Source organism: uncultured Faecalibaculum sp. (genome assembly GCF_910588395.1).
Classification (GTDB): domain Bacteria; phylum Bacillota_I; class Bacilli_A; order Erysipelotrichales; family Erysipelotrichaceae; genus Faecalibaculum.
The window spans coordinates 1-56,061 of sequence record NZ_CAJUPA010000009.1 but is presented as its reverse complement, the minus strand read 5'-3'; the positions used below and the strand labels follow the sequence as shown (position 1 = coordinate 56,061).

General features: G+C 55.5%; 56 protein-coding genes, 2 tRNA genes and 1 other annotated feature (1 of these 59 only partly in view). Of the genes, 43 read left to right on the top strand and 15 right to left on the bottom strand.

Annotated elements, in window-relative coordinates; genetic code table 11:
* Positions 1-35 carry the 3' portion of an HAD family hydrolase gene (locus tag QZ305_RS03885; protein ID WP_294730230.1) on the top strand. 823 nt of this gene lie to the left of the window's left edge, so 35 of the gene's 858 nt are visible here — the last part of the coding sequence; its start codon lies beyond the left edge, outside the window; it ends in the stop codon at positions 33-35.
* A 92-nt stretch (positions 36-127) separates the two neighbouring features.
* Here the strand turns inward: QZ305_RS03885 and QZ305_RS03880 are convergent, their stop codons facing one another.
* Positions 128-1,276, bottom strand: coding sequence for an AraC family transcriptional regulator (locus QZ305_RS03880; RefSeq protein WP_294730229.1), 1,149 nt, complete (start codon positions 1,274-1,276; stop codon positions 128-130).
* Positions 1,277-1,415: 139 nt separating this feature from the next.
* Here QZ305_RS03880 and QZ305_RS03875 point away from each other — a divergent pair, with 139 nt between their 5' ends.
* Positions 1,416-1,898 carry a PTS sugar transporter subunit IIB gene (locus tag QZ305_RS03875; protein WP_294730228.1) on the top strand — a complete coding sequence of 161 codons (483 nt, stop codon included), beginning with the start codon at positions 1,416-1,418 and terminating at the stop codon, positions 1,896-1,898.
* A 119-nt stretch (positions 1,899-2,017) separates the two neighbouring features.
* Entirely contained in the window at positions 2,018-2,734 is a 717-nt protein-coding gene (gene nagB, locus QZ305_RS03870; protein ID WP_294730227.1) for a glucosamine-6-phosphate deaminase, read from the top strand.
* 178 nt (positions 2,735-2,912) lie between these two features.
* Here the strand turns inward: nagB and QZ305_RS03865 are convergent, their stop codons facing one another.
* The gene (locus QZ305_RS03865) at positions 2,913-4,205 is read right to left on the bottom strand and encodes a hypothetical protein (RefSeq protein WP_294730226.1); all 1,293 of its coding nucleotides are present in this window, start codon (positions 4,203-4,205) and stop codon (positions 2,913-2,915) included.
* A 161-nt stretch (positions 4,206-4,366) separates the two neighbouring features.
* On the opposite strand from QZ305_RS03865, the gene srtB reads away from it, so the two are divergent.
* The 6 genes from srtB to QZ305_RS03835 all read left to right on the top strand — a co-directional run bounded on the left by srtB (position 4,367) and on the right by QZ305_RS03835 (position 10,309).
* Positions 4,367-5,116 (top strand): class B sortase, encoded by a 750-nt coding sequence (gene srtB / locus QZ305_RS03860; RefSeq protein WP_294730225.1) that lies wholly within the window; start codon positions 4,367-4,369, stop codon positions 5,114-5,116.
* A 36-nt stretch (positions 5,117-5,152) separates the two neighbouring features.
* Complete coding sequence (gene murG / locus QZ305_RS03855; RefSeq protein WP_294730224.1) at positions 5,153-6,244, top strand: undecaprenyldiphospho-muramoylpentapeptide beta-N-acetylglucosaminyltransferase; 1,092 nt, start codon at positions 5,153-5,155, stop codon at positions 6,242-6,244.
* Positions 6,241-7,143 carry a UDP-N-acetylmuramate dehydrogenase gene (gene murB, locus QZ305_RS03850; protein ID WP_294730222.1) on the top strand — a complete coding sequence of 301 codons (903 nt, stop codon included), beginning with the start codon at positions 6,241-6,243 and terminating at the stop codon, positions 7,141-7,143. The genes murG and murB overlap by 4 nt, the downstream gene beginning before the upstream one ends.
* A complete protein-coding gene (locus tag QZ305_RS03845; protein ID WP_294730221.1) occupies positions 7,131-8,246 on the top strand; it encodes an FtsQ-type POTRA domain-containing protein in 1,116 nt (371 codons plus the stop codon). Before murB ends, QZ305_RS03845 begins: the two co-directional genes overlap by 13 nt.
* 68 nt (positions 8,247-8,314) lie before the next feature.
* Positions 8,315-8,674: an Asp23/Gls24 family envelope stress response protein gene (locus QZ305_RS03840; protein ID WP_294730220.1), complete on the top strand. Its 360-nt coding sequence runs from the start codon at positions 8,315-8,317 to the stop codon at positions 8,672-8,674.
* A 6-nt stretch (positions 8,675-8,680) separates the two neighbouring features.
* Entirely contained in the window at positions 8,681-10,309 is a 1,629-nt protein-coding gene (locus QZ305_RS03835) for a DAK2 domain-containing protein (RefSeq protein ID WP_294730219.1), read from the top strand.
* Positions 10,310-10,478: 169 nt separating this feature from the next.
* Here the strand turns inward: QZ305_RS03835 and thpR are convergent, their stop codons facing one another.
* A complete protein-coding gene (thpR, locus tag QZ305_RS03830) occupies positions 10,479-10,982 on the bottom strand; it encodes an RNA 2',3'-cyclic phosphodiesterase (RefSeq protein WP_294730217.1) in 504 nt (167 codons plus the stop codon).
* Between the two features lie 125 nt (positions 10,983-11,107).
* Between thpR and QZ305_RS03825 the strand changes: the two genes are divergently transcribed.
* The 4 genes from QZ305_RS03825 (at position 11,108) to QZ305_RS03810 (ending at position 15,313) form a co-directional block, all read left to right on the top strand.
* Positions 11,108-12,442: a patatin-like phospholipase family protein gene (locus QZ305_RS03825; protein WP_294730216.1), complete on the top strand. Its 1,335-nt coding sequence runs from the start codon at positions 11,108-11,110 to the stop codon at positions 12,440-12,442.
* A gap of 266 nt (positions 12,443-12,708) precedes the next feature.
* Entirely contained in the window at positions 12,709-13,458 is a 750-nt protein-coding gene (locus QZ305_RS03820; RefSeq protein WP_294730214.1) for a methyltransferase domain-containing protein, read from the top strand.
* Between the two features lie 56 nt (positions 13,459-13,514).
* Complete coding sequence (locus QZ305_RS03815; protein ID WP_294730213.1) at positions 13,515-14,432, top strand: ROK family protein; 918 nt, start codon at positions 13,515-13,517, stop codon at positions 14,430-14,432.
* Between the two features lie 104 nt (positions 14,433-14,536).
* Positions 14,537-15,313, top strand: a complete 777-nt coding sequence (locus tag QZ305_RS03810; protein ID WP_294730212.1) for a metallophosphoesterase — start codon at positions 14,537-14,539, stop codon at positions 15,311-15,313.
* Between the two features lie 303 nt (positions 15,314-15,616).
* On the opposite strand, the gene QZ305_RS03805 is transcribed toward QZ305_RS03810, so the two are convergent.
* From QZ305_RS03805 to QZ305_RS03780, 6 genes are all read right to left on the bottom strand, one after another.
* Positions 15,617-16,039, bottom strand: a complete 423-nt coding sequence (locus QZ305_RS03805; RefSeq protein WP_294730210.1) for an InlB B-repeat-containing protein — start codon at positions 16,037-16,039, stop codon at positions 15,617-15,619.
* A gap of 194 nt (positions 16,040-16,233) precedes the next feature.
* Positions 16,234-17,310 (bottom strand): beta-methylgalactoside transporter, encoded by a 1,077-nt coding sequence (locus QZ305_RS03800; protein ID WP_294730208.1) that lies wholly within the window; start codon positions 17,308-17,310, stop codon positions 16,234-16,236.
* Positions 17,311-17,329: 19 nt separating this feature from the next.
* The gene (locus QZ305_RS03795) at positions 17,330-18,847 is read right to left on the bottom strand and encodes a sugar ABC transporter ATP-binding protein (protein ID WP_294730206.1); all 1,518 of its coding nucleotides are present in this window, start codon (positions 18,845-18,847) and stop codon (positions 17,330-17,332) included.
* Positions 18,848-18,984: 137 nt separating this feature from the next.
* The gene (locus QZ305_RS03790; RefSeq protein WP_294730205.1) at positions 18,985-20,085 is read right to left on the bottom strand and encodes a galactose ABC transporter substrate-binding protein; all 1,101 of its coding nucleotides are present in this window, start codon (positions 20,083-20,085) and stop codon (positions 18,985-18,987) included.
* A gap of 401 nt (positions 20,086-20,486) precedes the next feature.
* Positions 20,487-21,452: an L-lactate dehydrogenase gene (locus QZ305_RS03785; protein WP_294730204.1), complete on the bottom strand. Its 966-nt coding sequence runs from the start codon at positions 21,450-21,452 to the stop codon at positions 20,487-20,489.
* A gap of 124 nt (positions 21,453-21,576) precedes the next feature.
* Positions 21,577-22,671 (bottom strand): S1C family serine protease, encoded by a 1,095-nt coding sequence (locus QZ305_RS03780; protein WP_294730203.1) that lies wholly within the window; start codon positions 22,669-22,671, stop codon positions 21,577-21,579.
* A gap of 346 nt (positions 22,672-23,017) precedes the next feature.
* On the opposite strand from QZ305_RS03780, the gene QZ305_RS03775 reads away from it, so the two are divergent.
* From QZ305_RS03775 to QZ305_RS03755, 5 genes are all read left to right on the top strand, one after another.
* The gene (locus QZ305_RS03775) at positions 23,018-23,293 is read left to right on the top strand and encodes a hypothetical protein (RefSeq protein WP_294730202.1); all 276 of its coding nucleotides are present in this window, start codon (positions 23,018-23,020) and stop codon (positions 23,291-23,293) included.
* Positions 23,290-24,759 (top strand): neurofilament protein, encoded by a 1,470-nt coding sequence (locus tag QZ305_RS03770; RefSeq protein ID WP_294730200.1) that lies wholly within the window; start codon positions 23,290-23,292, stop codon positions 24,757-24,759. The genes QZ305_RS03775 and QZ305_RS03770 overlap by 4 nt, the downstream gene beginning before the upstream one ends.
* 5 nt (positions 24,760-24,764) lie before the next feature.
* On the top strand, positions 24,765-25,031 hold the full coding sequence (locus tag QZ305_RS03765) for a hypothetical protein (protein WP_294730198.1): 267 nt from the start codon (positions 24,765-24,767) through the stop codon (positions 25,029-25,031).
* 101 nt (positions 25,032-25,132) lie between these two features.
* Positions 25,133-25,462 carry a hypothetical protein gene (locus tag QZ305_RS03760; RefSeq protein ID WP_294730196.1) on the top strand — a complete coding sequence of 110 codons (330 nt, stop codon included), beginning with the start codon at positions 25,133-25,135 and terminating at the stop codon, positions 25,460-25,462.
* Positions 25,452-26,147, top strand: a complete 696-nt coding sequence (locus QZ305_RS03755) for an alpha/beta fold hydrolase (RefSeq protein ID WP_294730194.1) — start codon at positions 25,452-25,454, stop codon at positions 26,145-26,147. The genes QZ305_RS03760 and QZ305_RS03755 overlap by 11 nt, the downstream gene beginning before the upstream one ends.
* A 233-nt stretch (positions 26,148-26,380) precedes the next feature.
* Here QZ305_RS03755 and QZ305_RS03750 read toward each other — a convergent pair whose 3' ends face one another.
* Positions 26,381-27,424 (bottom strand): hypothetical protein, encoded by a 1,044-nt coding sequence (locus QZ305_RS03750; protein ID WP_294730192.1) that lies wholly within the window; start codon positions 27,422-27,424, stop codon positions 26,381-26,383.
* A gap of 232 nt (positions 27,425-27,656) precedes the next feature.
* Positions 27,657-28,886 carry a serpin family protein gene (locus QZ305_RS03745; RefSeq protein ID WP_294730190.1) on the bottom strand — a complete coding sequence of 410 codons (1,230 nt, stop codon included), beginning with the start codon at positions 28,884-28,886 and terminating at the stop codon, positions 27,657-27,659.
* A 290-nt stretch (positions 28,887-29,176) separates the two neighbouring features.
* Here QZ305_RS03745 and QZ305_RS03740 point away from each other — a divergent pair, with 290 nt between their 5' ends.
* On the top strand, positions 29,177-30,382 hold the full coding sequence (locus tag QZ305_RS03740; protein ID WP_294730189.1) for an NADP-dependent isocitrate dehydrogenase: 1,206 nt from the start codon (positions 29,177-29,179) through the stop codon (positions 30,380-30,382).
* Between the two features lie 201 nt (positions 30,383-30,583).
* Here the strand turns inward: QZ305_RS03740 and QZ305_RS03735 are convergent, their stop codons facing one another.
* Positions 30,584-31,867: a citrate synthase gene (locus QZ305_RS03735; RefSeq protein WP_294730188.1), complete on the bottom strand. Its 1,284-nt coding sequence runs from the start codon at positions 31,865-31,867 to the stop codon at positions 30,584-30,586.
* A 167-nt stretch (positions 31,868-32,034) separates the two neighbouring features.
* Between QZ305_RS03735 and QZ305_RS03730 the strand changes: the two genes are divergently transcribed.
* From QZ305_RS03730 to QZ305_RS03630, 21 genes are all read left to right on the top strand, one after another.
* The gene (locus QZ305_RS03730; protein ID WP_294730187.1) at positions 32,035-33,954 is read left to right on the top strand and encodes an aconitate hydratase; all 1,920 of its coding nucleotides are present in this window, start codon (positions 32,035-32,037) and stop codon (positions 33,952-33,954) included.
* A 52-nt stretch (positions 33,955-34,006) separates the two neighbouring features.
* Positions 34,007-34,269 (top strand) — a binding site (T-box leader).
* A 97-nt stretch (positions 34,270-34,366) separates the two neighbouring features.
* Complete coding sequence (locus tag QZ305_RS03725) at positions 34,367-35,470, top strand: ATP phosphoribosyltransferase regulatory subunit (RefSeq protein WP_294730185.1); 1,104 nt, start codon at positions 34,367-34,369, stop codon at positions 35,468-35,470.
* Complete coding sequence (gene hisG, locus QZ305_RS03720) at positions 35,467-36,153, top strand: ATP phosphoribosyltransferase (protein ID WP_294730184.1); 687 nt, start codon at positions 35,467-35,469, stop codon at positions 36,151-36,153. The genes QZ305_RS03725 and hisG overlap by 4 nt, the downstream gene beginning before the upstream one ends.
* Positions 36,138-37,442: a histidinol dehydrogenase gene (gene hisD, locus QZ305_RS03715; RefSeq protein WP_294730183.1), complete on the top strand. Its 1,305-nt coding sequence runs from the start codon at positions 36,138-36,140 to the stop codon at positions 37,440-37,442. The genes hisG and hisD overlap by 16 nt, the downstream gene beginning before the upstream one ends.
* Positions 37,442-38,470: a histidinol-phosphate transaminase gene (locus QZ305_RS03710; protein WP_294730181.1), complete on the top strand. Its 1,029-nt coding sequence runs from the start codon at positions 37,442-37,444 to the stop codon at positions 38,468-38,470. Before hisD ends, QZ305_RS03710 begins: the two co-directional genes overlap by 1 nt.
* Positions 38,457-39,041 carry an imidazoleglycerol-phosphate dehydratase HisB gene (gene hisB / locus QZ305_RS03705; protein WP_294730180.1) on the top strand — a complete coding sequence of 195 codons (585 nt, stop codon included), beginning with the start codon at positions 38,457-38,459 and terminating at the stop codon, positions 39,039-39,041. The genes QZ305_RS03710 and hisB overlap by 14 nt, the downstream gene beginning before the upstream one ends.
* The gene (gene hisH / locus QZ305_RS03700) at positions 39,038-39,643 is read left to right on the top strand and encodes an imidazole glycerol phosphate synthase subunit HisH (RefSeq protein ID WP_294730178.1); all 606 of its coding nucleotides are present in this window, start codon (positions 39,038-39,040) and stop codon (positions 39,641-39,643) included. Before hisB ends, hisH begins: the two co-directional genes overlap by 4 nt.
* On the top strand, positions 39,640-40,368 hold the full coding sequence (gene hisA / locus QZ305_RS03695; RefSeq protein WP_294730175.1) for a 1-(5-phosphoribosyl)-5-[(5-phosphoribosylamino)methylideneamino]imidazole-4-carboxamide isomerase: 729 nt from the start codon (positions 39,640-39,642) through the stop codon (positions 40,366-40,368). The genes hisH and hisA overlap by 4 nt, the downstream gene beginning before the upstream one ends.
* Positions 40,358-41,116 (top strand): imidazole glycerol phosphate synthase subunit HisF, encoded by a 759-nt coding sequence (hisF, locus tag QZ305_RS03690; protein WP_294730174.1) that lies wholly within the window; start codon positions 40,358-40,360, stop codon positions 41,114-41,116. The genes hisA and hisF overlap by 11 nt, the downstream gene beginning before the upstream one ends.
* Positions 41,113-41,442 (top strand): phosphoribosyl-AMP cyclohydrolase, encoded by a 330-nt coding sequence (gene hisI, locus QZ305_RS03685; RefSeq protein ID WP_294730172.1) that lies wholly within the window; start codon positions 41,113-41,115, stop codon positions 41,440-41,442. The genes hisF and hisI overlap by 4 nt, the downstream gene beginning before the upstream one ends.
* Positions 41,430-41,753: a phosphoribosyl-ATP diphosphatase gene (hisE, locus tag QZ305_RS03680; RefSeq protein WP_294730170.1), complete on the top strand. Its 324-nt coding sequence runs from the start codon at positions 41,430-41,432 to the stop codon at positions 41,751-41,753. The genes hisI and hisE overlap by 13 nt, the downstream gene beginning before the upstream one ends.
* A gap of 301 nt (positions 41,754-42,054) precedes the next feature.
* Positions 42,055-42,720, top strand: coding sequence for a hypothetical protein (locus QZ305_RS03675; protein ID WP_294730169.1), 666 nt, complete (start codon positions 42,055-42,057; stop codon positions 42,718-42,720).
* Between the two features lie 90 nt (positions 42,721-42,810).
* On the top strand, positions 42,811-43,581 hold the full coding sequence (murI, locus tag QZ305_RS03670) for a glutamate racemase (protein WP_294730167.1): 771 nt from the start codon (positions 42,811-42,813) through the stop codon (positions 43,579-43,581).
* Positions 43,578-44,975: an aminopeptidase gene (locus QZ305_RS03665; RefSeq protein ID WP_294730166.1), complete on the top strand. Its 1,398-nt coding sequence runs from the start codon at positions 43,578-43,580 to the stop codon at positions 44,973-44,975. The genes murI and QZ305_RS03665 overlap by 4 nt, the downstream gene beginning before the upstream one ends.
* Before the next feature lie 196 nt (positions 44,976-45,171).
* Positions 45,172-46,032 carry an HAD family hydrolase gene (locus tag QZ305_RS03660; RefSeq protein WP_294730164.1) on the top strand — a complete coding sequence of 287 codons (861 nt, stop codon included), beginning with the start codon at positions 45,172-45,174 and terminating at the stop codon, positions 46,030-46,032.
* Complete coding sequence (thyA, locus tag QZ305_RS03655; RefSeq protein ID WP_294730163.1) at positions 46,025-46,897, top strand: thymidylate synthase; 873 nt, start codon at positions 46,025-46,027, stop codon at positions 46,895-46,897. The genes QZ305_RS03660 and thyA overlap by 8 nt, the downstream gene beginning before the upstream one ends.
* 8 nt (positions 46,898-46,905) lie before the next feature.
* Positions 46,906-47,388: a dihydrofolate reductase gene (locus QZ305_RS03650; protein ID WP_294730162.1), complete on the top strand. Its 483-nt coding sequence runs from the start codon at positions 46,906-46,908 to the stop codon at positions 47,386-47,388.
* Entirely contained in the window at positions 47,385-48,062 is a 678-nt protein-coding gene (locus QZ305_RS03645; protein ID WP_294730161.1) for a CBS domain-containing protein, read from the top strand. The genes QZ305_RS03650 and QZ305_RS03645 overlap by 4 nt, the downstream gene beginning before the upstream one ends.
* A gap of 18 nt (positions 48,063-48,080) precedes the next feature.
* Positions 48,081-48,647 (top strand): AAA family ATPase, encoded by a 567-nt coding sequence (locus QZ305_RS03640; protein WP_294730160.1) that lies wholly within the window; start codon positions 48,081-48,083, stop codon positions 48,645-48,647.
* A 94-nt stretch (positions 48,648-48,741) separates the two neighbouring features.
* Positions 48,742-49,488: a DeoR/GlpR family DNA-binding transcription regulator gene (locus tag QZ305_RS03635; RefSeq protein WP_294730159.1), complete on the top strand. Its 747-nt coding sequence runs from the start codon at positions 48,742-48,744 to the stop codon at positions 49,486-49,488.
* Positions 49,489-49,542: 54 nt separating this feature from the next.
* Positions 49,543-49,618, top strand: a tRNA-Lys gene (locus QZ305_RS03630).
* A 169-nt stretch (positions 49,619-49,787) separates the two neighbouring features.
* On the opposite strand, the gene QZ305_RS03625 is transcribed toward QZ305_RS03630, so the two are convergent.
* From QZ305_RS03625 to QZ305_RS03615, 3 genes are all read right to left on the bottom strand, one after another.
* The gene (locus QZ305_RS03625) at positions 49,788-49,991 is read right to left on the bottom strand and encodes a hypothetical protein (protein ID WP_294730157.1); all 204 of its coding nucleotides are present in this window, start codon (positions 49,989-49,991) and stop codon (positions 49,788-49,790) included.
* A gap of 229 nt (positions 49,992-50,220) precedes the next feature.
* On the bottom strand, positions 50,221-51,180 hold the full coding sequence (locus QZ305_RS03620; protein ID WP_294730156.1) for an Rpn family recombination-promoting nuclease/putative transposase: 960 nt from the start codon (positions 51,178-51,180) through the stop codon (positions 50,221-50,223).
* Positions 51,181-51,426: 246 nt separating this feature from the next.
* Positions 51,427-51,502: transfer RNA gene (locus QZ305_RS03615), tRNA-Lys, on the bottom strand.
* 637 nt (positions 51,503-52,139) lie between these two features.
* Between QZ305_RS03615 and QZ305_RS03610 the strand changes: the two genes are divergently transcribed.
* Genes QZ305_RS03610 through QZ305_RS03600 form a run of 3 tightly spaced genes read left to right on the top strand, consistent with a single transcriptional unit; the run spans position 52,140 to position 56,031 of the window.
* Positions 52,140-52,436: a hypothetical protein gene (locus QZ305_RS03610; RefSeq protein WP_294730155.1), complete on the top strand. Its 297-nt coding sequence runs from the start codon at positions 52,140-52,142 to the stop codon at positions 52,434-52,436.
* Positions 52,414-52,980 carry a signal peptidase I gene (lepB, locus tag QZ305_RS03605; RefSeq protein WP_294730154.1) on the top strand — a complete coding sequence of 189 codons (567 nt, stop codon included), beginning with the start codon at positions 52,414-52,416 and terminating at the stop codon, positions 52,978-52,980. The genes QZ305_RS03610 and lepB overlap by 23 nt, the downstream gene beginning before the upstream one ends.
* A gap of 12 nt (positions 52,981-52,992) precedes the next feature.
* The gene (locus QZ305_RS03600) at positions 52,993-56,031 is read left to right on the top strand and encodes a hypothetical protein (protein WP_294730153.1); all 3,039 of its coding nucleotides are present in this window, start codon (positions 52,993-52,995) and stop codon (positions 56,029-56,031) included.
* Positions 56,032-56,061: the final 30 nt, after the last annotated feature.

Here is a 56,061-nt window from a genome sequence, read left to right as displayed (position 1 = left end):
AGCACCTGGGACTGTTTGAGCCCGCAGATCTGTAAAACAAATCCAATACAAAGACAAAAGGCTGCAGCCACCCGCATGGGCATGGCTGCAGCCTTTCTGCGTCCTGAATCAGCGAAACCGGAGAAGCTCAGTGCTCTCTGGCGTATTCACTGGGCGCAATGCCGAAATACGACTTGAAGCGCCGGGAGAAATAATGAATGCTGGTGAATCCCAGCAGATCGCTGACCTGGGAAATAGTGTGTTCATGCTGCGCAATCAGCTTCTTGGCTTCATTGAGCTTCAGCTCCGAAATGTACTGCTTCGGGGTCATGCCCAGGTTTGCCCGGAACAGAGCCTGCAGACTGGAGCGGGAAATGGAGAATTTCTGACACAGATCCTCCACGGTGTAGCTGGCGTAGACGTTGTTGTGGATGAACACGAGGATCTCGTTGAGCATCGTATCGTCGTAATGGCTCTGGAGCGTGGTTTCCTGACCGGCGGGTTTCTTGTCCCCGTCAAACTGATACAGCAGGATCAGGATTTCCTTCAGATGCAGCATGGCCAGCTCCATGTTCAGGGGCGTGTTTTCCTGAATGGCTTTCATGAACTTGCTGATGGTCTGGTACATGTCCTTCCGGGTGTGGAACACGCGGTTTTTCAGATTCCCTTCAATGCCGGTATCCATGGTGAAGGCAATGGACATATAGGAACAGGAACTGTCTTCTGCCGTTTCCAGACTGTGACGCTGGCCCGGATGATAGAGCATCAGATCGTATTTCTGCATATGATGGGTTTCGTCGTCCACGGTGACATCCATTTCCCCGTGATCCACATAAATCAGTTCGTAGAAGCTGTTCTTCTCCCGCCCGGACTGATAGGACCCTTTCCGCACCTGATAATAGCTGGACAGGATCTCCTTGAGATTCAGCCGGGAAATGATGGGATCGTAGCTCACCGTGGTTTCCATGGGATGTGTGCCCATCGTTTCCGGGACGCAGCGGATGCGGATTTTCGCCTTGCCGGAAATGGAAATCACGTTGAAATGCACACCGGCTTTCAGCTTCACGGTCCGGGCCATGACGAATTCCTCAAAGGAAATCCCGTCCACGGAAACCGCCAGCAGCGCAATGCCTTCCTGACATTCCAGATACACCGGTTCCGTGCTGATGCAGGAGATGTCAAAATCTTTGTTGTGAATGCTGTGGGTGCTTTCGGCCATCTGCCCGCCGCCCGGAGGCATCTGGTACAGGACATCGCCGTATGCCTGAAAGGGGTAACTTGTTGTTCTGTTGAGCATTAAATTCTCCTTCGTGCCTATGTTGAAAAGTATAAACTTCTGTTTAATTAGTGTAAAGAGGAAAAGGGGAAAACCTGCCCGCAAAGTTGTATGATGAAGCTGATCATGCACAATATTTTGAGGCAAGGAGGATAAACAAATGACATCACCTGAGATTCTGCTGACAAGGATTGACAATCGACTGATCCATGGCCAGGTTGCCACCCAGTGGGCAAAGGAACTGGGCGCCAGCGTTCTGATCGTGGCCAACGACGAAGCTGCTGCCGACACATTCCGCCAGGAGCTGATGAACATGGCTGCCCCGGCAGGGGTGACAACAAAATACATCCCGGTGGCTGACATCAACGGGACGCTGGAACAGCTCGACCCCGGTGCCCGGGTCTTCATCATTGTCGCCGATCCTCTGGATGCAAAACGGCTCATGGAGAAAACCGATGCAGTGAAGCGGATCAATGTGGGCAACATGCACATGTCCGAAGGCAAGCACCAGGTCGCCACGACGGTGGCGCTGGATGACATGGACAAGGATCTCTTCCGGCAGATGAAGGAAGCCGGCGCCGATCTGTTCATTCAGCGGGTTCCCGGATCTGCCGTGGAAAACCCCGACGCGCTGACAAAGTAGTCTCTGCTGTTTCTTCTGCATCAGTTGCCTGCAGTGCACAGCGGGCGGCATGCTTTTTATGTATCTTGCTAAAAGTAATAATGTTATAATTTGTCTGCTTTACAGGAGGATTCAAAATTATGGAAGTTCTGATTTGCGATACCTACGAGGATCTGTCAAAAGCTGCGTTCAAAGTCATGAAAGACGTTCTGGATGCCAAGCCTGACGCAGTTCTCGGACTGGCCACAGGATCCAGCCCCGTTGGCCTGTATCAGGAAATGGTCAAAGACCACAAGGAAAACGGCACCAGCTACAAAGATGTGAAGAGCTACAACCTGGATGAGTATGTCGGTCTGGACAGAAACGATCCCCAGTCCTACTGGACATTCATGAACGAGAACCTGTTCTCCGGCATTGACATCGATCCGGCCAACACCCATGTTCCCTATGGTGACACCGCCGAAGATGCCAAAGCCTACGATGACGAAGTCAAGGGCGTGGACATCCAGCTGCTGGGCATCGGCAACAACGGTCACATCGGCTTCAACGAACCCGGTACACCCTTTGATGCCCGCACCCACATCGTGGAACTGACAGAAAGTACCCGGGAAGCCAACAAGCGTTTCTTCGACAACGACATTACCAAGGTGCCCACGCACGCCATCAGCCAGGGCATCGGCACAGTCATGGATGCGGACAGCATTCTGCTGATTGCCAACGGTGCCGGCAAGGCGGATGCAGTCAAAGCCATGATCGAAGGCGAAATCACAGAGGAATGCCCGGCATCCATTCTCCGGAAACACCCGAAGGTAACGGTGATCCTGGACAAGGAAGCCGCCAGCAAGCTTTCCAGATAGGGCTGCAGCTCACTGCACAACAGAAAACAGAACAGGAACACAAGAAAGGCCGGATTGCTCACCCGGCCTTTTTTCGTACCGCAGGAGGCTTCGGACCTCCTGGCTCTGTCGCAGATACATCACCTGTTACATCACCTGTGTGCTGCCCCGGGAACGACCATGCGCAGCTGTGCAGGGTTCACCAGCACTTTTTACAGCGTCCATATCCCCAGGCAATGGCCTGATCCAGCGTCACCGACGACGGATTCTTCATGTTCGAACAGTTCGGATTCGAGTGGTACTTGCTGCCAGTCCGGGGGATCCACACCGTGGCGGCATTGGACTGGGAGGTGGCGGGTGCCTGGGCGGCTGCGGCTTCCTCTTCCGCCCGCCTGGCAGCTTCTTCAGCCCTGCGCTGTTCTTCCTCCTGCGCCTTTTTCCGGGCTTCTTCCTCCTGCCGGATCTTCTCCCTGATTCCTGCTTCATCCGGCATCCGGCCAGTGGCGGCATCATACCAGGTCAGGACAAATTCCTGCTCCTTCTCCGTGAATCCTCCGGCTTTCAGCTCCCTGTCCAGGTCCTCTGCCGCCATGGCAGCACGCTGCTGATCCGTCAGATACCCCGCAAACCGCACCGCATTCCAGGTGAAATCCCGGGATTTCAGTTCCTGGTCGATCTGGGTCTGCTCAAACCGTTTTTCCTGTGCTGCCTTCTGCAAAGCCGTTCTGGACAGCCGGTTCTCCGGATCGGTCTGTTCCAGATACCGCCGGCAGTTCTCATTGAAATCCGGCTGCAGACTCTCCAGCGCTGCGTCAATTTCCGGTTCTGTGAATTCCGCCTCTGTCAGACTGGCTTCCAGTGCTTTTTGTGACACCGGTTCTTCCAGCAGCGTGTCCGCGTGAGACCGGGCAGCTTTCTGCCAGCTGACCGTATCCGACTCCAGCGCCATCCGGATCTGATCCTCCGTGAACAGCGCTTCGCGCAGTCGGCTGCGGCCTTCCGGTCGTGTGATATATCCGTTGCGATCCGCCGCGCAGAGTTCCAGGGCACTTCGGGCATGCGCATCGTAATCGATTCCGCTTCGCACGTTGTCCAGTGCCGACTCTGACTGTCCGGCGGTGAATTCCAGTTCCCGCAGGTCCTGCCGGAGCGCTTCTTCGGAAATCGTTCTGCCGCTGCCCAGATCCAGCGCCGCTTCCGCTGCTTCCGCCTCCCAGTCCGTATCTGCCAGCTCGTCCATGGTCCAGTCCACGGCTTCCGGTGGCCAGTCTGCCAGCAGAGCCTGCTCCAGCTTCGCTCTGGAAACATACGTGGTTTCAATCAGCTTTGTGCCGGCATCCAGCGTCTTCTGCCTTGTTTCCTGCTGACTGTGCAGGGCAATGCCGGCGCTGCAGGCCAGAAGTGCCAGCAGCACCAGTCCGCCGGCAAACAGCCGCCGGCAGGAAAACCACCGGGGGCCGGATTTCGGCTCATGTCTGTGTCTGTGATTCATATCTCTTCCTCTTTCTTCCCGGAAGCGCATACATTTTCCGGGCAACTTTCATTATGCCTGCAGATGACATACTTGTGAATTCATCTTTCTGTCACCTCATCTGCTGTCCCGCAGGTTCTGCGGCCTTTTTTTTTGCAGCCGGATTGCTTATCATGAAAGACATGAAGAAATGGATCTACAGAATACTGATGCTGGCATGTCTGTGCGTGTTCGCCTATTGTGCATACCGGCTTTACGATATATACAGCGGTTCCCGGCAGGTGGAGAAGGAAACGGAGACCATGCAGGAACATGCCGTGAAGGAAAACACGGAAACACAGCAGAAATACCTGGAGCCGGACTGGGCGGCACTGAAAGAGGAGAACCCGGACATTGTGGCCTGGCTCTATGTCCCGCAGCTGGGATTCTCCTATCCTGTGGTGCAGGGAAGCGACAACAGCTACTATCTCACGCACACCTATACCGGTGCCGACAATCACCGGGGTGCGATTTTTCTGGATTCCGGCGCACCCGGCGACTTTTCCGGAAACAATTCCATTGTCTACGGCCATTCCGTGGATGTGGGGGGCATGTTCACTGACCTGGACAAATACGAGGACAAGGGGTTCTTCGATGCCAATCCGTATTTCTATCTGCTGACCCCCCAGGGCAATTACCGGGCGGATATCCGCACCTTTGCCAAGACCACCGAAGGAACTTCCTTCTATCAGTCGGACTTTGGCGACTACCGGACAGAGATCGAGCAGCAGATGATGGATGAAGCCACCTACAGCCGCCAGGTCGATCCCGCCGGCCGGCCCATGATCACGCTGTCCACCTGCGACCTGGACTATGGCTTTGACAGCATCAACCGGCTGGCGCTGACTGCGGTGCTGGAGCCCTGGAACGAACCTGTTGCTCTGGCGGACTGACAACGCTGCATGAAAAACAAAGGGGAAACAAATTTCATGAAACGAATCTGCATTGCTGCCGGCGGAACCGGCGGCCACATATATCCCGCTCTGGCACTGGCTCAGAGCGCCATGGAAAAGGATCCGGACACCAGGATCCTTTTCATCGGCAATGCCGACCGGATGGAAGCACGCATCGTGCCGGAAGCCGGCTTTGAATTCACAGCGCTGGACACCCATGGTCTGGAAGGAAGCCTGAAGGACAAGATCCGGGCCGGAATTTCCCTGCTGAAGGCCATTCCGGAAGCGGAAAAGATCCTGAAGGCATTTCAGCCGGATGTCGTCGTGGGGTTCGGCGGCTATGTCTCCGCCCCGGTGCTCCGGGCGGCACACATCCTGCACATTCCTGTCATGATGCACGAGCAGAACTCCATCGCCGGCAAAGCCAACCGGGTCACCGCCAGATACGCGGATGAAATCGTGGTCTGCTATGACAAAGCCGCCGGGCAGTTTCCCGGAGGCAATGTGAAACAGCTGGGCAATCCCCGGGGGTCTGTCGCGGCCCGTGCCCAGGGCGATCCGGCTGCCTGGCAGGCACTGGGGCTGGATCCGGACAGGGAAACCATTCTCGTCATGATGGGATCCCTTGGCTCCACCACCATGAACGACGTCATGCAGCAGGTGCTGGCCCGTCCCATTGACGGCCTTCAGTTTCTGTTTGTCACCGGCAGGGGCAATGAAGAAGCGGCGAAGTGCTTTGAAAACCGGCCGGATGTGAAAGCCGTCAGCTATGTGGACACGCTGAAAATCTATCCGTATATTGCCGGCATGATCTGCCGGGCCGGTGCCACCACCATTGCGGAGCTGACTGCCAGAGGCATTCCCGCCATTCTGGTGCCCAGCCCCTATGTGGCAGGCAACCATCAGTATTACAATGCGGCGGTTCTGAAGGATGCCGGCGCTGCGCAGCTGGTGGAGGAAGCAGCGCTGCTGAAGAACCCGGCAATCCTCCGGGAAACCATACATGGCTTTTTCGGCTCTGACATGATCCGGCAGACAGCAGCCGCCAATGCCAGAAAGCTGGGGCGGCCGCAGGCTGCCGACCAGATGCTGCAGGACATGGAAGTCCTGTGCGGAGGCCGTTCATGACGTTCACCAGTCTGCTGCGGCTGTACGGCGAAGTGCTGGAACAGGAACCCATGTCTGCCCATACCACCTACAAAATCGGGGGTCCGGCCCGCTGGTTCATCCATCCCAGAAGCGTCACCGCGCTGATGCGGATCATGGAGCTGCTGGACGAACGGAACATTCCCTGGCTGGTCCTGGGCCGAGGCAGCAATCTCCTGGTGCCGGACGAAGCCTGGCACGGTGCGGTGATCAACCTGGATTACACTTTCAATGACAGCTACTTTGAACCGGAGGGCATTCTCTATGCCCAGGCAGGCTGCGCCCTGCCGGCACTGGCGGTGGAAGCCATGAAGCACTCCATGACCGGGCTGGAATTTGCCAGCGGCATTCCCGGCAGTCTGGGAGGCGGCCTGTACATGAATGCCGGCGCCTACCGCAGTGACCTGTCTTCCATTCTGCTGGAAGTGCTGGTGCTGCGGGACCGGAAAGTGGAATGGGTGCCCAAAGAGGAGCTGGACTACAGCTACCGCCATTCCGCCTTTCAGGATCATCCGGACTGGACGATCCTGGCAGCCAAGTTTCAGCTGGAAAAGGGAAATCAGAATGAGATCCGCCAGCTGATGGCATCCCGCCAGCAGCGGCGGATGGCAGCCCAGCCGCTGGACAAGCCCTGCGCCGGCAGCACATTCCGGAACCCGGAGACAATGCCCGCCTGGCAGATCATTGACCAGCTGGGGCTGCGGGGCACGCAGATCGGGGGAGCCCGGATCTCCGACAAACACAGCAACTTCATCGTGAATGCCGGACAGGCAACCGCCGGGGATGTCCGGGCGCTGATGGACCTGGTGATGGAAGGGGCCAGACGGGAATTCGGCCTGGAGCTGATTCCCGAAGTGGAGATTCCGGAATGGACCACCTGAAGCGGATCCTGACATCCTGGTCTCTGCGCCGGCTGTATCTGTTCTCCGGTGCGGCCATGCTGGCAGCGGTTCTGGCTGTCTATTACCTGTCTCCGGACTCCCGGGTGCAGGTGCTGGCCTGCGAGGGCAATTATCTCTTCACGGATACGCAGATCTATCAGATGGCCGGTGTGAGCACCTCCACAAGGATCTGGCTGACACCTGCTTTCTGGATCGAAGGAAAGCTCAAATCCAGCCCGCTGGTGGAAAGCGCCCGGGTGACGCGCAGCGGCAACCGGCTGAGTCTGCAGGTGCAGGAGAAAAACGTGATCGGCTACTACGTCCAGGACGGACAGGACTATATGCTCACCAGCGAAGGAGAGTCGGTGCCCATCGATCCGGCATATCTGCGCAGCATTCTGCATTTTCCTCTGTTATCGGATTTCACAACAGAGCAGCTGGCACAGATTGCCCGGGAATTCCGGGACAATGGGCAGTATCTCACCCGGGAAGTCACGGCGCAGATCGCGGAAATCGTTCCTTACAAATCCAGCTATGATGACAATATGCTGCGGATCACCATGCAGGACGGCAACGTGGTGTTCTCCAGCATGGAGGACCTGGCCATGATGACCCACTATGAAGACATGCTGCAGCAGCTGAAGGGCCAGAGCGTGTGCCTGCTGCTGGACCGGGACAATTCTGCCATCAACAAGGTGGCCTGCGACTATCTGAACATGTCTCAGGAAGAGCGGGAAGCGTACCGGGCACAGCTCAGGGAGGAAATGGAGCGCAAAGCCGCTCAGGAAAAACAGCAGGCGGAAGAGAAAAAGGACAGCGCTTCCGAAAAGGACCAGGATGCAGATCACAGCGGTGCCCGGACGCCGGATACCGGAGAAAATGAAAGCGGTTCGCAGACTGACACGGAAGCCGGTACTGAAACAGGCGACGGGCAGCCGGAGTCTGAAACACCGGAACTGAGCTATGATGCTTACGGAGACTGGCAGGCGACGGATGTGTTTGACTACCAGTATTCACCATCTTCGGATTTGTATTATGATCCCCATCAGGGGCTGTTTCTGCGCTGGGACGAAGCTGCGCAGGATTTCACCGTCATTGAATAAGATATTTCAAAGACCTATAATTCAGTAGATGACAGGCTGCAAGGCCGGGAATTGAACAGGAGGGTACTATGCCTATCAACAAATCGACAGAATTCGGCGCGATCCAGATTTCACTGGATGCCATTGCGGCTCTGGCCGGCGGCACCATCACGGAGTCCTACGGCATCGTGGGTATGGCCAGTCAGAAAACGCTCAAGGACGGCCTGGCCGAACTTCTCAAACGGGAAAATTATGCCAGAGGCGTGGTTGTCCGTCAGAATGACGGGGGCCTGATTCTGGATCTGTATATCATTGCCCTGCAGGGCATCAAGCTGGGGGAAGTCATTCACGAAGCCCAGCAGCGGGTGAAATATGTCCTGGAAAAGACCCTGGAGGTTCAGGTCCAGGAAGTGAACGTCTGGGTACAGGGTGTACGGGTTTCGAGGTAACTGGGAATGGACAGAATCAACGGACAGCTATTCAAGGAAATGCTGCGCTCGGGCATGAACAACCTGGGCAATCAGCAGCAGAAAGTGGACGCACTGAACGTATTCCCGGTTCCTGACGGAGACACGGGCACCAACATGTATCTCACCGTGTCCAACGGTGTAAAGGAAGCCCTCGCCTGTCCTTCCGACAGCGTGGGGGAAATCGCAAAGGTACTCTCCCGGGGTCTGCTCATGGGTGCCCGGGGCAACTCCGGTGTCATCACCAGTCAGATTTTCCGCGGCTTCTATCAGGCGGTCAAAGGCCTGAATGAAGTGGATGCGGTTCAGCTGGCCCACGCCCTGGTCAACGGAAGCCGGGTAGCCTACAAGGCTGTCATGCGTCCGGTGGAAGGCACGATCCTCACCGTGATCCGGGAAGCCGCTGACTATACCTATGCCTACACCATGACAGAGGATATCACGGACTGTGAAAAGGTCATGGCCCGGATGGTGCAGGAAGCAAAGGAATCCCTGGACACCACCCCGCAGCTGCTGCCGGTCCTGGCGGAAGTCGGCGTGGTGGACTCCGGCGGCTACGGTCTGCTGGTGATTCTGGAAGGATTCCTGAAAGCCATGCAGGGTCACCCGGTGGAAAAGGAAGACACTTCTGCCGCCGGCGAAAACGCCCAGACGAAAGTGGAAGGCGGCGAAGAGGAATTCGGCTTCTGCACGGAGTTCATTCTGCATCTCTCCGAGCAGGGCATGAAGCATTTCTCGGAAACATCCTTCCGGGATGAGCTGGCGACCATTGGCAATTCCATTGTCTGTGTGCAGGATGAGGACCTGGTCAAGGTGCATGTGCATACCCTGGAACCGGCGACAGCCATCAAGATGGGCAAGCGGCAGGGAAAATTCCTGAAGCTGAAGATCGAAAATATGACCGAGCAGCATGAGGAAATCCTGAACAAAGACGAAGCCATTGAAAAGAAAGCCGAACACAAGAAGTACGGACTGATCACCGTGGCGGCAGGCGACGGCATCAAAAAGATGTTTGAAGATCTGCGCTGCGATGTGGTGATCGGCGGTGGTCAGACGATGAACCCCTCCACGGAGGATTTTGTCAGTGCGGTGCGGTCTCTGAACTGCGACCACATTCTGATCCTGCCCAACAACTCCAACATCATTCTCGCGGCCCAGCAGGCGGCGGATGTGCTGGAGGATCAGGACATTCAGGTGCTTCCCACGAAGACCATTCCCCAGGGTCTGTCCGCCTGCATCCTGTTCAACCCGGATGCGGATCTGGAGACCAACCTGGCGGAGATGAACGAAGCCATTGCCTCCACGAAGAGCGGGGAAGTGACGTATGCAGTCCGGGATACCACCATTGACGGTCTGGAAGTCCGGGCTGGGGAATTCATGGGCATTGCCGGCAAGAAAATCGTCACCTGCGTACCGGACATGATGAACGCAGCCAAGAACCTGCTGGATTCCATGCTGGATGAAGACAGTGAAGTGGTGACGCTGATTTATGGTGAAGACGCCTTGAAGGAACAGGCGGAAGCCCTGGAGAGCTACATCACGGACAAATGCGACGCCGAGGTGGAAGTCGTCAACGGCAAACAGCCGGTGTATTCTTTCATCATTGGTGTGGAATAAAGCCGGTCGGCAAAGCAGCAAAACAGAATACAAAGGCACCTGTCCATTCCGAAAGGAAAGCCAGGTGCCTTTTTGACGAATTGACTTTTGAAGCATGCACCATCCCGATGGTGGGCTGCAGACATATGGTGAGAACCGGCTGGCGGACTGCAGCAGCCGGCCCGGGACCTCACTCTGTCACCGGCGTATAGACCAGCTGTCCGCCTGTCTGCCTGGATTCATACAGCACCGGGTGACCGGTTTGCAGCACGAAGGACAGATCCAGATTCCGGACTGCCCCTGGTGTGGAAATCCGGGCTCTGCGCAGAAAGGTAATGTGGGGCACAAAGGGCTTTGTGTCCACCGGCAGTCCGGCGTCACGCAACGCCTGCTGCAGCGCGTATACGGCTTCCGTCAGTGCCGGATCCGGCCGGAAGGCGGCATACCAGAGGGAACCGAAATGGCTGCACCCCGCAAAATCCAGCTGTGTCCGGGGAAAGGATGACGCTTCGAGAATTCGGAGAATCCGGTCTTTCTGCGCCAGAGTGCATTCTCCCAGAAACGCCAGTGTCAGGTGCAGGTTCTCCGGTCTCGTCCAGTTTCCCTGCCAGCCAGCCTGGCGCAGCCGGTCCTGCAGGTCCATCAGTTTCTGACGGGTACCCGGATCCGGATCCAGTGCAATGAACAGCCGCATGCAATCACCTCCACAGGCAGCCCCTGCCTGTCTGTTCACAGAATACCACTGCATGTGACTGGAAGCAGGCCGCAGGCATTCCGGCAGCAGGCGTTGTATTCTTCTTGTAACAAGGGGGAATCAAGTTGACAGAAACAAACAAAGCGGCAACCAGCCCGGAAACGCCCGCATCACCGGAGACCACGGGCATCGTCCTGGGCGGCGGCGGATCCAGAGGGAGCTATGAAATCGGGGTGCTGCAGACGCTCACCAGCCAGAAGAAAGCCTTCGATGTGGTCACCGGCACCTCCATCGGTGCCATCTGCGGTGCAGTCTATGTACAGGGCAGTGTGCAGGACCTGACAGACTGGATCGGGACCTTCACCCAGGACTCCGTTGCCAGCAACCTGTTCATGTTCCCGGCGCAGTATACCAGCGCCGGACACAATTACGCCAGCGCCGGAGACTTTTTTGCGGACTTCTCTAAAGGGGGTCCCGGGATCTCACCCCTGCGGGACAAGCTGAAGGGACTCTTCAGTTATGAAAAGTTCGCGGCTTCTCCCATGAAGTTTGGCTGCCTGAGCTACAACGTCTCCAGACAGCAGCCCCAGTCCTTCACCAAAAACGACATGAATCCCGACAATGCGGTGGATGTTCTTCTTGCCAGCGCCGCCTATTTTCCTGCATTCAATTTCATCACCATGAACGGCGAGTATTACATTGACGGCGGCTTCGCCCAGACCAATCCCGTCTTACTGGCCAGAGACCTGGGCGCCGGAAAGCTGGTTGTGGTGGACGTGCAGGACATGGACGTACCTGATCCGGACCTTGCGCCGGGAGATCTGCTCATCCGGCCCATCTGGAAACTGGCCTACTACCTGGATTTCGACGGCAAAACCCTGAAAAACCAGGTGGCTCTGGGACAGCTGGACGCCCTGAAGTATCTGGATCTTGCGCCGGGGTATCTCTACACCTTCTATCCCGAAGACTGGAACCACATGAAGCGCCTGGAGAAATCCGCCATGGAACTCGTCGCAGCGGAAGGGGAATCCTATCTCCTGGAGAAAATGGACGGTGTCATGAAGGAAATCTATCAGTTCATTCTCGGTTACGTCCCCCGGCCCCTGCAGAACCGGTACGCCAACGAATACATCTTCGGACGGATCCTGGAGTGCATGGGCCTGATTGCCGGCATCAGTCCTTACAGCCAGCTGCATTTCAACGATTTCATCAAACAGCTGCTGGAGAAATTCACGCAGTTTGATGACGATCCCAATGACATCCGGAAGCCGCTGCTCTATCACGCCATGGAAATGAAAGGCCTCCGGGACATGATCGTGTTCTTCCACTCCGCCATCCAGGGCTTCAACGGTCATCTGCCGGCCCAGTTCGGCATCCTGAAAGAGAAATACCAGCTCCCATACTATCTGGCCTGGGGCTGGCACCTTATGGAACGCTACCGGCTTCTGCTGCTGATCTGAGCCTGCGGGAGCCATACAGAGAGCGGTTGTCATCATCTGACCGCTCTTTTTTGCGTGTTCTGCCAATGGCCGCCCGGTTTCCTGTCTCCGGAGGGATATGCTGCAGCGGGCGGCAGCCGGGGCCTGGATCGGCGGAAAGAGGAAAGAAACAGAAGAATCCGCGAGGTTGACTCCGGTATCTTTTGACGGGGGCCGGACACAGGGGGATGATGAAGATGCAACCTGGGTGAACCGCTGGAAAGGGCGCCCGGGAGAGGAAGAAAGGGATGGATGATATGAACTGGAACCGGTACAAGTACCGTCAGTTTGCGCAGGAGGCCTGTCAGCCGGCGCAGGATCTGGCGAAGCGGGTGGATATTCTGGTGCGTACGGCGGTGGATCTTGGCTGCGGGTACGGGCAGAGCACGAAGGTGCTGGACGAGGTGTTTCATGAGGCGGCGGTCACGGGTGTGGACCGGAATCCGGAGATTATCCGGCTGGCGCGGCAGAAGCATCCGGAATGCCGGTTTGTTCAGGCGGATCTGATGTCGCTGCAGGGGCGGTATGACCTGGTGTTTTCCAATGCGGCGCTGCAGTGGGTGCCGGATCATGAGAATGCGATCTGGCGGCTGATGAAGAATCTGAATGAGGACGGGGTTCTGGCAGTGGGGTTTCCCCAGACAAAGGGCGAACCGCTGTTCGATATTTTCGAGGAGCTGATTCAAAAGTATTTCCCGGAGTATCCGGTGCGGTGGAATGCCCTGGAGGCGGCGGAGTATCACCGTATCCTGCAGTCCTGTGCGTCGTCCTTTGATTACTGGGAGACGGATTACTATTACCACGGGTTCGATCCGGAGGCGATGATGGACTGGCTGGTGAATGCCCGGCTGGAGCCGCTGGATCCGGATCTGAAGGAGGAAACGGTGCAGGCGCTGGCGGCGGAGCTGAAGGAACGGGTGGCTGAAGCGTATCAGATGGATGAGAACGGTCACATTCTGCTGAAAATTCATCGCATCTTCTTTACGGCGGTGCGGTAGAGAATCACAGATTTGATATAATGATTTCAGCAATAGGAAGCGAGGATACGAACATCATGAAATACGCAGTTGGCGTGGATATTGGCGGCACAAACAGCCGGATCGCTCTGGTGGATGAAGGGATGAACATTGTGGAGCGCACACAGTTCCGCACGGATGCCCATGATCCCATTCCCACCATTGTCCGCCTTTCGGAGGCTCTCAAGGAGATGGCCGGTGACAGGGAAATCGTGGGCATGGGTGTTTCCTGCCCGGGTCCCCTGGATCTGATCAACGGAAAGGTTCTGAACACACCGAATCTTCACGATACATGGCAGAACTTCCCGATTGCCGGGGAGATTCAGAAAGTCACGGGTATTCCCACGTATCTGGAAAACGACGCCAATCTGGCGGCGCTGGCGGAAGCCGTGGTGGGAGAAGGCCGTGACTGCCGCTATGTGCAGTTTCTGACCATTTCCACCGGACTGGGTTCCGGGCAGGTCATTGACCACAAGATCTACCAGGGCGCCCACGGTTATGGCCATGAAGTGGCGTATGCACCGCTGTGGAGAAACGGGCCGCAGCACGGCAAGATTTATCCCGGCGGCGTGGAGGCGATCTGTTCCGGTACAGCGATTACGGAGCGGGCGAAGAAAGCTGGCCTGGATGTGCAACACGCGGGGGAAGTCAACGATCTGGCGAAGCAGGGCAATGCAGCGGCGATGGAGATCATGGATGATGCCAAGGAATACCTGGCGAACTTCATTTCGATCCTGATCGCCATCACGGATCCGGAGATCGTGATCCTGGGCGGCAGTGTGGCGCTGAAGATTCCGGGATTTGTCCAGGAAGTGGAGGACAGAGTCCGGGAAAAAGTTCTGGATGAGCTGAAGCCCTACGTGAAGGTCCGTCCTTCCACGCTGAACGAAGACAGCGGTCTGCTGGGGGCTGCGTGCCTGGCTTTCGAGCATGACAAAGAGGAACAGGCAGCCTGATTCCGTTCAGCTTTGAGTCATCTGAAACCTGAAACCGGTTACACGACCGGTTTTTGTTTTGGCTCGTTTCAAGTCTGATACAATAAAAAACCGGAGGGTCTGTCATGATTTATATAACAGGTGACATTCACCGTGAGCAGGATATACACAAGATCAATCCCAGGGAATTTGAAGCCGGGAACCACCTGACACCGGATGACTATGTCATCATCTGCGGGGATTTCGGCTGTGTCTGGGACGGGGGATCCGGGGACCGGTTCTGGCTGAACTGGCTGGAGTCTCTTCCCTGGAACACGCTGTTCATAGACGGCAATCACGAGAACTTTGATGTACTGAATACCTATCCGGTGGTGGACTACAAAGGGGGCAGAGCCCGGCAGATCCGCAGCAATGTCTATCATCTGCTGCGGGGGGAAGTCTATGACATTGACGGACGGTCGTTTTTCACTTTCGGCGGGGGATTCAGCCACGATGTGCAGTACCGTACGGAGCGGCTGAACTGGTGGCAGGATGAGCTGCCTACGGTGCAGGAATGCGAAAACGGCGAACGGAATCTGGCTGCCCGGGACTGGAAGGTGGATTACGTTCTGTCCCACGATGTGTATGCATCGCATCCCATGGCGCAGAAGTATGCGAAGTCGATGGAACACTATGACAGCGACCGGCGGGATATCCAGGTGTATCTGGATGACATCGCCGGACGGCTGGATTACCGCACCTGGTTCACGGGGCATTACCATGGCGACTGGGTGCACCGCAGGGATACGCATCCCTGTGTGACGCTGTTTGACCGGGTGATCCTGCTGGAGGATCTGGAAAACGAACTGAAGAGCATTGCGGATGTAAAAGCTCCAAAGAAAGCAGAGAGTCCGGCTGTCTGAGACGACGAGTCAGACACAAGCGGGTCCGTACAGGTGGGTTCTGTGCAGAAGAAAACAGGATACGAACAAAGAGCCGTCAGTATCGGCGGACAGGGTGTGAGGCCCTGTCCACAGGGGCTGACGGCTCTTTTGATGCTTGAATGAGCGGGATGACGCGCGTTTCGCAAGGAAGATGCCGGACACAGTGTGTCTGATGTGAATGTCTGCCCGGCAGGAACCCGCATCTGCAGACCGGCACCGCAACGGAAAGCGGGGCGGTATCACTGGTGGTCTGTGGAGAGGGTCAGGGCCTGAAGTGAAGGCTCATTCAGCCTTTGCTTCAGTGCCCGGGCCCGGCTTGCTCCATTTGGCGTAGAGCGTGAGATCGGACTGGACGTTCATGCCGTCAAAGGCCTGGCGGCCGTAGCCTTCATCAAAGTACCAGCCTTCAAATTCGTATCCCTCGCGCTGGGGTGTTTCCATGTCCAGGGGCTCATCGTAGAGATACGTCTGATATGCCACATCGCTGCCGCCTTTCGAGTCGTAGGTGACCCGGTAGCCATCCCCCCGGGAGATGCCCACCATGATCAGCACGGCAATCACCAGGATCCCTCCGATGATGAGCTTGTCCAGGGTTTTCACGGAAATGCGGACCCCTTTGTACATCCCCCGGGTGAACTTCGAGGGCTCTTTTTCGTTTCCGGGCTCCGGCGTCTGTGCCGGATCCTTGTCTGGTTTCTGTTCCATAACACTCCTGTGCAGCCGCGATCTGACAGCGGAAAAAGCCGGCGGTCTGCGAAATACAAACGCTGCCGGTCCCTGGCTGCCTGTCAGGCAGCGGGAGGGAGGGGACAGCGGAAAAAGGAAAGGCGGCGGCTTCTGACAGAGCGCTCAGACTGACTGATCCGCCCTGTCATGCAGGCCGCCGCCGGGAAAGGTGATTACTTCTTGGCGAGATACTTGCGCATGTCAATGGCGCAGGCCACCAGAATGATCAGACCCTTGATGATGTACAGCAGGTTCTGGTCAACGGACAGGAAGTTCAGTCCGGTGAAGATGATCTGCAGCAGCAGAACACCGATGACGATACCGGAGATTTTACCGGTACCACCGACAAAGGATACACCACCGATGACGCAGGCTGCAATGGCATCACATTCGTAGTTCAGACCGGTGTTGGCGTTGACGGAGGCAATCCGGGCACCGTCGATGAAGCCGGTCAGGGCATACATCACGGCTGCCAGCACGAACACCAGGATGATCGTTCTGTGGACATTGACGCCGGATACTTCAGCAGCTTCCTTGTTGGAGCCCACAGCGAACATGTTCTTGCCGAAGGTGGTCTTGTTCCAGATCACCCACATCAGCCCCACCAGAATGATGGCGTACAGCACATACATGGGAACTTTGACGCCGGCAATGGTGAACAGAGTGCCGGTGACCAGATCCCGGTAGCCGGGGTCGAATCCGGACAGCGTCTGACCGTTGTTGGTTCCCAGCTTCAGGTAAATCAGGATGATACCGTAGGTGATCAGCTGTGTGGCCAGGGTCACGATGAAGGGATGCAGGTCGAACTTCGCCACGGAGAAGCCGTTGATCAGACCGATGCAGGCGCAGGCGGCGATGGCGGCGATCAGCGGGACGATGATCGGCAGAGGTTCCAGACCCGGGAAGATCTGGTTGTTGGTGATGGACATACTGGCAACGATAACGGCAGCCAGACCGACCATCCGCCCGGCGGAAATATCGGTACCGGTGAGCACGATACAGCCGGCGATGCCCAGGGCAATGGGCAGCTTGGCGGCGGTCAGGTTGATGATGTTGATGATGGAATTCGGGGAACGGTACGCCGGTACGCGGATCGCGATGAAGATCACAACAATCGCGATGATGATGTACATGGCGTTGTTCAGCAGCAGCGAGCTGATGGCCCGCTTTTTGTCCGCCGGCGACATGGCCTTGTAGGCAGTCATCCAGGCCTGGATCCGGTTCTGTTTCCTGGTTTTGCTTTCTGACATGATGTTTCTTCTCTCCTTCTTATACGTATTTGGCAGCCAGTGTCATGATTTCTTCCTGGGTGGTATTGTCCGCATCCACTTCGCCGGCGAGTTTTCCACCGGACATGACAAGGATCCGGTTGCAGACACCCAGCAGTTCCGGCATTTCTCCGGAGACCATGAGAACCGTCCGGCCCTGTTTGGCCAGGTCGCTGATCAGTTCGTAGATTTCATATTTTGCGCCCACGTCGATGCCGCGGGTGGGTTCATCCAGCAGCAGGATCTCCGGGTCGGTGAGCAGCCAGCGGCCGAGGATGACCTTCTGCTGGTTGCCGCCTGACAGCGACTGGATCTTGGTCTGCTGGGAAGGAGTCTTGATGTGCATTGCGCTGATGGACCAGGCGGTGTCTTCCTTCATCAGCGGTGCCGACAGCAGTCCGCCCTTGAGATACTTTTTCAGGTTGGCAATGGTGGTGTTGGCCTGGATGTCCAGGATCCCGAAAATACCGGTGGCCCGGCGTTCCTCCGTCAGCAGCGCCATTTTGTTTTTCACGGCCTGGCGGGGGTTGTTGACGGTGATGGGCTTGCCATGCAGGGACATGGTCCCTTCTTTTCTGGTGGCCAGACCGAAAATCGTTTCCAGCAGCTCGGTGCGCCCGGCTCCGTCCAGTCCGGCAATGCCCAGGATCTCACCCTTGTGAGCCTGGAAGCTCACGTCATCCAGCTGGTTGTAGAGCCCGGTCAGACCATTGACTTCCAGAGAGACTTCGTCGCTGACTTCGTTGTCCTTGGGCGGGAAGCGGTTGGTGAGTTCCCGGCCGACCATCAGCTTGATGATCTTGTTCATGTCCATCTCGCTGGCAGGGTTGGTGGCGACCCACTGACCGTCCCGCATGACGGTGATTTCATCGGAGATCCGCAGGATTTCGTCCATTTTGTGGGAGATGTAGATGATGGCCACGCCCCGGTCCCGGAGCATGTTGATGATGCGGAACAGGTGTTCCACTTCCTCTTCGGTCAGGGAAGAGGTAGGTTCGTCGAATACGATGACCTTGGAGTTGAAGGAGACCGCCTTGGCGATTTCCACCATCTGTCTGGCAGCCACAGGCATGGTGCTCATGATCTGCTTCGGGTCCACATCGATTTCCAGTTCCCGGAAGACCGCCTTGGTGTCCTCCAGCATTTTCTTTTCATCCACGATGCCAAGCTTCGTGGGGTAGCGGCCCAGCCAGATGTTGTCCATGACATTGCGCTTCAGGGCCTGGTTCAGTTCCTGGTGCACCATGGCCACGCCGTTTTCCAGCGCTTCCTTGGAGTTCTTGAAGCTCACTTCCTGGCCATCCAGGAGGATCGTGCCTTCGTCCTTGCTGTAGACGCCGAAGAGGCATTTCATCAGCGTGGATTTTCCGGCGCCGTTTTCCCCCATGAGGGCGTGCACCGTGCCGGATTTCACATTCAGGCTGACACCGTCCAGCGCCTTGACACCTGGAAACTGCTTGGAGATGTTCTGCATCTGAAGCAGGACCGGGTTGTCTTTGCGGTTTGCTGTCGTTTCCATTGAGATTCCTTTCTATCCTTACCGTGTGCGCTGCATCCGGAAAGGAAGAGCACCCGGTATCCGGCTGTGCGGCTGTGATGCCGTGTGCCGGTATTCATGAAGAAAGCAGCCGGCGCCCGGCTGCTTTCAGGAGGAGACTATTCGCCAGTGTATGTGGAATAGGGGATGTTGATTCGCCATGTTCCGATCACGTTCTCGGAATCCAGGCCGTCAAACTTGTCTTTGCCTTCCATCATGTTCTGAACCATGGTGCACAGAGCGCCGGCCATGCCTTCTGCATCCTGCTTGATGGTACCTGTCATGGCGCCTTCGTTGATTTTCGCAACGGCTGCGTCTGTGGCATCCACACCGAATACAGGGATGGTGATCTCGGAATCGGACTTGTTGTAGCCTTCGTTTTCCAGAGCGGAGATGGCACCCAGAGCCATGTCATCGTTGTTGGCAATGACCAGTTCCACCATGTTCTTGTTGGCGGGGTTGTACTGAGAGAGAACAGTCTGCATCAGGTCTGTGCCCTGTGCTGCGGACCATGCGCCGTCCTTGTCCAGCAGGAACTTGTTGGAGTTGTTGCTGTCATAGAACTTCAGCGGTTTCTTGCCGGCTTCGTCCAGTTTCGCATCGGCGTTTTCCACACCGTATTTTGTACGGGCATCGGCTTCGGCGTTGCCTTCCTGACCCTTGAACATCACGTAGGAGATTTCTCCGTCGCCGTTCAGGTCAACCTTGTCGAAGTTTTCCACCAGGTAGTCACCGATCATGTCGCCCTGCATGATGCCGGCCTGTTCGTAGTCGGTGCCGACGAAAGCTGCCTTGTCATAGGCGGAGATGACCTCTTCGTCAACGGACCGGTTGAAGAAGATGACAGGGATGTCAGCTGCTTCAGCCTGATCAATGATGTTTTTCGCTGCGTCCTGACTGGCGGTGTCGACCAGGTTGACCACCAGGCACTTTGAGCCTTTGGAGATGGCTGTCTGCACCTGCTCGGTCTGGGTTGTCTGGGAGTTGTTGGCGTCGTAGTCAACGAAGTTGATGCCGGCTTCCTTCAGATCGCTGTCCAGGTTGGAGCGAACGGAGGAAATGTAGGTGTCACCGTAGGTGTAGTAGAAGACGGATACTTCACCGTCGGCAGAGCCGCTGCCGGAACCGCCGTCACTGGAGCCGCCGTCGGAAGAACATGCTGCCAGAGAGAATGCCATGGTGCCGGCCAGAGCCAGTTTTCCAAAATCACGAAGTTTCATAAAAATCCTTTCCCGCGGTGGTAACCGCTTTCATCTGTTGCTGACTGCATGATATCGCAAATTATTTAGTAAAAAAAGAGCCTGTTTTTATTTTTTCATCTCCAGGTGACAGCTGTATCGAAAGTGTCACGCAAACCAGCTGTTTCGGGACATATCTGGAGTGAAAGCGGATACAGTTCCACCAGATTTGTACGATTCAGTCAAAAACCACCAGATTTAAACAGGAAATTCTCTGGTAAAATTAACTAAAATAATCTGATAGAATTTACTTATTTTACTGCGGTTTATTACTGGCGTCAGCCTGTGTGCACTCCCGTCAGGAGAACAGAGCAGGGACGCGCCTGCCTTGCGGGAGCACAAAAAAACCGCAGCAGAGGCTGCGGTTGTGCTGCGGTGCAGAATCAGTCCAGATCGATGATGTCGCCGAGGTTTTCCCGGATCGTTGCTTCCAGGGTATCGAAGGATTTGTTGAACCGTGCCTGATCGTTTTCGTTCAGCGGCAGGCACATGACGCGTTCCACACCTCTGGCACTGACCACGCTGGGCGTGCCGATGAACAGACCCGACCGGTCGTATTCGCCGTTCTGATAGCTGGAAACCGGCAGGATGCACTTCTCGTTGTGGATCACGGCATCCACGATCCGCTTCAGGGCATAGCCGATACCATAGTAGGTTGCCTTCTTCAGATCGATGATCTTGTAGGCCTTGTCCCGGACATCAATGTAGATGTTCTGGAGCTCCAGCAGGGAAATGTCGTTCTCGTCCAGGTACTCCAGCAGCGATTTGCAGCCGATGTAGGTGTGAATCCAGGGAACGAAACTGGAGTCTCCGTGCTCGCCCATGATGTAGGCGTGAATGTTGGAATCGGCAAATCCCAGGAATTCCGACAGAGCGTGACGCAGGCGGGCGGTATCCAGAACCGTACCCGAGCCGATCACGTGCTCAGCCGGCAGTCCGCTGGTCTTCCATGCCACATAGGTCATGATGTCCGCCGGGTTGTTGGCCACGATCAGAATGCCGTTGAAGCCGTTTTTCTTCAGATCCTCGCAGACACCCTTGGTGATCTTCGCGTTGATCCTGACCAGTTCCAGACGGGACTGTCCCGGTTTCTGGGCTGCCCCGGCGGTCAGAACGACGATGTCCGTATCCCGGGCATCTTCATAGGTACCCGCCCGGACTTTCATTTTGGACGCGGCGTACACCAGACCGTCGTTGAGGTCCATGGCCTCGCCCCGGGCTTTGTCCTGGTTCACATCCACCAGGATCATTTCATCGATTCCGGTGCAGTTGAGCATTGTATAGGCAAAGCTCATGCCTACCATGCCGGTGCCGATCAGCATGATTCTGCGCTTGGCAATTTTTTCCATAAAACTGAGTTCCTCCTGATACTGATTATAGAACGACTGAAGTGAAATCTAAATAAAAAGCACGTCTGACGACGTGCAATTCTTCCGTCTGTCCGGAATTTGAAAGCCCTTGCAGAAGGCAATCTCAGTTCTGATCCTGTCCTTTCAGCTGGACATCCACTGTGCCCTGACGGCCGTTGCGTTCCACTTCCATGGTGACCGTATCACCGATTTTGTGCTTTCTCAGCAGCTGCTTGAGCTGTGCCACGGAACTGATTTCCGTGCCGTCAAAGGAGACAATCCGGTCTCCGGTTTCCAGACCGGCGCCATCCGCCGATCCGCCCTGGCTTACCTGCATGATGTAGATGCCGTCTTTCATCTCCTGCAGGGAAACACCCAGCAGCGGCCGGGAAGTCACAGCCCCCTTTTCAATCAGTTCCTGCAGCACATCCACCGCATCGCTGATGGGGATCGCAAAGCCCAGCCCTTCGATGCCGGTCGCCGACTGCTTCGCATTGACGATGCCGATCAGGTTGCCCGAGGCATCAAACAGACCGCCGCCGGAATTGCCCGGGTTGATCGCCGCATCTGTCTGGAGCAGGGTCATCGTTTCATTGTCGATCACGATTTCCCGGTCCAGCGCAGAAATGATGCCGGTGGTCACAGTTCCGCCCAGGGAACCCAGCGGGTTGCCGATGGCAATCGCCACGGAGCCAACCTTCAGGTCATTGGAGTTGCCGAACGTGGCTGCCTGCAGATTCTGGGCTTCCACCTTGATCACAGCCAGATCCGTGGAGGGATCTGTGCCCACCAGCTTCGCTTCGTACTCGGAACCATCGGCAGTGCGCACGGCAATGGTTCTGGCGCCTTCCACCACATGGTTGTTGGTAATGATGTAGCCGTCACTGGACATGATGACGCCGGATCCGGCACCCTGGGAGACATACTGTCCGAACAGGGAATTCCCGCTGGAGACAGACTCCGTGGTGATCTCCACCACTGTGGGACGCACCGCATCCACCACATCCGTTACATCCACGGCTTCTGTCCGGCCGCTGATGGGAGACTGTCCCTGGGTAATGTTCACTCCTGACTGCTGCTGACTGTCTGTATTCTGCGCCAGCAGTGCACCGCCATATCCTGCAGCACCGCCGATCAGGCCTGCACAGACAAGGCCCAGTATCCATTTCCCCGCAGAAGACTTCTTGCGGAACTGAGGAGGCTGATTGTTCTGATTCATGTTGCATTTCCTTTCCGTGATTTCGATATGGCCTCATTTTACTGCATGAAGCTGAAAAAAGTCTGAAAAGCGGCTTCTGCACCGGCTTTGACTGTTTCCGGAGCCGGTGGCTGCGGCCGGGGCCGGCAGAAGCAGACTGCAGCAGAATCTGTCCGGCGCTGCTGACTGCAGTGACAGCCGGCGGCTTTTTGTACTTCAGCGGGCATTTCAGTTGTCTGAGGGTTTTTGGCAAAGCCGGCGTTGTATTATATACTTGTAGAGATAACAGGAGGTCATTGAATGGCAGTCAAGAAAACGAACGCCGCCGCAAAAAGCGCGGCAGCCGCAAAGATAGAGACAAAAAAGGATGAAACGAAGAAAGAAACAGCCGCAGAGAAGAAAACAAAAGCCGCAGCTGGAACAAAAACTGCTGGAGCTGGCACAGGTACAGCTGCAGCGGGCGCTGCTGCAGCAGCTGAAAAAGCTGATCGGAAAACTGGCGCGAAAGCAGCTGGAGCAAAAAGCCGAAAGACAGCAGCCGCATCTGCCGCGAAGACTGCAGCTTCTGCAGAAGCAGCAGGAACGGGCACAGCTGTCGCTGCTGCTGAGACAGCGGGCAAAACAGCTGCAAAAGCCGCTGTGAAAAAAGCACCTGCCAGAAAGACCACAAAGACAGCTGCGAAGAAGACAGCCGCAAAACCCGTTGCGGACAAGGCGCAGATCGAAGCTGCTGACAAAAAGCTGGCAGCCGAGGCCGAAGACGGCGCGAAGATCCAGGAAGCCATCAGCAGGGAGGCGAAGACGGAGAAACCTGCTGCAGCCACCAAAGCCGCGAAGCCTGCAGCCGACAAGGCACAGATCGAAGCCGCAGACAAAAAGCTGGCAGCCGAGGCTGAAGACGGTGCGAAGATTCAGGAAGCCATCAGCAGGGAAGCAGAGACGGAGAAACCCGCTGCTGCCGCCAAAGCCGCGAAGCCGGCAGCCGACAAGGCGCAGATCGAAGCTGCTGACAAAAAGCTGGCAGCCGAAGCCCAGGACGGTGCGAAGATTCAGAAAGCCATCAATGAACAGGCCAAAACCGTGAAACCGGCAAAGGCTGCGAAAGCCGCGAAGCCGGCAGCCGACAAGGCGGAAATCGAAGCTGCTGACAAAAAGCTGGCAGCCGAAGCCGAAGACGGCGCGAAGATTCAGGAAGCCATCAATGAGCAGGCCAGAACCGTAAAACCGGCACCGGCCAGAAAGAAAGCTGCAGCCAGAAAAACCGCTGTCAAACCGGAGATCCCGGAAGCCGAGAAGAAGGCCTCCTATGATGCCTTCGATCTGTATACCCTGGTGGAAATGGCCAAAGCCATGGGCGTGGACATGAACCTGGAGGATTACCGGAACCTGCTCATGAAGGAAGCCGATGAAGAGAAGATTCTGGCTGATATTCTGGAGAAATTCCCGGAAGCTGCCAAAGATCAGGACTTCGAGGCCAACGGCTACGACCTGACGCTGCTGCCGGTTGTGATTGCCAAAGCTGCGGAAGGCATGGATGTAAAAGCCTCCGACTTCAAATCCATCAGCGATCAGATTGCCGAGGCTCTGTCCATGGAACTGACGGATGACGGCATGCACAACGCGGATGTCTACAACACACTGTTCGACCTGATCCGCCGTCTGCTGGTGATGGGACAGAACAAGGGAATCAGCTCCTTTGCCCAGCTCAATGAGACAATTCCCGCAGATCTGCCTGCAGTGCTGAACAAATTCATGGATGTGGCTTACGCCGTTCTGCCCACCTGGCAGTACAAGGATGTGAAATACTACGAAGGCTTCATCTATGCGGTTCTGAGCCAGTTCGAAGACCTGCACCAGGGGTATGACAACCGGGCCATGATGGATGTGGCTGACCTGCTGATCCGTCACGGTGACTACGGTCTGGGTGATGCCAACTACAACTACATCCTGCGGGAAAACCAGCTGAAGGATCAGATCTACTTCCGGTTCGCAAATGTATACCGGAACATTGACCTGAACAAGGCAAAGGCCATTGCCAACAGCGCTCTGCAGTTTGTGGATGGCCGCTATGACTACTATCCCCGGATCATCGAGATCCTGGAGAGCTGAGCCGGATGACCGCGAAAAACGCCATTCCGGAATGGGTTCTGCACTGTCTTGAGCAGTACGGAAACTGTGCTCTGGGCCGGACAATCACGAAGAAACTGGGCAAGGACAAGCTGCTGGAGGAACTGGAAGCTGCAGGGTTCCCCTGCGAACTGGAGATCCTCTCGGATCAGAAGGACACCAGCCCCTATCCCAAGGACGGGACGTACATCGTGACGCTGAAGACACAGGCGCCGGATCCAAAATCCAGAAAGAAAGCAAAAAGCGGAGAGTGATCTCCGCTTTTTTGCGGTTCCAGAGTTTTGCTTCAATGGCCGGGCTCTGCCATAATAAACTGTATGAAAGCAAAGAAAGAAACCGGAAAGGAAGTGAAACAATGGATCATCAGGATATCTGCCCGTATTGCCATGGCCGGAATTTTGTCCTGGCCAGGCAGCGTGGAGACGGCCGGCTGACATACAGCGAGATCGTGACTCTGGAGCCGGGGACTCTGTATCATATTCTGTGTCTGAACTGCGGAACTGTGGTGCGTACGTTCATGGATGACCCCAGCGTTCTTCTGACGCTGGAGGAAGAGGATGAACAGCCGTCAAAGAGCGGGATCCCGGCCGCAGAGCCGGAAACACCGGACCAGCCGGAATCCGCACAGACTTTGCGGCAGACACCGGAGCAGAAGCAGCCGGAGGTGAAGCCGGATGGAGTTTAGAGTCATGGGTGACCGGAACAACCCGGTTGTAGTGCTGCTGCATGATGCAGGCCTGAACCACCGGCAGTACAAAGCAGCCGCGAAGGTACTGGCCAAACGTTACTGTGTGGTATTGCCGGATCTTTCCGGACATGGCGACAGCCGGACTCCCTTCGTGTCCATTGAAGAGGAAGCGGATGCTCTGGTGCAGTTTCTGCAGCGGGAATTCAAAGGGGAAGTGGAGCTGATCGGGGGATCGGGTCTGGGTGGCATGGTGGCACTGGAGGCTGCTTCGGATATGCCCTTTGCCCGCCTCAATCTGTTCCTGGATGGTGTTTCCTTCCAGGAGCCGGCCCGTCCGCTGATTCCTTCGGCGTATCTGAAGCGCCGTTACCGGGCGCTGGGCCGCAATCCCAGACTCCGCAATCAGATTGGTTCGATTCCGGCGTTCCGGGACCTGGAACCGGTGTTCCGGGCCATGAGCGCCTATCAGCCGCCGGAACTGGTGTCCCGGAAAACCCGGGCACGCATCGTTCATGGAAGTCTGGAGAACAAAGGGGTGCAGGAAGCAGGGCAACGGCTGCTCAGACAGCTGCGCAATTCCAGTCTGGAGATCCAGGAGGGGATGAACCACGGCGATCTGGCGCTGGAGAACCCGGGAAAGCTCGCCATCATGCTGTTTTCCCAGCTCAGTTCTCTGTTCTGAACCGGAAGTCAGACCGCCTGAAGGCAGCAACTGGAAAAAGAAAGCCATCTGTCAGTGTTTGTGCCGGCAGATGGCTTTTCAGTCTGATGAGATTCCGGCCAGGCTGTGACCGGAGCTGCTTTGTGAGTCGCGGGTTTGGAAACCCGAAATCTGCATCTTATGCAGGAATACGGCAGCGGAGGCATTCTGATGACAGACAGTTGTGCAGCACCATTTTCCGTTGCATGCGGCAGTTACTCGATGCCGAATTCTCTGAACAGGCGCTCCATTTTCTCCGGGTTGCCCACTGCATCCAGAAGCTCCATTTGTCTGCCGGCATCAATCATTTCCCGTTTCAGTCGATCCATTCTTTTTGCAAGATTCTCTTCGGCAGCCATGTATCCCTTCCGGTACCCGCGTTTTTCCCCACGCTTTTCCCCACGCTTTTCGCCCAGCATGATACCATGCTGCTGGCCTTCCAGCCACCCGTTCTCATATACACCCTGTCCCAGATTGCACATATCCTCTACCTCCTCTTCCACATCCTCGATCACCGGCACATCATATTTCTCCAGGATCGCCAGCTTTTCTTCTGTCTTCATTGTAGTCGAAAATAAACCCCGCAGTAAATTCCACACCGGTTTTTCCCCTTCCTGATGTCTGGATCTCTCGTTGAATCCCAGGATCATCAGCCTCAGTTTGTCTGCTTCTCCCCACATCCCCGGGATCCCGTCAGTCTCTTCCGTCAATTCCCAGGTGCTGATGGTATTTTCCTCCTGCCCGGCCACGATCCAGATGCTGCACACCGGCAGCATATCGCTGTAACTGCCCTCCAGATACTCCACATTCAGCTGACTGGTGATCTCCTGGGCTCCATAGGCTGTGGCTCTGTCCAGCAGCACATACTTCTCCGGCTTTTCTTTCTGAATCTCGATGTTGATCAGAAACCGTCTGGCTCCCTCCGGAAGCCGGATCCGGAACAGAATGTCGAAGCGGATCTGCCGGCTCCGCTTTTTCTTCTTTCCGTTGTCGTGTTCATCCGGCACATCCTTGTATTCCGTGTTCAGTCCCCGGACCCGCAGATCCGGATGCAGTCTGGTGGTGGAAATCTGGATATCCGGATCGATCATCTCCACGATCTGCGCCACAGTGTATCCCGCCGCCCCCGGCAGCACTTCCTTCAGAAACGCTGCCAGGATCCAGCGGTACCCCAGCAGACGCTTGGCATGGTCGTCATAGAGCGCCTGGCTTTCACTGTCAGAAAGATCCAGGGCAATGTCCGTTGTTCGTTTTGTCATCAAAGCTCCTTTCCGGCTGTTCCAAAAGCATATCGGAAAGGGTTTTTGATTTCAATATAATTTATTATATTACATATTTGTGAATTCACATCTGCTTCACTTGTGCCTGGCATCATGACAAAAAGCCGTGTTCAGCCAGCTTCTGAACAGCGACCGGCCGGCACGGCTTTGCGGATGGATTCATGTTCCCGGACTGTTTCCGGTTTTCCTGTGTGGAATCAGCAGGTCAGGATCAGTCTGCTGCGGCCATCTGGTATGTACCCATGAACACCGGCAGATTTGTATCTGTGTCCAGAATCAGGTAGAGAAACGGCCTGTCGCAGGTGATGGTCACGGAATCATCCTCCAGACTCGCTGTCTCGCTGATGGCCACATCCGTGGCAGCGGAGGCTTTTGTGCCCTGGGCATTCACCTCGATTTTTGCTTTCTGCAGCACCTCGGAAATGAAGAAGGTAGCATCCGGGGAAATGTTGGAGAAATCCGCATTGTCCTGGAATACATCCGTGATACCCAGTGTTTCCAGTGCATCATTGAGCTGTTTCTCTGTGGAAGCAGTGAATTCCGGAAGTGCGGCATGAACAGTCCGGGACTCCGGATGCGCCAGCGCTTCAAACAGCTCTGCTTCGTCCTGGGTCTCCAGCGCGGATTCGATGGAATTCTCCACCGGACCTTCCTTTGGCAGCAGGGCAGCGAAGACATAGCGGCCGTCTTCGTACGGTTTCACAAACCCCTCGAAGCCGGATGTGGATACATAGCTGTTCTCCTTTGACTGCATCATCGTGACATCGCTGTCGGTGCCATCCGCATTCCGGAATACACCCGGTGTCATGGCCTGACTGTCATAGGGATCCTGCCAGCGGCCATCAAAAGAGACTGCATTGATCAGCACCACAGCCGGATCGTGGAAGGTATCCACCATCTGGTCGATCATGCCATCGGTCTGATCACGGACCCAGTCATTCACGTCCCGGACTGTCGTTTCGTCAAACGATACCAGATTCACCGGGGCATGATAGTCCTGTTCCAGCACTGTCTGAAAATCCGGCTGGACAGATGCAGACAGCCGCCGGGCGATCCAGGCGGAATTCGCCAGATGCAGCGGGTTCTGTTCACCGCCGGTCTGTTCCAGAGCCGATTTCGATGCCAGGTTGATATCTGCCACAGACAGTCCCAGGACATCTTCCATCTGCGACAGCGTCTGACCGGAAGCACCATTGGCAGCCATTCCCAGAGCGAAAAATGCCGAGAGTCCGGACATCACCGTGTTTTCTTTGGACGTGTGCATCTGATCAAAGAGTTTCCAGGTGAAGGCTGCCACAGCAGAGGCTGTCTCTGGCTGAAGGCCCGAGGTCTGAGTTCCGGATGCCGGTGTTTCATCTGCCGGTGCATCCCCGGCAGGCGCGGCACAGCCCGCCATCAATGCCAGGGAAAGAAGGCAGGAAATGGTTTTTTTGCAGTTCATGAGATTCTCCTTTGTATTCATTGTGCCTGCTGCGGCTCATGCTTTCCAGTGCAGACCCGTGCGGCAGGGAAAATGTCAGAAAACAATAAGAAAAAGTTCAGAAAACAGCAGGAAACCGCTGTGAATCCTGATCGGCTGCCATGCTGAAGCCGCAGCCAGCCACAAAGGCTGCCATCGGCAGGGCCGGCACTGAAATCCGCTGCCATTCTCCTGAAACATCCGCAGAGTTTTCAGATTTTCTTGAAAATAGTTACATCCGGTGCTACTCTCAGACCGTAAAGGAGAATTGCATGAAAATTCAGATGAAGACCCCTCTGGTGGAAATGGACGGGGATGAAATGACCCGTGTCCTGTGGAAGGACATCAAGGAAATTCTGCTGGAGCCTTATATCGACCTGAAGACCGAATACTATGACCTGGGTCTGCCCAGCCGGGAAGCCACCGGGGACCAGATCACCATAGATGCCGCCAACGCGAACCGGCGCCGGGGGGTGGCAGTGAAATGTGCCACCATCACCCCCAACGCCCAGCGGGTGGAGGAATACAGCCTGAGCGAGATGTGGAAATCCCCCAACGGCACCATCCGCGCGATCCTGGACGGCACCGTGTTCCGCACCCCGATCATGGTCCGGGGCATCGAGCCGGTGGTGAAAAACTGGAAGGAACCCATCACCATTGCCCGTCACGCCTATGGAGACGTGTACCGGAACCAGGAAATGTGCATCACGGAACCCGGCACTGCCAGCCTGGTGTTTGAATCCGATTCCGGTACCACGGAAAAAGCCGTTGTGTTCCGTTTCGAAGGCCCCGGTGTTCTTCAGGGCCAGTACAACAAGGACGATTCCATTTCATCCTTCGCCAGAAGCTGCTTTCAGTATGCCCTGGACCAGGGAAAAGACCTGTGGTTTTCCTCCAAGGACACGATCTCCAAAAAGTACGACCACCGCTTCAAGGACATCTTCCAGGAGATCTACGACCGGGAGTACAAAGAGGCTTTTGAAACAGCCGGACTGGAGTATTTCTATACCCTGATCGACGACGCTGTGGCCCGGGTCATCCGCAGCCGCGGCGGCTACATCTGGGCCTGCAAGAACTACGACGGCGATGTCATGAGCGACATGATTTCCACCGCCTTCGGTTCCCTGGCCATGATGACCTCCGTGCTGGTCTCCCCCGAAGGCAATTACGAGTACGAAGCCGCCCACGGCACCGTGACCCGGCACTACTACAAATGGCTGAAAGGGGAAAGCACCAGCACCAACCCCGTGGCCACGATCTTTGCCTGGACCGGGGCTCTGCGCAAACGGGGCGAACTGGATGAGATCCCGGAACTGGTGGAATTCGCCGACAGTCTGGAAAGCGCCTGCATCCGCACCATTGAAAGCGGAAAAATGACCGGGGACCTGGTGAGTCTCTGGACCGGAGATGTACCCGCGCAGAAACTGGAATCCCGGGCGTTTCTGGAAGCCATCCGCAGCGAACTGGAAGCTGCCTGAATCTGAATCTGACCGGATCCTGCGATCCGGTTTTTCGTCTGCCGATCAGGCCGGGGCACCGGATGGCGGCAGGCATGGATCCGGCATGACATGCAAGGCCATCCGGAGATGGAAAAACAGAAAAATCCGCAGTTCTCCTGCATCACGGGCAGGCAGAGGACTGCGGATTCTGTCTGTTGGGCTGTCTGGCGAAAAGACCGGCTACCAGCGTTCTCCCACGTAGATGTTGGCAGGACGGATCAGTTTCCGGTTGTTCTGCCGGTTCTCCAGGTGATGGGCAATCCAGCCGGCTGTGCGGGATATGGCAAAGAGAGGAACGAACAGCTCCGGTTCGATGCCCAGCATCCGGTAGGCGAATCCCGAGTAGAAGTCCACATTGGCACAGACCTGAACGCCTTTGGCTTTCTTCATGACCCGGCAGGCGGTTTCTTCCAGTGCTTCCATCATGGCAAAGGCTTCCTCTTCGCCTTTTTCCGCTGCCAGCTGCCGGCAGGCTTCTTTGATCATCCGGGCCCGGGGATCGCTCTTTGTGTAAATCGCATGACCGATGCCGTAGATCAGGCCGCTTCTGTCTCCGAATTCTTTTGACAGCATCCGCCAGCAGAGATCCTCCAGTACCGCCGGATCGGTGGTGATGCCGGTTTCCTGCACAATGGCTTCATACTGCTGCGCCATCTTGTTGGCGGCCCCGCCGTGCTTGGGGCCCTTCAGGGAACCCATGGCTGCGGAGATGCAGGAATAGATGTCCGTGCCGGTGCTGGTGAGAACCACATCGGTGAAGGCGGAATTGTTGCCTCCGCCGTGATCGGCGTGGATCATGAGCAGGATGTCCAGAACGCTGGCTTCCGCCGGTGTGAAGGACCCTCCCTGACGGTCCATATACAGGATGTTTTCCGCCAGGGACCCGTCTTTCAGGGGATAAGCGTCGATCTTGGTGCCGGTGTGGTTGGAGAACACGAACAGCGGCAGGGAAGCCAGGATGGACAGGCCCTTGACCATGCGGTCCTCCAGTTCGTCATTGTCCGGATTCTCATCCTGAGCGTACATTTTCAGCACTTCGATCTGCATGGCATTGAGCAGGTTGCTGGTGGGATAGGCGGCGGAAATGAAATCCGTGTGAATGTTCTGATGAAGCGTCCGCCGGAAAGCCTGCAGCTCGTTTTCATCCGGGAGATGTCCGAATATCAGCAGAAAGGCGGTGGTTTCATATCCCAGACTGGTTCCGGATTCCCGGATCCGGCGGACCAGATCGTCAATGGTGTAGCCCCGGTAGATGAGCTGGCCTTCCGTGTCGTGCTTGTGTCCGTGAATCATCTGGTAGCCGACCACGTCGCAGATCCGGGTAAGTCCCACTTTGACGCCGGTGCCGTTTTCATTCCGCAGTCCCTGCTTGACCCGGTAACGGGCGTAGAGCGAGGGATCGATGAGGTTGTTTCGGGCGCTTTCGGTATACAGCGTCCGCAGGTCGTCCTTTTCCAGTTCCATACAGCAGCAGCTTCCTTCCTTCTTGCATCGGGTCCTGTCCGCTGCGGGCAGGACCGTCGTTTTGATAGTATAGCACGAAAGATGAAACTTGTTGCAGGACTGAAAATTTTTACAAAAATCCTGCGGCATTTGCTATACTGTTTTTCATGAAGAAATGAGGGATGCAGATGCCGAAAAATCTTGTACAGAAGATTCTTGAAAGCCATGTGGTCTCCGGCACACCGGTAGCCGGTGAACCGGTGGAACTGGTCATCGATCAGACACTGACCCAGGATGCCACCGGAACCATGGCCTATATACAGCTGGAAGCCATGGGTGTGGACCAGGTGAAAACCGAGCTTTCCGTTTCCTATGTGGATCACAACACGCTGCAGTCCGGGTTCATGAACGCGGACGATCATGCCTACCTGCAGTCGGTGGCAGCAAAACACGGGGTGCTCTTCTCCCGGCCGGGCAACGGCATCTGCCATCAGGTGCATCTGGAACGGTTCGCAAAACCCGGGCGCACCCTGATTGGATCCGATTCCCATACCCCCACAGCCGGTGCCATGGCTTCCATTGCCATCGGTGCCGGGGGACTGGACGTGGCCAAGGCCATGGCCGGTCTGCCCTACCGCATCCTGTGGCCGCAGGTGGTGAATGTGCGGCTGGAAGGTGCGCTGCCTCATGGAACAAGCGCCAAGGACATCATTCTGGAACTGCTGCGGCGGCTTTCGGTCAAAGGCGGTGTGGGCCGGATCTTCGAGTATTCCGGTCCCGGGCTGGAATCGCTGTCTGTCTATCAGCGGGCCACGATCACCAACATGGGCGCCGAACTGGGAGCCACCACGTCCGTATTCCCCTCGGATGACATCACCCGGCAGTTTCTGGCGCGTCAGCAGCGGGAAGAAGACTGGATGCCCCTGGCTGCGGATGAGGAGGCGGTCTATGACGAAACCATTGTCATCGATCTGAACAGGCTGCAGCCCCTGGCTGCCTGTCCCCATTCCCCGGACAATGTGAAGCCGGTCCGGGAACTGGCGGGCATGAAAGTCGATCAGGTGTCCATCGGCTCCTGCACCAACAGCGGCTTCGAGGATCTGATGAAAGCCGCCAATGTGCTGGAAGGGAAAACCGTGGCACCGGGTGTGAGCCTGACAGTCTCTCCCGGCAGCCGCCAGGTGCTGACCAAGCTCATTGAAAACGGTGCGCTGGCCACTTTTGTAAAGGCCGGTGCCCGGATCCTGGAATGCACCTGCGGTCCCTGCATCGGCATGGGGCAGTCGCCGAAAACCGATGGCGTTTCCCTGCGGACCTTCAACCGGAATTTCTACGGCCGCAGCGGGACCCTGAGCGCTGGGGTGTACCTGGTGTCTCCGGAAACGGCAGCCGCCAGCGCCGTTGCCGGTGTCTTCACGGATCCTGCCGGTGTCAACTACAGCGACAGCATTCCGGAAGAACCGGTGTATGTGGATGATTCCATGATCTGCCAGCCGTCTGAAGACCCGGCGTCCGTGGAAATCGTCATGGGGCCCAACATCCGGCCGCTGCCGGAAAACGATCCGCTGTCGCCTTCCCTGGAGAAAAAGGCAGTCATCAAGCTGCCGGACAACATCACCACGGATCACATTGCCCCTGCGGGCGCCGAAGTGCTGCCCTACCGCTCCAACATTGAAAAGCTGTCCACGTTCGTGTTCCGCAACAACAAGGAAGGATTTGCGGACATCTGCAAAGAGCAGGGCGGCGGATTCATCGTGGCGGGTGAAAACTACGGCCAGGGCAGTTCCCGGGAACACGCCGCCATGGCACCGATGTATCTGGGCATCAAGGCGGTGCTGGCAAAAAGCTTTGCCCGGATCCACAAAGCCAACCTGATCAACTTCGGCATTCTGCCGCTGACCTTCGCGGATCCGGCAGACTACGACGACATTGACGAGCTGGATGTGCTGGTCATTGAAGACACGTCCCAGGCGGCTGCGGGTCAGGTGACGGTGAAGAACCGGACCAGGGGAACGGAATACCTGATGAACTGCGAAATCACGCCGGAGGACTATGAACTGCTCCGGCATGGCGGCGCCCTGAATTATATCCGGAACACCGCTGCGTAAAGCAGCCGGCACCGGAATTGACAACCGAGATAACGGACCGTAAGGTCTTATGTATAACGCGATGACCGGAATCAGTACGCAGAAAACAGTCTTCAGAGACGGTCCGTCCGGTGAAAGGACCGGGCTGTTCCTGCCGAAACACCTCCGGAAGCGGTCTGCGCAAACGGCAGTCCGGGTCACAGAACCGGATGCTCAGTAGTGCAGAACGGCAGTCCCCGTTACCGGACCGGAGTGTCAGCAGGCACTCTTCAAGGCGGTTTCTGCGAGGGAACCGCGAACAGAGGTGGGACCACGGAACGAGCTTCCGTCCTTTGCGGGACGGGGGCTTTTTGCATATACAGCATGATGCCCGCCAGCCCCCATACAGCAAACACGCGGAACCGGCTGCTGGCGGCCGCGGAAAGGAGACTATATGAATCAGATTCAGATCCCGGCCGGAGCCAGGGACTGCATGCCCGGAGAAGTCCGGCGCAAACGGGTGCTGAGGCAGGCCATAGAAGAGGTCTTTGTCCGAAACGGCTGCCGTCCGGTGAGCACACCGGCCATGGAATATCTGTCCACCTACACAGCGGCGTTTGCCGATGCGGATGAATCCGAAATGTTCCGGATCCAGGATGGCAGCGGCGACATGCTGGTGCTGCGGCTGGACATGACCGTGCCCATTGCGCGTACCGCCAGCACAAAGCTGCGGGACAGACGTCCCCTTCGGCTGTTCTACACCGAGGATGTCTTCAAGCAGCGGCAGCTGTTCGGAGGCAGGCGGGTGCAGGTGACGGACTGCGGCGTGGAAATGATCGGTCTGCCTGCAGCCGGGGACCTGGAAATCCTGCTGCTGGCCTGTCAGGTGCTGGATGCGGTGCATCAACCGGGCTGGATCCTGGAAACCGGTGATGTGCGGTTTTTCCAGGATGCGGTGCAGACTCTGGGACTTGGCGAAGCGGATACAGCGGCCCTGGCCGATCTGATTGACCGCAAGAGCCTTCCGGATCTGGAACGGTATCTCAAGGACAATCAGATTCCCCGGAAAGAGTTCTTCCTGATGTTGCCGCTGCTCTCCGGCGGACGGGAAGCCCTGGACACCGCCAGGACCGTGGCTTTCACCCCGCAGCAGCAGGCCTGCCTGGACGGGCTGGAAGAGCGCATGGACGGGCTGGAACAGCTGGGTTACCAGGCATGTGTGACGGTGGACCTGGGCAAGATCCCGCATCTGAACTACTACAGCTCCCTGATCTTTGAAGGCTATGTCCCGGGAACCGGAACCAGCGTTCTCTCCGGCGGCCGCTACGACGGGCTGCTGGAAAAGTTCGGCTCTGCGGAGCCGGCCTGCGGCTTTTCCGTGAAGCTGGATTACCTCACGGAACTGGAACCGGAAGCAGCGCCCCCGGAAACGGCTGTGGTGCGCACCGGACCGGATACGCTGGTGCAGGCCATGGATGTGGCCCGGAAGATCCGGGAGGAAATGCCCTGTGTCATTGAATACACGGAAGAAGAAGGCGGACTGGAGGTGCTGGCATGACTGTTTCCCTGGCGCTGACCAAAGGACGGCTGGAACGGAAAACCGTGGACATGCTGGAGCGTTCCGGCTATGGCATTGAGCCTCTGCGCAATCAGGGCCGGCAGCTGGTGTTTGAAGACACCCGGAAGGATCTGAAATACTTTCTGGTGAAGTCCAACGACTGCCTCACCTATGTCATGCATGGTGTGGCGGATGCCGGAGTCGTGGGCAAGGATACGATCCTGGAAGGACCGAAGGACTACTACGAGGTGCTGGATCTGAAAATCGGCGTCTGCAAGTTCATCGTGGCTGCATTGCCGGAAACGGATCTCTTCAACCGGGACGGCCATCTACGCATCGGTACGAAGTATCCCAATGTGGCCACAAAATACTTCAATGACCGGGGCATGGACGTGGAGATCATCAAGATCGACGGCTCCGTGGAGCTGTCCCCGCTGCTGGGACTCTGCGACGGGATCGTGGACATCATGGAAACCGGCACCACGCTGAAGGAAAACGGACTGGTTGTTCTGGATGATGTGGCGCCGGTCAGCGCCCGGCTCATCGTGAACAAAGCCGCATTCCGGACGAAGAAGCAGGAGATCCTGGAACTGGTGCGGGACCTGTCCCTGGAAGTGGACCGGGAACAGGCCATGAAAAAAGAGAAAGACAGGAAAGGGGAATACACATGCTCAGGGAACTGAATGCCGCCGATCTGGAGAGTCTGACAGCCTGGCTCAAAAGCCGGACGCAGACCATCAGCGGCGACATCTACAAAGCGGCGGCGGACATCATTGATCAGGTCCGGCAGACAGGGGACCAGGCGCTGCGGGATCTGGCGCTGAAATTTGACCACCGCAGCATCCGGACGCTGAAACTCACCCAGGAACAGATTGATGAACTGGCCAGTCAGGCCGATCCTGCCTTTGTGCAGGCGCTGCAGGGAGCCAGGGACAACATTCTGGCCTTTCACCAGGCGCAGAAAACAAACAGTTTCATTCTCACCCGGGACAACGGGGTGTATCTGGGCCAGCGGGTGCTGCCGCTGGATGCAGTGGGCATCTATGTGCCGGGAGGCCGGGCCCAGTATCCATCCAGCGTGCTGATGAATGCGATCCCCGCCAGAGTGGCCGGCGTGAAGCGCATCGTCATGATGACGCCGCCGGCGGAAAACGGTCTCATCGAGCCGGCCATTGCCTGTGCGGCGAAACTGGCCGGGGTCACGGAAATCTATGTCACCGGCGGTGCACAGGCCATTGCAGCCATGGCCTACGGAACGGAAACCATTGCGCCGGTGGACAAAATCGTGGGGCCGGGCAATGCCTTTGTGGCTGCAGCCAAGAAACTGGTGTTCGGAACGGTGGACATTGACATGATCGCCGGACCCAGCGAGATCCTGGTGATTGCGGATGCCGGAGCCGATCCTGCCTGGATCGCGGCGGATCTGCTGTCTCAGGCAGAACACGACCCCCTGGCCAGTGCCATGCTGGTGACCACGGAACAGACCGTGATTGATCAGGTGAACCGGGAACTGGTCCGACAGCTGGAAACGCTGCCGAAAAAAGACATTGCAGCTGCCTCCCTGGCTGACTACGGCCGCAGCATCCTGTGCAGTTCCATGGAAAAATGTCTCCAGGTGGCCAACCGCATCGCACCGGAGCACCTGGAGCTCATGGTGGAAAACCCCATGAACTGGCTGGGACAGGTCCGGCATGCGGGCAGCGTGTTCCTGGGCTACAGCACCTGTGAATCCATCGGTGACTATTACGGCGGGACCAACCATGTGCTGCCCACCTCCGGCACCGCAAAGTTCTCCAGTGCCCTGGGCGTGGATGCCTTCGTGAAACGCAGCAGTTTCCTGCACTACAGCCCTGAGCAGCTGGAACAGGATGCAGAGGCGATCATGACTCTGGCGCAGGCCGAACACCTGCAGGCTCACGCCAATGCGGCAGCCATCCGCGTGGCGGCAGACAGACAGAAAGGCGGTCAGTGATGGCAGAAATCGAACGGTACGAAGCCAGACAGAGCGGCGGTCTGATGCTGAACGCCAATGAATCCAGCGAGAACTTTCCGCCGGAAATCCTGAACGGGCTGCACCGGGCTCTGGATGAACTGGCTTTCAACCGGTATCCGGATGACAGCTGTGAAGCACTGCATGCCGCCTATGCCGGTTACGCCGGGCTGACACCCGGGCAGGTGCTGGCGGGAAACGGCTCGGATGCCGTCCTGGGGCTGATGATCAGCCTGTGCACAGGTTCGGACAAACCGCTGGTGACCTGGGATCCGGATTTTTCCATGTACGATTACTATGTCTCCCTGCAGAAGGCGCCCATTGTCAAAGTGCCGGCAGGAGACACCGAAGCGCTGAAGGAAGCCGGAAAGAATGCCGGACTGGTGGTGATTTCCAATCCGAACAATCCCACGGGTCTGGTGCTGAGCCGTCCGGAAATCCGGGCGCTGTTGCAGGCCATGCCCCATGTTCCGGTGGTGGTGGATGAAGCCTACATGGATTTCTCGGATCAGAGCATGCTGGGCGAGCTGGAACAGTGGCCGAATCTGTACATTACCCGGACGCTCTCCAAGGCACTGGGCGCAGCGGGACTCCGGCTGGGATTTCTGGTGTCTTCCGAAGAGAATATGGCCAGGATCCGTCCCTGCAAAGTGCCCTTCGGTGTGAATGCCTTCACCCAGGCGGCAGGCACAGCGCTGCTGCAGCAGGCAGATCAGTTTGATGAACGCATCCGGCAGACGGTCAGGGAACGTCAGCGGCTGCTGGCGTCGCTGACAGAGCTGCAGCTGCCGGTACAGCCCTCCGGTGCCAATTTCCTGTTCCTGCAGGGAGCCGGCATGGAGGCGCTGGGGCAGAAACTGGAGGAAGCCGGCATCATTGTCCGGACCTGGAAGGGAAAGGACCAGATCCGCATCACCGTGGGGCTGCCGGTGGAAAACGACTGGCTGCTGCAGGCGCTGCGGGATGTGACGGCAGCCGGCGGAAAGGAGACAGTCAATGCGGACAGCTGATCAGCGGCGGACCACAAAGGAAACCGACATCTTTGTGTGGCTGGATCTGGATGACACAGAGGGGATCTGCGATGTATCCACCGGTGTGGGGTTCTTCGACCACATGCTCCAGCTCCTGGCGTTTCATTCGGGATTCGGCCTGCGGGTGCAGGCAGACGGGGACCTGGACGTGGACGATCATCACACCATCGAAGACATCGGCATTGTGCTGGGCACCCTGTTCCGGCAGGCTCTGGGCAGCCGCCGGGGCATTGCCCGGTACGGCAGTTTCACACTGCCCATGGATGAAACTCTCGCAAATGTAACCCTTGACATTTCAGGACGCCCCTATCTGGTTTATAATTGTAGTCTGAGCAGGGACACCATCGGGACCTTCTCCTGCGAGATGCTGGAGGAGTTTCTGCGGGCGTTCGCTTTCAATGCCGGCATTACGCTGCATGTGAATGTGCCCTACGGCACCAATGACCACCACAAAGCCGAAGCGGTGTTCAAGGCTCTGGGCAGGGCGCTGAAAGCCGCGGTGAAGCTGGAGGGCGATGCTGTTCCCAGCTCCAAGGGAGTGCTGGAATGATCGGCATCATCGACTACGGCATGGGCAACCTGCGCAGTGTGGAAAATGCCCTGGACCATCTGGGGCTGGACCATGTGATCTCTTCCGACCTGCAGGTGCTGGATGGCTGCGACCGGCTGATCCTTCCAGGTGTGGGCGCCATGCAGGACTGCATGAAGGCCCTGCATGAAAGCGGACTGGATGACTGGCTGAAAGCGCAGACCAGACCCATCCTGGGCATCTGCCTGGGCATGCAGGCGTTCTTTGACGCCAGCCAGGAAAACGGCGGTGTGGACTGCCTGGGCATGCTGCCCGGACAGTTCGTGAAGATGGAGGATCCCTCCATCCGGGTACCCCACATTGGCTGGAACGAACTGGAAATCCGCCCGGATCATCCCCTGAAGGAGATCCTGGGGGATCACCCCTATGTGTATTACGACCACTCCTATTACGGAACCGGACTGGATCCGGACACGGTTCTTGGAACCTCGGGCCATGGCCCGTATCAGATTCCGGGACTTGCGGGACGGGGCCATGTGCTGGCCTGCCAGTTCCATCCCGAAAAGAGCGGTGAGACAGGGCTGAAAATCCTGTCATATTTTGGAAAGGAAATGCAATCATGATCATTTTACCCGCAATTGACATCCTCAACGGCAACCCCGTGCGCATGTACCAGGGCGACTACGCCAAAGCTGAAAGCGTCGGCAACGGCGCCGATGTGGTAACGCTGGCGAAACACTTCGCCGACAAAGGCGCCGACTACATCCACCTGGTGGACCTGAACGGCGCCAAGGACGGCGGCCGCATCAACGGCGATCTGATCTGCGAAGTGGCCAATGCCGTGGATGTGCCCGTGGAAGTGGGCGGCGGCATCCGCACCATGGAAGACATTGACTTCTATCTGAACCACGGCGTGAACCGGGTGATCCTGGGCACCAAGGCCATTTCCGATCCCAACTTCCTGCGTTCTGCCGTGAACAAGTACGGCGACCGCATCGTGGTGGGTCTGGACTGCAAGGATGGCTATGTATGCACCACCGGCTGGACCCAGACTTCGAACCTCTACTACACGGAGTTTGCCCGGGTCCTGGAACGGCTGGGCGTGAAGACCATCATTTTCACCGACATCTCCCGGGACGGCACCCTGTCCGGACCGAACCTGGAAATGCTGGATCACCTGAAGAAAGCCGTAAACCTGGACATTGTGGCCTCCGGCGGTGTCCGGGACCTGGGCAACATTGAATCCCTGAAGAATCTGGGACTTTACGGTGCGGTAACCGGCAAGTCGCTCTATGCCGGGACTCTGGACCTGGAAGAAGCGCTGAAAACCGCCCGGAATGCTCAGTAAGCGCATCATCCCCTGTCTGGATGTCCGGGATGGCAAAGTCGTCAAGGGCATCAATTTCGTGGGGATCCGGGAAGTGGGCGATCCGGAAGAACTGGCCCGTCAGTACTACGAACAGGGTGCCGACGAGCTGGTGTTTCTGGACATCACCGCCACCCACGAAGGACGCCGGACCATGGCAGAGGTCGTGGAGAAAGTCGCCCGGCAGATCTGCATTCCCTTCACCGTCGGCGGCGGCATCACCAGTCTGGAAGACATGAAGCGGATGCTGCGGGCCGGAGCGGACAAAGTCAGTGTGAACTCCAGTGCCCTGCGCAACCCGGATCTGATCCGCCAGGGAGCGGACATGTTCGGCAACCAGTGCATCGTTCTGGCTGTGGATGCGAAAAAACAGCCCGACGGATCCTGGCATGCGGTGATCAACGGCGGCCGCATTGACACTGGCAAAGACGTGCTGGAATGGGTGATGGAAGCCGTGGCCCTGGGAGCCGGGGAAATCCTGCTTACCAGCATGGACGCCGACGGCACGAAGCAGGGATTTGACATTGAACTGTGCAAAGCCGTGCGCAGTGCCGTGCCGGTTCCGGTGATCGCCTCCGGCGGCTGCGGCAGCCTGGCGCATTTCGCTGAAGTCTTTGAAGAAGACGCAGCGGACGCTGCTCTGGCCGCCAGTCTCTTTCATTATCAGGAGCTGACCGTGCAGGATGTGAAAGACCATCTGCGCCGGCAGGGCATCGGAGTGCGGCCATGACGCTGGATTTCGAAAAAGGCGGCGGTCTGATCCCGGCCATTGTGCAGGATGCAAAAAACGGCGAAGTGCTCATGCTGGGATACATGAACAGGGAAAGTCTGGAAAAAACCCTGCAGACGGGACTGGCCACTTACTGGAGCCGTTCCCGGAATGAATTGTGGTGCAAAGGCGAAACCAGCGGTCACTACCAGCACGTGCAGGAAATCCGCTATGACTGCGACGCAGACACGCTGCTGCTGAAAGTCATGCAGGATGGTGCCGCCTGTCACACAGGCAACCGCAGCTGCTTTTACCGCACACTGGAGGAAACAGAATGGAAGAACTGACAACGCTCTATGAAACGGTCCTGGACCGCAAAGCCAATCCGGAAGAAGGCAGCTACACCAGCTACCTCTTCGGCAAGGGAGAAGACAAGATCCTGAAAAAAGTCGGCGAGGAATGCACCGAGGTGATCATTGCAAGTCTCTCCCAGAGCAAAGAAGATCTGATCAACGAATTCGGGGACCTGTTCTATCATCTCGTGGTGCTCATGGTCCAGAAAGGCGTCAGCCTGGAGGAGATCAGCGCGGAACTGACACGCCGCAGCGGCAAGAAACACAATCTGAAAGCCGAGCGCAAACCCGTCACTGAATACTGACCTGCCGATGCCCGGCTTCGCCGGTGAGACAGGGCGTCAATGAGTTGGAAAAGCTGCCTATGAGGCAGCTTTTTTGCGATGCGCAGAGCGTGAAGTCAGGCAAGTGCAGTCTCCAGGACGCCTGGACTGCACAGCTTTATCTGCATCAAAAAAGAATAAATGTCACATTTCATCATGCTTTCCAGGAACTTTCCGCACAAAACCGTGAATCTGGCGAATATAACCAGTATGGAAAGGAACATGTGATTGTGAAAACAGAGGATTTTGACAAAAAGTACATTGGCAGGCTGAAGGAACTGTCATGCCGGATCTCTTTGGGTATGACGGAAAGGATGAATCCTGGAGTGTGGAGATGCAGAACGATGTAATCGAGGATGGAAGGCTGGACGTATCCCGTTCGCATATCGTGCTGGACAGGATGCCGGAAGGAAAGAAGTACTCATATCTGAAGAAGGGGCATATGATTGCATTGACAGATGTCACAAGCCTGCCGGGCATGGAAGGTCCGCTGTTTGTGCCGGGAAAGCCGGTGGTGAACATCCAGGCTGTGGACAGTTTTACAGGAAGGATCATCCCGGAGAAAATGGAAATCCGGCTGTTCAACCTGCGACATACAGGGGCGGACGCAGCGGGGGATCTGGCCCATGATCTGTGGCAGTCTGATCCGGAGAAGATCAGAAATGATTTTCTGAAGAAGCTGATGAAACGAATCAAATACACGGAGAAAGGAGAAAAAGCCATGTGCGAGGTATCAAGAGAAATCTACAGGGAAGGTGAAAAATCAGGTTTTGGAAAGGGAGTCCAAACGGGTCGTAAAGAAGGATTAGAAGAAGGTCGTAAAAAAGGTCACATGGATATAGCCTGCAATCTGTTGCAGGCAGGACAAATGACGATGCAGCAGATTGCAAAGATGACCAGTCTCAGCCTCAGCGAAGTGCAGAAACTGAAAGCACACATGAATGCCTGATACATAAATTCCTGACCAGCAGAGAGCACAGACTCTCTGTTTTCTTTTGTCCCTGCCCGCCCTGCCGGGCTCTGTTGTACAATGAACCCGATGACTGAAAGAAACAGAAAACAGGACCCCATCGGGCTGTTCGATTCCGGCCTGGGGGGAATCAGTGTCCTGCATGAAATTCACAAGGAACTGCCTTCGGAAGACCTGATCTATTTCGGAGACAGCCTCAACAATCCCTATGGGACCAAAGACAAGGACACCATCCGGGATCTCTCCGATGCCATCTGCCGGCAGCTGGCAGATGCGGGCTGCAAAGCCATTGTCATAGCCTGCAACACCGCCACCAGTGCAGCAGCACCGTATCTGCGTGCCAGGTATGGCATTCCGATCATTGGCATGGAACCGGCCCTGAAAGTGGCTGTGGATCAGCACACAAACCGGCGCATTGCCGTCTGGGCTACGGATCTGACGTTGAAGGAAAAGAAATTCCAGGACCTGATGGATAAATGGGGCCGGGATGTGCCCGTAACCCGCGTACCCTGTCCGGACCTGGTGCAGCTGGTGGAACAGGACCGTCTCCAGGATCTGGAAGCGGTGGATGCAGCCCTGCAGGGCTATATGGCGCTCTCCGGAGATCCGGATGCCGTGGTGCTCGGCTGCACGCACTTTGTGTTCTACAGGCAGCGACTCCAGGAACTCTATCCGGAGATCTCCTTCATTGACGGAAACTGTGGAACCGCCAGACATCTGGGGGAAGTCCTTGCCGGCTCTCTCAATGACGCCGGTGGTAAGATAGAGTACAGAAACAGCGACGGAAACAAGCTCGGACTTTCCCGCCGCCTGTACGAAAGACTGGAGGACACGCAATGACAACAGAGAAAAAAAACGCCACAGCCTGGGACAATCTGAGCCCGGAACAGCTGGATGCGGTGATGACATTCGCGGACAACTACATGCAGTTCATCTCCGAAGGCAAAACCGAACGCCGGGTTGTGGATCAGGCGATCGCCCTGGCAAGGGGGTTTGGCTACCGGGACATGAATGAAGTGATCTTCAACAAAGAGACACTGAAAGCCGGTGACAAAGTCTGGTTCAACATGATGGGCAAGGCCATTGCCCTGGTGCAGCTGGGAACAGATCCCCTGGAGAAGGGCATGAATATCCTCTGCGCCCACATTGATTCTCCCCGGCTGGATCTCAAGCCGAAGCCGCTCTATGAGGCGGATGGCCTGTGTCTGCTGGATACACATTACTACGGCGGCATCAAGAAGTATCAGTGGACTGCGATTCCTCTGGCTCTGTACGGCGTGGTGGTCCTCAAGGACGGCACCCAGATGGATGTGGCCATCGGGGATCATGAACAGGATCCGGTTTTTGTCATTACCGATCTGCTGCCGCATCTGGCAGCGGAACAGATGAAGAAACCCGCACCGCAGGTGGTGGAAGGAGAGGACCTGAACGTGCTCTTCGGTTCCATCCCCGCCAAAGAGGCAGAGAAGGATCAGGTGAAAGCGAACATTCTGAAGCTGCTCAAAGATGCCTATGGCATTGATGAGGAAGACTTCATTTCCGCGGAACTGGAAATCGTGCCCCAGGGCAAAGCCCGGACACTCGGTCTGGACAAGTCCATGATCCTGGGCTACGGCCAGGACGACCGGTCCTGCGCCTATCCCTCTCTGATCGCCCAGCTGGAATGCGGTCCGGTGAAACGGACAGCCATGACGATCCTGGCGGACAAGGAAGAAATCGGTTCCGTGGGAGCCACCGGCATGCAGAGCCGGTTCTTCGAGAACCTGGTGGCAGAACTGCTCCATGCCCAGGGAATTGATTCTGTTGTGGCAGTCAACCGCACCCTGCAGAACAGCACCGCCCTGTCCAACGACGTGACAGCAGCCCATGATCCCAACTACGCCCAGGCTTCCAGCCCCAATGGCAACCAGGCTGTGCTGGGCGGCGGCTTTGCCATGGGCAAATACACCGGCAGCCGGGGTAAATCCGGATCCAACGACGCCAGTGCAGAATTCGTTGCCGCGCTGCGGAAGATCTTCGACGAAAACAATGTGCAGTGGCAGATGTCCGAACTGGGCAAAGTGGACCTGGGCGGCGGAGGCACCATCGCCTATCTGCTGGCCAACTACGGCATGCAGGTTATTGACGGCGGTGTGGCGCTGCTGAATATGCATGCGCCCTTCGAAGTCAGCTCCAAGGTGGATCTGTATGAAACCAGGAAAGCCTGTCTGGCCTTCCTGCAGCACATGGAGTAAACCGGATACAGGAAACAGACAAGCAGAGAACAGCCGGCAGGCTGTTCTTTTGCAAATGGGCAAGCCTGCAGCCGGGAATTCGTTCCTGTTATGACATTCCCGGGAAAAAGATGGTTTCCGCTAACTCTTGCAGCGGTTACAATAAAGTTGTATTCCGCAATTCTGCGCGTATTTCCCTGAAAGGAGCAGACAATCAATGAACATAGAACAACCCACGGTCACCATGGTGGCCACGGATCTGGACGGCACGCTGCTGGACAGTCACAAGCAGGTCAGCGAGGAAACCCGGAAAGTCCTGCGGGAGCTGAAAAACCGGGGGATCCTCTTCGGCATTGCATCCGGGCGTCCGGTGGAATCCGGCCAGGTGCTGGTGCATGACTGGGGACTGGAAAACGACATTTCCTTCCTGATCGGCATGAACGGCGGAGCGCTGTATGACATGCGGACCAAAGCCAAGCACAAGTACTATCCGCTGTCCGGGGACAAGATTCTGGAAATCATGGACCATTTCAAGGACATGGATGTGATCTTCCAGTGCATGCTGGGCAATGACCGGTTCGTAAACCGGTCCACAGAGAAAACCCTGGCCCACGCAAAGCTCTTCTGCGAACACGAGCATCAGGTGGATTTGCAGGAGTTCCTGCCGGGACGGGAAATCGACAAGCTCATTCTCTTCCTGGACCCGGAACTCATGCCCGCTGTCAGAGAACGGGCGGCAACCTTCAGCGATCCGGAGTATACCAGCATGCAGACAGCCGACAACCTGTACGAATACATGGATCCCCGGATCAACAAGGGCTTTGGCATTGAAAAAGCCTGCAAGCACTACGGCATCACGCCGGATCATGTGGTGGCTTTCGGAGATGCGGAAAACGATGAAGCCATGATCCGGACCGTGGGCTGCGGCGTGGCCATGGCCAATGCCAGCGACGAGCTGAAGCGGATCGCCGATGTGGTCCTGGCTGAAACCAATGACCAGGACGGCCTGGCGCATTTCGTGGAAAACGTCATTCTGCCAGCCAACCAGGACCGCCTGGAGATCGACGCCAATGCCTAAGTGGGACGACGCCTACTGCACCCTGGCGCAGGAAATTCTGGAAAAGGGCATCAGAGTCCACAACCGCACCGGTGTGGATTCCATCAAGATCCCGTCCTGGCATTTCCGGATCGATCTGGCAGACGGCTTTCCGGCGCTGACCACCAAGCAGCTCTTTCTGCGGCAGGCGGTGCTGGAGATCCTGTGGATCTGGCAGGCCAGAAGCAACGACGTGCGCTGGCTGCAGGAGCGCAACGTGCACATCTGGGACAAATGGGAAATCAGCCAGGATGGCACCTGGCGGGATGAAGAGACCGGAGAGATCCTGAAGACGTTCGATCCATCCTGGGCCCACACCATTGGCACAGCCTATGGCTATGTCATGGACAAGTACAGCCTGCCCCAGAAGCTGATCCGCTCATTGCGCAAGGATCCGGAAGACCGGCGCAGAGTCGTGTCGCTGTGGCAGGAAAGCGAACTGGAGACCGCGGTTTTGCCCCCCTGTGTATGGAGCACGGAATGGGACGTGACAGACGGCAGGCTCAATCTGTGGGTGCATCAGCGCAGCTGTGACGTACCCCTGGGGCTGCCCTTCAACGTGGCCCAGTACGCCGTTCTGCTCATGATGATCGCCCAGGTCTGCGGTCTGGAACCCGGTGTGATCGACTGGTCCATCAAGGATGCGCACATTTATGTCAATCAGGTGGAGGGCATGAAGGAGCAGATCCGCCGCTGGAAGGAAGAGCCGGAAAAGCCTGCCCCGCGGCTGTGGCTGGATCCCGAAGTCCGGGAATTTGAAGATTTCGATTCCGGCACAGCCTGCAGCAGCGTGCATCTGGAAGGCTACGAGCACATGGGCAAGCTGAGCTTTGCCCTGACACAGTGAGGGATCGCATGAAACTGGAGCTGATTGCCGCTGTGGGAGAAAACCGGGAGCTGGGAAAAGACAACCATCTGATTTTCGACATCCCCGGCGACCTGAAATTCTTTGCCAGGACCACCCGGGGACACACCATTGTCATGGGGCGGCGCACCTTTGAGTCACTGCCCGGCAAACTGCCCGGCAGGCATCATGTGATCATTTCCCGCAGCATGGAAAGCGACGACCCGGAGCTTGAGATTTTTGACAGCCTGGAGGCGTTTTATCAGGCTTATGACAGCCGCCCGGAACTGGTCTACTGCATAGGCGGTGCCAGCCTCTATGAGCAGATGCTGCCCAGGGCGGATGCGCTGGTTCTCACCGAAGTGCAGGCAGCTGCCCCGGCGGATGTCCGGTTTCCGGCATTCGACCCGCAGGGCTGGAACCGCCGCCAGCTGGAAAAGGAAACGGAGGAAAACGGACTGCGATACCGCCATGTCCGGTATGAACGCCCATGAATCAGGACAATGAGAGCTTTCTGAACCTGTGCCAGTCATTCGAAAGCCTGGTCAGAGCCCGCTATGACCTGGAAGACAAGGATTCTCCCTACTATTTTCTGGCGGGACTGGAAGCCTTTGACAGCCAGCGGGAAACAATCCACACCATCCGTGGCCTGCGCAACATTCTGGTCCACAACAACGTGGAAATCGCCGGACAGGCCGGATTTGTCATACAGGACGTGCTGATGAAGCAGCTGCAGGAAATCATGACCCGGGTGGAAAACCCCAGACGAGCCAAAGACATCATGACCACCGGTATTGTCTGGGGCGAACCGGACAGCACAGTGGGCAGTCTGCTGGATGTGATGAAGGAAAAACATGTCAGCCGGATCCCCATCCGAAAGCAGGGAAAGCTGATCGGGGTATTCTCCGAGAATGCGGTTTTCCGCCGTCTGGTGCAGGGAAAACCACTCAAACGTCAGGAAACCATGGTTGACTGGCTGGAAGACCTGCGGCTGGATCATCCCGATTCAGAGCGCTATGAATTCTGCCAGGAAAACGATCCTGTGCACATCCTGGAATCCCGCTTCTGCAAGCCAGCCAGACAGCGCCTGGCCATTCTCTTTGTGAAAAACAGCCGTCAGACCATCACGGGCATGGTCACGGTGTACGACATTGCCCGCAGCGACTGAGACAGGAAAGGAAAGAACATGAAACGAGTGATCACCATTACCCGGGAGTTCGGCTCCGGGGGACGGACCATTGCCAAGGAACTGGCACAGCGTCTGGGATGGGAGTATTACGATTACTCTCTGATTTCCCGGATTGCCGCCCAGAGCGGCTACGCACCCGAATACATTGAACAGCACGGAGAAGACATCACGTCCTGGAACAACTGGAATATGGGCTTTTTCTCCCTCTCCGATTCTCTGTTTCTGGCTCAGCGCAAAGTAATCATGGATCTGGCTGAGAAAGGGAACTGTGTCATTGTGGGCCGCTGCGCCGACTATATTCTGGAAGACCGGGATGATGTGCTGAATGTATTTGTCTATGCCGATGAAGACTGGAAGAAGAACCGGGTCCGGAGCATTTACGGCGAAGACGAGAAGGGTCTGGAAAAGCGCTTCAAGGAAAAGAACAAGAAACGTGCGTCGTATTACAAATACTACACAGGACGCTCCTGGGGCCGTGCCTGGTACTATGATCTGTGCCTGAAAACCAGCCGTCTGGGCATTGAAGAATGCGTGAATCTCATCCAGTCAGCACTTCAGTCTTGATAAAGGTATCTAAATATACCAATTAATCAGATATTTATTGCATTTGCCAAGTTTAGTGTATAATCTACCCATATGACAACAGGAGGACAACAAGTTGAATAACTCGAAACGTGCCAGAGAGAGACAGAACGAGATTCGGGAAATACTGCAAACCAGGGAAGTTGTCAGTGTGAACGAGTTCTGCAGTCACTTCGGAGCATCCATTGCGACAATCCGGAATGACCTGGCGTATCTGGAAGGAAAGGGATATCTGCAGCGGGTCAAAGGCGGTGCCATGTCCTGCGAAGGCAAGGCAAGAAGCACATCCATGGATGCCCGTCTGAATCTGCACAAAACCGCCAAGGCAAGGATCGCCAAAGATATCGTAGCCAATGAAATCAAGCCGGGCATGACCCTGATCCTGGATGCCGGCAGCTCCGGCTACTATGTGGCAAAGGAACTGGCAAAGGCTGCCATTCCCTGCACCGTGATCACCCCTTCCGCCAAAGCGCTGATGATGCTGGCACCTGTGGAAGGCGTGCAGGTCTGCACACCCGGGGGAAAATATGATAGTGTGCAGGATACCTGGCACGACGAAGATGCGCTGAACTGCCTGAAAGACATCCACGCGGACCTGTATATCATGAGTCCGGACGGAATCTGCGATGGGCAGTACAACACATCCGACGAGTCTGAAAACGAAATCAAGAAGCAGTTTGTGGCCATGTCTGACCGGATCGTAGCCGCTGCCGATGGCAGCAAAATGGGCCGTCCCGGCGACTATGTCATCTGTCTGGAAAAGGATGTGGACAAACTCTACACAGAGCCTGTGCGCTCCGTGATCCGTTCAATCAACGACTGATATAATCTTTACTCCGGCTGCTGTCTGTGTTATTATATTCAGGCAGTCGGACATGGATCCTTAGCTCAGCTGGCAGAGCAACTGACTCTTAATCAGTGGGTCTAGGGTTCGAATCCCTAAGGATCCACCATTCAGAAACTGCAGCACATCTTCGGATGTGCTTTTTTTCGTTTCCGATATATGCAGCAAGAAAGCCGGACTGCATTCAGACACCGGTGAAGGTACAGACAATAAAAGCAGGAGCAGCCAAAACCATGGCTGCTCCTGCAGGTTATGCACCAGGACGATCAGATTCCGGTTTATGCCCGTTCTTCCGCCTCTGCCTGAGACAGCAGGGAAGCGAAGAGAGAATCAGAGCTAAGGGCATCTCCGTATTCGTGAACCCGGTTATGCCGTTTCAGGAAGTTATAGACCTTTAAGTCATCCTGCCTTTGGTGAGTTCTTCCCTTGTTTGTGGCAGATTCATACTGCTCCTTGCTCAGGAATGCGTAAAACTGTGACATAGTCTGTTCCTCCTCCTTCAAGCCGGAAAACGCGGCCAGCAATTCATCTGTCGGGAAATTTGTATAGTATTCAGCAGGTTTAAATTTGCAACAAAGAATAAGGAATCGCAGAAACGCATCATGCCTCTCTCAGAAACAGCTGTTATGGTGAAGACTGGTGAGCTTGGATAGCAGCATCGATTCGTGGTTGATTTGAGCCAAGGCAGAGATTCATGCAGAACCGGTATACTCAACTGCCATAAGCCCGTTCTTCCGCCTCTGCCTGAGACAGCAGGGAAGCGAAAAAAGAATCAGAGCTGAGGGCATCTCCGTATTCGTGAACCCGGTTATGACGCTCCAGAAATCTGAAAACCTTCAGATCCTCTGTTTTTCGGCGTGTCTCTCCCATGGTGACTCCATGTTTGATTCCCTCCTTCATTCCTTCCTTCATTCCTTCTTTCATACCAATGTTCGTGGCAGATTCATACTGCTCCTTGCTCAGGAATGCATAAAACTGTGACATAGTCTGTTCCTCCTCCTTCAAGCCGGAAAATGCGGCCAGCAATTCATCTGTCAATTCAATCTCCAGCAGGGCACAAATAACCCTGACTGTATCCATGAAAAATGAAAGTTTGAGCTCTCTTACATTATACGGTTTTTCAAAGCGGTTTGCCTTTACAACTTCCACCACTGCCTGCATATCCGGAAACAGAGAGCTGATGTGATCCTCACTCATTTCACCCAGATCCAGAACCACCACGCTGTCACCGGGATCCAGAGCAGGGAACTGACGGCAGATATCTACACCGTACGCTTCCCGCAACGTTCTTGGACCTTTCCAGGTCCGTTTACCATAGTAGAGAACGATATTCAGCTCCAGAAGCGGCTTCTTCTTTTCCAGCATTCTCTGCACTCTGTTGCTGTTGGCGTAATCCAGTTCACGGAACACCATCCCGTATTCCTCTGCCGACTGGTTTTCAATCCCGATGAGGATTTGCAGCTCCTGGTTGTTCCGGTTCGTATACAGCCAATAGGAATCCCGTTCCTGTCCTCTCACCTTCAGACCATACTGCTTCAGCATATGGACAGGAATATAAGCAAGCTCATCCGGAAACACAGGAAACGGCAGGCGTCCGGTCACATTGATGATGCTGGCAGCAATTTCTGCGTGTTCCAGCAGCCTGCGCTGCGTAATATCCTTATTGCCCATGGATGATTCCTCTCATAGACCCGCAGTGATGGCCCTGAATGGTACATATATTCCTTTTCATTCGCATTCTCCTTTCATGGCGCCTAATTGGTTATATTCGCCAGATTTCCAGGTTTTTGCGAAAACTTAAGGGTTAGTACGTCAAATAGTGACATCTGCACCGTAATGCGGCATAAAACGCCTGAGCGGCAGAAACAGCCGCAATATAAAAAGCCCGTCTGTAATAGACGGGCTGCAGTTTTATCATGGTGGATCCTTAGGGATTCGAACCCTAGACCCACTGATTAAGAGTCAGTTGCTCTGCCAGCTGAGCTAAGGATCCATGTCCTGACTGCCTGTTTATGATACCACTGCCCGTAAATGACTGCAAGAAAAACGAAAAAAAGTTTCTGCAGACAGAGCCAGGGACACAGCAAATCAGTCCGCAGTTCGGACAAAAACCGGCCAGGCAGCAGCCCGCGCATGTCATGGCAACCAGCAAAAAGCGGAAACAGACGCAGAGATGCAGGCAAGAAAAAACCTCTGCATCTGGAAATAAAAGGATAATAATATTCCACAAAATCAGGCTGCAAAACCGGTGTTTTCGCCTGTCTGAACCTGGATTACATTCCAGATAACGGTGTTACAAAATCGTCTAAATTGTATATTTTACTGATGTAAACTCTGATTTCAATAACGGATAATGACAAAAAGCAGGTCAAACAGTACAAATACTGAACGACTATACAATTCAGAAACACATCTATACAAATTCTGTCAAGAGATTGGCACAAAAAGATGTAATAAATTACTGAAAGGGGTTTCTGGTTGGAAATAAATATGCTATTTTGTTACTGCAAAGGAAAGTTGCTTCGGATGACTTCGATAAACTGATCTGATGCCTTTTATTTTAGAAGAGGCTGGAAACGTTTACAGATTTTATTCCGAAAGAAAGTGGTTACAAAGAGAGGGCGGTGTATATGGACAGCAGGAAACTGAGAAAATCCTCCCGGCAGGAACTCCTGGAAATGCTTCTGGATGCCACCGAAGAAAACGAACAGCTCCGAAAAGAGAACAGTGAACTCAAACAGCAGCTGGAATCCCGGCGTCTGCTCTGCGAACAAAGCGGATCACTGGCAGAAGCCGCGCTGAAGCTCTCCGGCATCTTCGAAGCCGCAGACGAAGCTGTGAAAATCTACCAGGCAAGTCTGCAGCCGGAACCAAAACCGGAACCACAGCCCGCAGGAGAACAGGATGGACCGTCCGAACAGTCGTGAAGTCCGGGAAGAGCTTGACCGTGTCCGGCACGGCAGGACCTACCGCAGAACCCTGAAATCCACCATTTACGTCCTTGTAACCGTAGCGGCTTTCGCCATACTTGTTGCCACACTCTGGATGCCCGTTTTGGAAGTTTACGGCGGATCCATGGAACCCACCCTCCAGGAAGGAGAACTCGTGGCTGCAGTGAAATCCGGAGACTTCGAAACCGGAGACGTCATTGCCTTTTATTACAACAACAAGATCCTCGTCAAACGCGTGATCGCCGGCCCCGGAGACTGGGTCGATGTATCCAGCGACGGAACCGTCAGTGTCAATGGCCAGACCCTGGACGAACCCTATGTGGACGAACTGGCCTATGGCGATACCAACATTGATCTGCCCTACCAGGTCCCCGACGGACGCTGGTTCGTCATGGGAGATCACCGCAGTGTTTCCGTGGATTCCCGAAACAAGTCCATAGGACCCGTCGCCGCCGAACAGGTGGTGGGAAAACTGGTCTACACAATATGGCCCCTCTCGCAGATGGGAAGCGTCAGGTAAGAAGGTGAATGTATGAGAAAGGGAAAGTTATTTACAGGCAAAACCTGGAAGCGGATCATCCGGGTTCTCTCCTGCATCGTGGTGTTCTGCACCACCTATGCGCTGATTCTTCCTGCCATAACCCAGGAAGCCCATGCCTACTGCGGCCACGGAGAACACCAGCACACCGAACAGTGCTACAAGGAAATTCAGTCCTGCACCAGGGAAGAGCATACCCACACAGATCAGTGTTTTGATGCCGATGGCAGCCTCATCTGTCCGCTGGAAGAGCATGTACACGACGATAGCTGCACCCGACAGCTGCTGGAATGCACGGAAGAGGAACACACCCACTCCCTGGAATGTTTCTCCGATCCCGAGGCGGACAAGGAAACCGAAGAAGACTGGAAGAAAACCCTGCCTGATGAAGAAGATCTGCAGGACAAGACAGACCGGGAAAAAGTCGTCCTGATTGCCCAGAGCCAGAAAGGGTACAAAGAATCCGACAAGAACTATCAGGTGGAAAACGAGACAGAGACCAGAGGCATTACCCGCTACGGTCAGTGGGATGAAGATCCTTATGAAGACTGGGCTGGTGCCTTTGTCCGGTTCGTTCTGCACTACGCCGGTACAGACACGGCTGATGCGAAAAAAGCCACGTCTGAATGGCTGGAACAGCTTCATGACAAGGAAGAGCTGCAGAGCGCAGATCAGGCGGAACCGGGAGATGTGATCTTTGTTTACGATGACAGGGAAGAACTCAAAGCCGGCATCGTAGACGATGTGCAGGAAGAGAATGTCCGGGCTCTGATGGGTGACTGGGATGACAAGGTCCAGGAGAAGACTTTCAGCAAGGTGGATGTGAATGTCCACTCCATCTGGAAACCGGTGGCTTCGGACATAAAAGAAGAACAGCCGCAGGAACCGGTACAGGATGACGAACAGAAACCTAATGAAGAGCCAGTAGAAGAGGGAGAGAACTCGGCAGAAGACAAAGATAAGAATAAGGAAGAAGAACAAGTCGTCACCTATGATTTCACTCAGGAAGTGGAAGCAGAGGATGGCGCCAAAATCAAAGTCAGCTGGAATGCGGGCACTTTTGAAACAGAGGATGTGGTCTTCCAGGCCAAGAAAGTCGAACTGACAGAAGAAGAACAGAAAAAGGTCCAGGAACAGCTGGACCAGGACAAGAACTATACCTTCAGAAACTATGATCTGACTTTCTATGTACGGGATGAAAACATGGAGCTCCAGAAGGTGGAGCCGACACAGCCGGTACATGTGGAGATTGAGTTTGAGGGGGAAGAATCTACAGATTCAAACAGAGTATTCCACTTTGCGGATGATGGTTCCCTCGAAGTGGTTGAGAAGACAAAGGAAAAGCTGGATATCAAGACAGAGAAGACGATTCGGTTTCAGGGTGAAAGCTTCTCGGTATATACAGTAGCTACGACTGCACAGGAACGGGCGAACGGGATTCAGATTAACTCAGTGTATGATTTGAACCGTGAATATCATGAGCATGGAAATCACAATTATTATTTAGGGAATGACGTGGGCCAGGATACAGGAACCGCGGAGTGGAATAAAGATGCATGGTTGAATAGAGGAGGTGATGTTACAATCGATTTAAATGGATATTCCTGGAACTATAAAGGTACAATTTATGTCGGTGAAAATACACATCTTACCATTAAGAATTCCAGGACAACACCTAACCTCAGAGAAGGTGGATCATCGTCTTCCGTTAACTTGTATGGTCATTCCATTGTATTTACTGATAAACGCAGCAATTATTCAGCCAGTGATAATCCACTGGACCAGACTATTACTCAAAACTGGTTTTACAGCACAGTATCCAATATCAGCATTCTGAAGAGTGAAGGGGATGCTATAAAAGTACAGGGAGGATCAGTCACAATTGAAAACTGCGGTATAGTTCCTGGAAGTGAAAAAACAGCAATTGACATGACATCAGGAACATTGAATCTCAACAATACATATGTTGTAGGAGGTAATCGGGGGTTATGCCTGACTGGTGGAGAAACAACCGTAGATGGTGGGGCTGTATCTGATCATGGTGGGAATGATGGCATTGCACAGCCAGGCACAGGCATTTATGTACAAAATGCCAACACTAAACTCACTTTGAAGGGTGGAGTTCAAGTTACCAAGAATATTTCCAGAAATAATAACGGTCAACGAGACAATGGAGGTGGAGGAATCCATGTTAAGCAAGCGACGTTGGATGTTTATGATGCCTTCATCAATGGAAATGCAGATTATTGTGCTACAGATGGTGGTTGGGCTACAGGTGGCGGAATCAAAGGGACTGCAGGTGCGAAAATCTGGTTGAGATCAGCGAATTCCATTATTTCTGGTAACTTTTCGGATAATTCAGGCGGTGGAATCAGCTTATCTGATAGCAACACTACCTTATATATGTTGGATGGCCAAATTTCCAACAATGTTGCCAGATTGAATGAAGGCGGAGGCTTATCACTACAGGCGGAGGACCATACTCATCACTATGATGGTCACTCCACAGCCATTCTGTTTGCTGGGACGATTTCAGGTAATGTATCGAAAACTAATAACCAGTGGGGAGGAGGCGGAATTTTTGTAGGTCATACCGCAAACCTTCTCCTGCCGGATGGAGCGGATGTTACGAATAACCATGCTTATGTATATGGTGGTGGAATTGCTGGGTGCTCCACAGGAAAAATTGTTGTAGATCAATCGGTTATTAATGTGAATAATACGGTGACTCCAGCTGGTTCAAATAATTATGGATATAGATGGACATCTGGTGATAAGCCGTATGATGAGACGTTTTCAAAGGAGATAGGGCTGACTAAGGAAGAGGCTCACGACTATTTCACCTGTCTGTATGCTAGTGTTTACGGACAGTTAGGCGGAGAGGGGGCTTCTTGGATAGGGAATGTAGACAAACAACACGTCATTGATATCAATGATGGTTGGCTTACTTCTCAATATTGCATGGGACTCACTTCTCAGAATACTAATATTCCACAGAATCATTCGTTAAAAAGGCGCTCTAAACTTTGGTGAGGTTCCGACTCTCACATCCTGTACACTTGG

What these genes read in the sequence shown, in the direction of transcription:
- QZ305_RS03880 (WP_294730229.1), bottom strand. Translation starts at nt 1,276, where the DNA reads ATGCTCAACAGAACAACAAGTTACCCCTTTCAGGCATACGGCGATGTC.
- QZ305_RS03875 (WP_294730228.1), top strand. Translation starts at nt 1,416, where the DNA reads ATGACATCACCTGAGATTCTGCTGACAAGGATTGACAATCGACTGATC.
- nagB (WP_294730227.1), top strand. Translation starts at nt 2,018, where the DNA reads ATGGAAGTTCTGATTTGCGATACCTACGAGGATCTGTCAAAAGCTGCG.
- QZ305_RS03865 (WP_294730226.1), bottom strand. Translation starts at nt 4,205, where the DNA reads ATGAATCACAGACACAGACATGAGCCGAAATCCGGCCCCCGGTGGTTT.
- srtB (WP_294730225.1), top strand. Translation starts at nt 4,367, where the DNA reads ATGAAGAAATGGATCTACAGAATACTGATGCTGGCATGTCTGTGCGTG.
- murG (WP_294730224.1), top strand. Translation starts at nt 5,153, where the DNA reads ATGAAACGAATCTGCATTGCTGCCGGCGGAACCGGCGGCCACATATAT.
- murB (WP_294730222.1), top strand. Translation starts at nt 6,241, where the DNA reads ATGACGTTCACCAGTCTGCTGCGGCTGTACGGCGAAGTGCTGGAACAG.
- QZ305_RS03845 (WP_294730221.1), top strand. Translation starts at nt 7,131, where the DNA reads ATGGACCACCTGAAGCGGATCCTGACATCCTGGTCTCTGCGCCGGCTG.
- QZ305_RS03840 (WP_294730220.1), top strand. Translation starts at nt 8,315, where the DNA reads ATGCCTATCAACAAATCGACAGAATTCGGCGCGATCCAGATTTCACTG.
- QZ305_RS03835 (WP_294730219.1), top strand. Translation starts at nt 8,681, where the DNA reads ATGGACAGAATCAACGGACAGCTATTCAAGGAAATGCTGCGCTCGGGC.
- thpR (WP_294730217.1), bottom strand. Translation starts at nt 10,982, where the DNA reads ATGCGGCTGTTCATTGCACTGGATCCGGATCCGGGTACCCGTCAGAAA.
- QZ305_RS03820 (WP_294730214.1), top strand. Translation starts at nt 12,709, where the DNA reads ATGGATGATATGAACTGGAACCGGTACAAGTACCGTCAGTTTGCGCAG.
- QZ305_RS03815 (WP_294730213.1), top strand. Translation starts at nt 13,515, where the DNA reads ATGAAATACGCAGTTGGCGTGGATATTGGCGGCACAAACAGCCGGATC.
- QZ305_RS03810 (WP_294730212.1), top strand. Translation starts at nt 14,537, where the DNA reads ATGATTTATATAACAGGTGACATTCACCGTGAGCAGGATATACACAAG.
- QZ305_RS03805 (WP_294730210.1), bottom strand. Translation starts at nt 16,039, where the DNA reads ATGGAACAGAAACCAGACAAGGATCCGGCACAGACGCCGGAGCCCGGA.
- QZ305_RS03800 (WP_294730208.1), bottom strand. Translation starts at nt 17,310, where the DNA reads ATGTCAGAAAGCAAAACCAGGAAACAGAACCGGATCCAGGCCTGGATG.
- QZ305_RS03795 (WP_294730206.1), bottom strand. Translation starts at nt 18,847, where the DNA reads ATGGAAACGACAGCAAACCGCAAAGACAACCCGGTCCTGCTTCAGATG.
- QZ305_RS03790 (WP_294730205.1), bottom strand. Translation starts at nt 20,085, where the DNA reads ATGAAACTTCGTGATTTTGGAAAACTGGCTCTGGCCGGCACCATGGCA.
- QZ305_RS03785 (WP_294730204.1), bottom strand. Translation starts at nt 21,452, where the DNA reads ATGGAAAAAATTGCCAAGCGCAGAATCATGCTGATCGGCACCGGCATG.
- QZ305_RS03780 (WP_294730203.1), bottom strand. Translation starts at nt 22,671, where the DNA reads ATGAATCAGAACAATCAGCCTCCTCAGTTCCGCAAGAAGTCTTCTGCG.
- QZ305_RS03775 (WP_294730202.1), top strand. Translation starts at nt 23,018, where the DNA reads ATGAAACGAAGAAAGAAACAGCCGCAGAGAAGAAAACAAAAGCCGCAG.
- QZ305_RS03765 (WP_294730198.1), top strand. Translation starts at nt 24,765, where the DNA reads ATGACCGCGAAAAACGCCATTCCGGAATGGGTTCTGCACTGTCTTGAG.
- QZ305_RS03760 (WP_294730196.1), top strand. Translation starts at nt 25,133, where the DNA reads ATGGATCATCAGGATATCTGCCCGTATTGCCATGGCCGGAATTTTGTC.
- QZ305_RS03755 (WP_294730194.1), top strand. Translation starts at nt 25,452, where the DNA reads ATGGAGTTTAGAGTCATGGGTGACCGGAACAACCCGGTTGTAGTGCTG.
- QZ305_RS03750 (WP_294730192.1), bottom strand. Translation starts at nt 27,424, where the DNA reads ATGACAAAACGAACAACGGACATTGCCCTGGATCTTTCTGACAGTGAA.
- QZ305_RS03745 (WP_294730190.1), bottom strand. Translation starts at nt 28,886, where the DNA reads ATGAACTGCAAAAAAACCATTTCCTGCCTTCTTTCCCTGGCATTGATG.
- QZ305_RS03740 (WP_294730189.1), top strand. Translation starts at nt 29,177, where the DNA reads ATGAAAATTCAGATGAAGACCCCTCTGGTGGAAATGGACGGGGATGAA.
- QZ305_RS03735 (WP_294730188.1), bottom strand. Translation starts at nt 31,867, where the DNA reads ATGGAACTGGAAAAGGACGACCTGCGGACGCTGTATACCGAAAGCGCC.
- QZ305_RS03730 (WP_294730187.1), top strand. Translation starts at nt 32,035, where the DNA reads ATGCCGAAAAATCTTGTACAGAAGATTCTTGAAAGCCATGTGGTCTCC.
- QZ305_RS03725 (WP_294730185.1), top strand. Translation starts at nt 34,367, where the DNA reads ATGAATCAGATTCAGATCCCGGCCGGAGCCAGGGACTGCATGCCCGGA.
- hisG (WP_294730184.1), top strand. Translation starts at nt 35,467, where the DNA reads ATGACTGTTTCCCTGGCGCTGACCAAAGGACGGCTGGAACGGAAAACC.
- hisD (WP_294730183.1), top strand. Translation starts at nt 36,138, where the DNA reads ATGCTCAGGGAACTGAATGCCGCCGATCTGGAGAGTCTGACAGCCTGG.
- QZ305_RS03710 (WP_294730181.1), top strand. Translation starts at nt 37,442, where the DNA reads ATGGCAGAAATCGAACGGTACGAAGCCAGACAGAGCGGCGGTCTGATG.
- hisB (WP_294730180.1), top strand. Translation starts at nt 38,457, where the DNA reads ATGCGGACAGCTGATCAGCGGCGGACCACAAAGGAAACCGACATCTTT.
- hisH (WP_294730178.1), top strand. Translation starts at nt 39,038, where the DNA reads ATGATCGGCATCATCGACTACGGCATGGGCAACCTGCGCAGTGTGGAA.
- hisA (WP_294730175.1), top strand. Translation starts at nt 39,640, where the DNA reads ATGATCATTTTACCCGCAATTGACATCCTCAACGGCAACCCCGTGCGC.
- hisF (WP_294730174.1), top strand. Translation starts at nt 40,358, where the DNA reads ATGCTCAGTAAGCGCATCATCCCCTGTCTGGATGTCCGGGATGGCAAA.
- hisI (WP_294730172.1), top strand. Translation starts at nt 41,113, where the DNA reads ATGACGCTGGATTTCGAAAAAGGCGGCGGTCTGATCCCGGCCATTGTG.
- hisE (WP_294730170.1), top strand. Translation starts at nt 41,430, where the DNA reads ATGGAAGAACTGACAACGCTCTATGAAACGGTCCTGGACCGCAAAGCC.
- QZ305_RS03675 (WP_294730169.1), top strand. Translation starts at nt 42,055, where the DNA reads ATGCCGGATCTCTTTGGGTATGACGGAAAGGATGAATCCTGGAGTGTG.
- murI (WP_294730167.1), top strand. Translation starts at nt 42,811, where the DNA reads ATGACTGAAAGAAACAGAAAACAGGACCCCATCGGGCTGTTCGATTCC.
- QZ305_RS03665 (WP_294730166.1), top strand. Translation starts at nt 43,578, where the DNA reads ATGACAACAGAGAAAAAAAACGCCACAGCCTGGGACAATCTGAGCCCG.
- QZ305_RS03660 (WP_294730164.1), top strand. Translation starts at nt 45,172, where the DNA reads ATGAACATAGAACAACCCACGGTCACCATGGTGGCCACGGATCTGGAC.
- thyA (WP_294730163.1), top strand. Translation starts at nt 46,025, where the DNA reads ATGCCTAAGTGGGACGACGCCTACTGCACCCTGGCGCAGGAAATTCTG.
- QZ305_RS03650 (WP_294730162.1), top strand. Translation starts at nt 46,906, where the DNA reads ATGAAACTGGAGCTGATTGCCGCTGTGGGAGAAAACCGGGAGCTGGGA.
- QZ305_RS03645 (WP_294730161.1), top strand. Translation starts at nt 47,385, where the DNA reads ATGAATCAGGACAATGAGAGCTTTCTGAACCTGTGCCAGTCATTCGAA.
- QZ305_RS03640 (WP_294730160.1), top strand. Translation starts at nt 48,081, where the DNA reads ATGAAACGAGTGATCACCATTACCCGGGAGTTCGGCTCCGGGGGACGG.
- QZ305_RS03625 (WP_294730157.1), bottom strand. Translation starts at nt 49,991, where the DNA reads ATGTCACAGTTTTACGCATTCCTGAGCAAGGAGCAGTATGAATCTGCC.
- QZ305_RS03620 (WP_294730156.1), bottom strand. Translation starts at nt 51,180, where the DNA reads ATGGGCAATAAGGATATTACGCAGCGCAGGCTGCTGGAACACGCAGAA.
- QZ305_RS03610 (WP_294730155.1), top strand. Translation starts at nt 52,140, where the DNA reads ATGGACAGCAGGAAACTGAGAAAATCCTCCCGGCAGGAACTCCTGGAA.
- lepB (WP_294730154.1), top strand. Translation starts at nt 52,414, where the DNA reads ATGGACCGTCCGAACAGTCGTGAAGTCCGGGAAGAGCTTGACCGTGTC.
- QZ305_RS03600 (WP_294730153.1), top strand. Translation starts at nt 52,993, where the DNA reads ATGAGAAAGGGAAAGTTATTTACAGGCAAAACCTGGAAGCGGATCATC.